Here is a 54,560-nt window from a genome sequence, read left to right as displayed (position 1 = left end):
CAGCCAGTGCTGCAAAATATTGTCCCTCCTGCCTGGCGGTTTTCGGGATCGGGAAGTGTGTGCCACCATAGGCATCTACCAGTTTCAGTGTGGTGGCCAGCGTTAGCATATCAACGAGCTGGCGGGCATTTTCTGGCAACAGGTGTGCAGCACGGGCCATTGCCATTTCGTGGTCACTGCGGTTCATGCGGGCCTCCCATTCCGGCGTGCGTCATAGACAAGGGCGACCATCACCCCATTCAGCTGTTCGTAGTCCAGCCATTCAAGTTTTTCGATCCGATACATGCGTTTTGCCATGCCCTGGGCGTATTCCCACGACCGGCCAGCGGTGCTCAGCTGTGCCTCAATCTTGGCCATCAGGGTCTCACGGGAGTCCTTCGGCTGCGGGCGGCGGCCATGTTTTTTCGCGGGCTTTTGCACAAAGCCCAGGCGCTTCATTTCAGCCAGCACGTCATCCAGCTGCTGCAGGGTCAGCTTGGTGCTGCTGGTTTTGCCATCAGCCAGGCGTGCCAGCATGGCGCGGTAGCTGTCGTCAGCCATCTGCAGCTGCTGCTGTGCGATCTTGATCTTTGCGATCATCGCCTTGCGTCTGTCTGTCATTGTTCTTCTCCTGGTCAAACTCAATGCACGCGTGACCGGCCATGCCGGCTTATCAGAGGATGGCACCCGCTAGTTGATCGGGGCTGGCCGGTCACGGCTGCATTGAGGGTTAAAACACGTTGCGGAGCCTGTTAAGCAGGCTCGACACCGGGTTCTACTCCTTTACAAATGCGGTCTTTGCCTCTGTCTTCTCAGCAATTTCGACACTATCGCAGACCTTGCACAGATGATTGATGGCCGCTTTCCCACTGGACCAGTCCGGCAGATACAGGGTTACCGAGCCATTGATGTACTTGTCTTTTTGCACTGCCCGCTTACCGAATTTTTTCTCAAATTCCTTGCGCTTGACCGGACTTACAAGTGGCCGAACAGATTTGCGCAGGAATTTCTGTTCAGGATATTCACTCGACCCTTGTGCCCACTTGTATTCGAAGACTCCATCAACGAAAGTACAAACTCGGTAGCTGATTCCTTTTGCCACACGGCGTACTTCCAAGGTGATCCGCCGACCATCACACATCAGATCGGCCTTGCCCCATGGGAAAGACAAATCTTCAATGAGCTTTTCCTTTTGCTCTGCCGTCAGTTTCTTCACGGTTTGCTGATCCATTACTCACCCCTCACTTGTTTGAATTCGATAACCCATACCCAGGGATTCACATCCCAACTGCTATCGCCGTTTATCTGCTGCCAGAGTGCGCAGAAATTATCTCGGCTCGACTTGAAATGGACTGGCGCCCCTTCTGCGGCTGCATCTGCTTCGCTAATGTCCTGCAGGCGTTCTACTCTCACGTCGACGATTTCCAGCAGGATGCGGCTTGCCCAGCGCGGCATGTGGATAGATGGTCGCCACCCTTCTTGAAACGGCTTTGCTACCAATCCGCTGGCCTGCTCTACGGGGAAGAGCCTGTGCATCTCAGTCCATGATTGGCGTGAGCTGGCCGCGTATACGACTGTGGCCAAGTCGGTAGCAGTGCTGTGAAGCTGCCAGCTTTCCCGCACCCATAGCTTGTCGCCTGGCTGGCCGTATGGGCATGCCTTCCACCCTTGTGTCTGCCGCATGCCACCAGTTGCATCACTTGGGCCTTCCGCCATCCACATCCCACCGCCAAAGCACCAGCGGGTGGTTTCAAGTGCTGGCTGCGGCTTCACCACTCGCCGCGTCTGCGTTTTGCTGCCATTAAGTAGCGCTCTCACCATCGAGGCACTGAATAGAATCGGGTGTTCTATAGCTGTTTTCATGTTTCCTTCTCTCTCGGCTGCTCATCAGTGCCTGGCCACCACGCCAGACAGACCGCCCTTGCGGGCGGTTTCGCACGGGTTAGCCTGCTGCGGCCTCTTTCAGACGCTTGGCCGGGGAGAACTTGGCGGCACGCTTGGCTGCAATCTGGATGGTTTCGCCGGTCTTGGGGTTGCGGCCGGTCTTCGCGGCACGCTCCACGCTGCCGAACTTGCCCAGGTCGGTGATCTGCAGCTCACCACCAGCACGGACGGTGTCCAGGATGGTAGTGGTCAGGCTGTTGATCACCGCTTCGGCCTGCTTGACAGTCACTTCAGCGTGTTCGGCTACGTGTTTGATCAGCTCTTGCTTGTTCATGCTTTTCTCCTTGGTACTGCGTTGTAAAAACTGCTTGAAAGGGATGTTTCCGGTTCTGAGATTGCGGATCAGAAGCCGCCAATTGCTAACAGTCGGCTTATTCAATGGACCGTGCCGTTTTTCGGCACAAACCGGACGTGCTTCTGGCAGAACTCGTCCAGTAGGATCTTGAGCAGCACGGCATCTTTATCCTTGTGCGCCAACACCACTTTCCCGAAGTCGGTGAATACGCGCTGCATGATGGCTTTCTGATCAGCCAGCTGGATGTCACGCTCCAGCAGCTGGTCATTCGCGCTATACAGCTCCTTGCGCAACTCTTCGACGGTATGCAGCGCTTCCGGGTTAGCCATGGATGCACCCATGTGCACGCTGAGACCCAGCGCGCCACCATGCGGGTTAGGTGCAGTCATTGCCTCTTTCCCCAGGCTGGCCAAGGCGGATTTGAGGAACCCATAGACGAACTTGCCATCATCGGCGGCGCGCAGCAGGGACACGGACGCAGTGATTGTCCCTGTCAGGTAATCAATGACTTCAGGCAGCTCAAACTTAGCTGCGGCTGCCAGGGTGGTTTCCATGGCCTGCGCTACAGCATCGGAAATAGGCTTGGTGTTTTCCATCTCACTGTCCCTCCAGATCAATTCGTACGGGCGGCGTAGCCTGCATTCCATCCAAGTGGCGCTGGATGCGTTCAGCTACCCTGCGCTGTAGGCGATCACTGATTACTGTCGAATGGCCGCAATCACTCAGTACCATTTCGGCCAGCTGCATCGTGCTGTGGTATGGCTCAATCCCCCGCACCTCCACAGAGTCCAGGGCGTTGGCATGATCCAGGGCGGCGGTAAACTGGTGCCACAGGTCAAGCGGGATCATTACGGCCAAGCCGTCATCGGTCTCACCTTCCTCCGCATCAGCCTCAATGCGATTGCAGGCTGCCAATAGAAGTAGAAATGCCGCCGACCTTTCCGTACTTTCAGCAAGGGCAGCCTCCCAAGCTCCTCGCGCAATATTGCGAAGTGCCAAGCGGGTGCTAGTGATGTAGGCAGGTGCGTCCTCCAGTGGGCCGATCTCTGTGTCAGCCCAGTGTTCAAATTTCGGCATACTGGTTGATTGGTCTGGTTGCATCTCACACCCCCGCCATATCAAGAGGGATCGGCTGGTACTGGTCGGTATCGCCAATCCGCTCGTACACGCGGATATAGGACTTGGAGCACTGGACCCGTACAGACTCGCTGAGGGCATTCATGGCCCGCTGCCACTTCTCGTCCTGGATTTCCAGGCGGCGCAGGCTGAGAATGCGGCCGGTGCTGATCTTTCCTTCCTTGTCCACGTTGAAGGCGTCATTGATCAGGGCGCGGATCTCGCTGCGTGCACCTTCGGTCCACTCATGCACACACTCGTCAATCAGAGCCTTCGCGGCCTGCAGGCCTTCATCAAAGGTCAACGTGTCGCTGACAGCACGCTTGATCATGTAGCGGCCATCAAAGGTGGTTAGGGATACATTTCCCTTGGCTCCGCCGACCTTGGCCCCATAGCGCTCACCGGACAGTTCAATGAAAGCCTGGATGTCGGCAAAGACCGTGGCTTTGAACTGGGCCAGCATCTTGTTGACGTCCAGGGCCTTATTGATGATTTCCATCACCAGGGAGTCCCGTTCCAGGTCGATCTGCTTGATCGACTCCAGCGGGATCAAACGGCCCTTGGCATCCTTGCGGTAGCCGTCCGGGGTGTTTTGCGTAGTGTTTTGCATTACCTGCTCCTTGCTCCAACAATTCGTTTTACTTGCGCCAGCTGCTGCCGGTTTCGCTCTAGCCATTCCGGTGTCAGCTGGGGTTCTTCCTTTGCATCCCAAAACCGGCTGGTTCTTGCCGGTGGCTCTGGGCCGGGCAGAACCGGATCAGGGGCTTGCGGCGCGGGGGGCGGTATTTCCTGCTCCTGGACCGGCTCCGGTTGTGGGTCTACTGGCTGAGTGGCTGCATAAGCGGCCAACTCTTCGAGGTAGTCATCCCACACAATTCTCCGGGCCTTATCCGCTGCCATTCCCATACTCACCAACCGTGCTACTTCTGCCCGCAGCTTGGCCTTGGTGGCTTCATCCAATTCGACCTGCTCAGTCATTTAGTTACCGAACTCAGTCCAAACAATGCGGCAGCCACCTAAATGAAACTGACCTTCGCGGTAGGGACCGAAGTGAGTACCCTGGCCGAAGCTGAAATAGACTGCTTCCCCCTTGTCGATTAAGGTCTGGCATTTGCTGCAGCTCTGAATCCGTATCGTCGGGCGAGCAGGAGCCGCCATTTCTACCCGCACCACCATGAAACCGTTCTCGGTTAGAGCCTCAACTGCTTTCACGATCTTTTGTGCTGCTTCGTAAATAGCTATGTTCAGAGGCTTGATATTGGCGCTCATAGCGGATTGCATCGTCACTCTCCTTTGCTGCAGTTTTTGCACTTGCGGCAGGTCCGCCAGTGCGTCAGTTTCAACGGGTGGTGTGTCGGGGCACGGCTGCTGCTGAAAGTGCGGCAATCAGCCATGGTCATTTCCTGGCCATTGAATGGGCAGGTCACCGTGGCCAGAACAGCCAGCACCTGCGTGGCGACCGCATCGGTCTTTCCTGCATATTTGCCAGCTAAAACAAGGCTGACAGTGGTGCGGGAGTACCCCAGTTCAGCAGCAACCGGCTTCTGACCACGCTGGGCCACGGCAGTACGCAATATTTCCAGCCAATCAGCAGTCATAATCTGGCTCCTCTTGCCAAACGACCTGGCCTAAATTGGGGTCATAGACTGACTTGGTACGCTGGATCATCGGAGGGCGAGGCCCGCTGTTTCGGGCTGGATTAAAGCGGTACCGGGTAGGAATTCCACCAGCACCCTTGCCATGCCCTTTGTCGATTTCAATCAAATAACCAGCGGTAGCCAGGTGCTTCAGATAGGTCCGTGCCGTACCTGGTGCGACTGAAACTTCAGTTGTGCTGGCCAGTGCCGCGAGTTCGTGAAAATTGAAGTCGCGTACCATCCGCATGGTTCGCCACATCGCCTCATTGACTAGCCCTTGAATAACCGGCTTTCCCTCTGCGGTCAGGCGCGGCGCTTCCAGGCCGTTATCCTTGACCATGGCAAATTGCTTTGCCTCTGCCAGCTTTACGGTCACATTGCACTGCTGGATAAATCCGCCGCGTTCGAGTGCTTGCACATACGTCCTGACTGTCGCCAGATCGACCTTCGCAGCGCGGGATATGTCTGCCAGATAGAAGCCATCACGATTGGCCCGGATGGCTTCCCAAACTCTCTGACGCCCCCCCTTACCCCCCACCATTTCTAGGTGGGCACCGCGACGTTTTTGCTTTGTCGCTGCCATCGTTAAACCCTTCTCGGTGCATCGCCGGTATAGAGCGGCTGGGTACCCCAAGTAGCCCGGTCAATTGCGTCCAGACCATTCAACATGGCGTGCTCTTGGATGTTCACCAGGTTGACGCAAAGCCGACGAACAGAACCGTGAGCAAGGTCGACCACATACGCCAGCAAGTCATCGGCAATGGCGATATCCGGGCTGTAGATATCTTTCAACTTCAGGGCATCGCTCATGGTTACCGGCTGCGCCGGCACCCAAGCCAGCACCCGACCATGAAACCGCTCAAATTTCTTCAGCTTGCTGGGTAGCATTTCTTCCCCCACCAGCATCAGCGGAGCCTGGCTGCCTTCGTAGATGTCACGCAGTAACTCCACCATGCCGGGGCGGGAGGCCGCGTGGTCGGCTTCATCCAGAATCAGCGGACGCTGGCTGGTCGACATCTGTTCGCAGATCAGATCCAGATTGGCTGACACAGTGGCAGCAGGTCGCATGCCCATTTCAAAGGCGATTTTTTCCAGCAGGGCTTTTTTGCCCCAAGCGCTGCGCATCTGGACGTAGTAGGCGCGGGTCTCGTTGGCTACAGCGACGATGGTGGTGGTCTTGCCGTAACCACTAGGGCCGTAGTAAACGCCCAGGCCGGGCAGGCCGTCTTGGCGGTTGATCAGCTTGCTCATGGCGATGCTGACAAGATCAAGGTTGGCAATCGGTGCAATGCGATTCACGTTTAGGCTCCTGTTTTTTGTGGTCTCAGCGCTGGCTGAGGGTTCGGTATTCATTGGTACGGACGTATTTGTTCAGCAGCCAGTCCAGCTCACGTTCGCCCAGCGGTTCGCCACGCTGGTGACGGTCGCGCAGGGTGCAGAAGTAGCGGTACCGGGCATCCGGGGTATCCGGCAGGCTCAGGACATTGCTGGGTGCGGGGGTCGGTTCAACATCAATCACCCGCAGACTAGGTGTCTCAGTGGTCTGCGGCTGACGCTTGGCACGGGCAAGCGCAGCGGCTTCTGCCAGCTGCTCACGTGTGCCGCTGATCAGCCCTGGGATAACAATTTCCTGCTGGGCCTCAATGAGCGGTTGGCCGCGTCGTTCGGCTTGCACCTCTTCCAGATGCACCTGCAGGCGGTTCGCTCTGCCAGCTGCGCGTTTCTCTCTGGCCTGCTCAATCACCGAGACAGGGAAGAAACTGCGAACGTTGGCATTCCATTCCGCTGTGCAAATAAGCCTGCCATCGTCGGCATACACCCAGACCCGGCTGGCATCGTTCACGTCGTAGCCGATGCGCAAGCGCTCGCCGTGGAACTCTTCCAGAGTCCGGCTGAAATAGCGGTTACCGAACAGAGATATTTCACAGCGGCTGATGGTCCGCTCGACTTGTGGTCGAAACAGATAGGCTTCCTCGCCTGGCTGCAAGCGGGTTGGCTCCCATCCCATGGCAACAAATTCGGCCAGCTTCATGTCCGGGCTGATGCCATTCAGTCCGCGATGCGGGCGGGCGTTGTAATCGGCAATCCGCTGGTTGATGAAGGCAATGAAGTTCGACCAGCTGATCAGGTTCACGCTGCCACCATCCTTGATGGCCTTGCGGGTCAGCTTGAACTGGCTCAACTTCGCCTCGCGGTCCATGTCGGCACCGATATAGCTCTGCAGCTCACGGGCGGCGCGAACGAATACCGATTGGTGCAGCCGCTCAACAGCCCCCTTAGCCTGCGAGTTGTAAGGGCGGGCAAAACGCATGTCGGCCCCAAGTCGCCCCATCACGCCAGTCGACTCATTGCGCAGCATGTCGTTTTTGTAGCCGGAGCCATTGTCGACATAGAAGATCGCCATCACGCCCTCACGGGTCACTGCATGGGTGATGGCATCCAGCACAGCAAGTCCAGACTCAGCCAGGCCAACGCTCCAGCCGATGATGCGGCGGGTGGCCACGTCGATGATGGCTGTGATTTCCGGGCGGAATGGCCTGCCATGTAGCGGATGCTGTACCTCGGCGTCGAAGGTATGGCCGTCCGCTGTCCACACGTCATTCGGCAGCAGATCGGAAATATCACGGCGGACAAAGGGCTTGATGTTCTTCATCTCACGTGGGCCGATACGACCAGTTTCCCGCGAGACCGTGCCCAACTTGCCGATGAAGCGGCGCACCTGGTGAATTGATGGCAGCATTTCCGGGCTATCGGTCCAATCCCGTGCAAATTGCTCATAGGCATGGGATACGCTCGGTTTGGAAGGCACTTGCCAGTAATCCAGGAAAGACTTGGCCCAGGCCGGAATTTCCAACACGGCGCTAACCGCAGTTTTCGGGGCAAGCTGCCCTTGTTTTTCAAGTGCGCGCCAGCCTTTGATGCTGCGTACAGATGGGTATGGGCTATCGCCCTTACGGCCACGGCCATCATGGGCAGCACGTAGCATCCGCTCCAGGTGAGGGTCCAGGGTGCCGGCCTTCGCCTGGGTCAGCATGGTGTGAATAGCCGCTTCACGGGTAACACCGCAGCCTGCCATCAGGCGCTCAATGGCAACCAGTACACCCTTGCGGGCACCTTCAACAGTTTGCTGACGGCTAGTCAGTGCCAGCTCCATCTGCTGCGCCTTCATCGGCAAAACAGGTACAGACACAGCGGGGGCGGCAATCATTGACGCCACCAGGCGGTCCTTGATAGCGCGAACAGCTGCGTCAGGAAGGCTGGAGAGGGCGTATTCATAGCCACCGCCACGGCCCTGGCGCTTTTTTGACTCCCATTGTTCAGTCTTGGCCCGGATACCAATCCCCTGGATTGTTCCAGGCATGCCTGGCAGCTTCATTTCCGCCAGTTCTGCAGCGCTGTAGTGGGTTTTAAGTTCGACCTGGCTCATGCCCGGCCTCCTTGTTGGGTGAGGGCTCTGCCAATCTGGGTAGAATGGCGATGCAGGCATCCAACTTGCATGTCATAAACCTTCATTGGAGAGTCCTCATGGGGAAAGTGAAACTTTTTTCGGTGTGCTCTAACAGCACTTGCCACTTCACGGAGAACATCACTGACAGTGGCATGGCTCATTGCGCTTTCTGTCCAAAATGCGGCTCACCGATGGTTACTGCCTGTACAGCGTGCGAACGTCCTATTTGGTACAAGGGCGATTACTGCAGTGGCTGCGGAAAGAGCTTTAAGACCCAATCCGACGCTTAGTGCCACACTTCGGGCAGAACAAGGCATCAACATCTGCTTTGGCTGCCTCTCCTTTTGGCAATGACCAGCCACAGCTACAAAGCTGGGCATACTGCTTTCGGCTTTTATTCGGCAGCGCAGCCTGAATCAGTTGTTTTTGAATGCGAATAAGCCACGGTTTACTGGTCATCGTTCCTGCAACCTTCTTTGCTTTTTTCATCTCTCACTCCTCAAACAGTTCAAGCTCCGGCTGACCGGTTTTAATGACGTTCTCGCGGTGGTACGCGACCTGCGAGAGCACCTCGTTTAGCACGCCCAGCGTTTCTGATAGATCGGACTGACCTCGGTAAAACTGCTCCAGGAGCATCACGGCCTTGCCGAAGTTGGCTTGCATTTCACCCAGGTCGCTGGCCTTGGCCTTTTTGCCAGTCGGGATGCTGACAACCAGCTTTCCGCAGGCAATGGCCAGGTACTCAATGACGTGGGCCGAACCGCAAAGCACTGCGAACTGGAGCAAGCGACCGGCAGGCATCTCGCAGTCGGACACCCAGCGGGCATAGGTGGAACGGTTGGTACCCATCAGCTCTTCCATCTGCTTGCGCGGGCGGCGGTGTGCCTTCAGGGCATTTGCTTCATCAAGATCGAAAGCCTCTGCAAGGCTTGTTGGTCTGCGGGATTTCCCGCCGTTGTTTCTCATGGCATCACTCCTGCCAAAGGGAATCTGCGTGGTGGCCATTTGGTCAGTTCGCCCCTAGCATTCACTCAACAGCAACGGCAGAACGTGATGCCGCTGGGGTATTTACGGAAGAAGGAGGAATGGTTGGAAAAACTGGCTTAAAATGGCGCTTTGCGTAGCGGCTCGGCCAGATGGTCTCCGGCTCAACGCCAATGGCGGCGGCAATAATGTTTTCTGCCTTCGGCCACGGTCTATCCAGGGCATTGTTTAATGCGCAAGGGCTCAAACCAGCCCCGATAGACAGCTTGCGAAGAGACCATCCAGCCTTACGAACGGCCGCCACAATATCCGCCCGGTGCCAATCCTCGGCGGGTTTTTTTTGGGTTGTGGATGTGCTCATTTCTTAATCTCTTGCTGTGATTAGGTGAGCACATGATATGACCAAAAAGGTTCAAAGTAAACATGAAAAGGTTCATTTTCATGTTCAAAACAATCCCTCTTGTTGCCATTTCCGCAACTTGTTGACTTGTTTGCTTAAAATTCAAAGGCTTACCATGAACTCTAAAGCTGAAAAAAATTTAGACAATCAACTTTCAAGTTCAAAGCCCGAACCTGAAAGCTCAGGATTCCACCAAAGGCTTTCATCGCTGCTTCCTGCATTCAAAAGCGTTCGCGCCTTTGCGACTGCATCTGGCGTATCGCAAACAGGCCTGCAGCGATTGATTAATGGAGGTGAACCAACACTATCTACCTTGGTTGCTCTGGCTAAAGCTGGCGGCGTATCGGTTGAGTGGCTTGCCACTGGTGAAGGCCCATCACCCAAGGATCAGGTGACCAGTAGTAGTAAGAATGATTGCCCATGCCATGACACCCTGGGCAATCCAGTGGACCTATCCGAGTTCGTCTTCATCCCTCGCTACAATCTCAAGGCTGCAGCAGGGCATGGCGCGGCGGTAGCTGGCGAAAAGCCCATGTTCTCCATGTCTTTCCGGCGCTACTGGATAGATAACTTCCTGCGAATTGACCCCAAGGACCTATCAGTCCTATCGGTAAAGGGGGACTCAATGGAGGGGGTTCTGAATGACAGGGATGTCATCCTGGTTAATCACGCAGACACGTCGCCAACAACTGGGCTGTATGTGCTGCGCATTGAGGGGGACTTGCTTGTTAAGCGAGTTCAGAAGCTAATTGGCGGTCGCCTCAAGATACTGAGCGCCAATGAGTCCTATGAGCCGTTTGAAGTTGATCTGAACAATCCTGGTGGCGATTTTGCAGTCGTTGGCCGCGTGGTCTGGTTTGGCCGTCAACTCTGACGCCTGACGCCAGTGCAAATAACTTGCAAAAAGTGCCATTTCTGGCCTTGTGCATGTAACTCTTTCGCAAAATTTAAACAGCGGGTGCCTTGGGACGGTTTATTGGATGAAACGCTTGCCTGGCGCGGCTGATCCCGTTTCATCCCATTTAGTCCCGCTGATCTCTCCCTGTGCAATTAACCTCAGCACACCACACCAGGGCAAGGCTGTGGGGAGCGGATATTCAGTTTGACTGGTTCCTGCCGGATGTTGATTGTTTCCATCCTTCCGGGAATGGGGCGAGGGGTGAGAAGTGCAAAGAGCCACCGCTCTCTTGCGAGGTGGGTAGCTCCTGTTTGTCATTTTTTGTGCGTTGGCTTGCAGCTGTATTCCAGCCTGGCCAATGCGATTGGGTCGCTGATCGTACAGCGCACCTAGATTAGCCGATATCCAGTCGGCGAATCACTGTTTCCAGGATCTGCGCTTTGTCGGCCCATTGCGGGTGCAACAGCTTTTCTGCCCGCTCAATGGCCTGGCAAGCCGGGCAGTCGACCTGACGATCGTCAGATCCGTTTTCCGGGCAGTTGGCACGACGGATATGCGGGGTTTCGCCGGTGGCAACACGCAGCAGGCCTTCCATGGCTGCCTTGATTGCTTTATCCATTTGGTTATCTCCTGTTGGGGGATGTCTTGCAATGATGGAATGACAGCAAGCAGAACCTGATACCCGGTGAGGCATCGTTGGTCGGCGCGCAAGATATGCGCTGGACGCCATGTGCAGCATGGCCGGTTCCGTTGCTGCTGATGTCTGGATAATAGTGCATGGTTCCGGACATTCATTTTGCCTAGGTCAATAAAGCTTCACTTTCCGCGATACCGGTATGAAAAAAGCCCGCACATGGCGGGCTTTCTGTGTACATCGACAGGGTATCAGGCGATATCTGCTGCCGATGTGCTGGTTTGGTCCTTTGCTTCCTTGTTGCCATGTTCTGATGCCAGTGCCATATACATGGCAGGCACCACGAACAAGGTGAACAAGGTGCCGATGGACAGGCCGGTGAAAATCACCAGACCCATTGCATGGCGACCAGCGGCACCCGCACCGGAGGCAATCACCAGCGGGATGACGCCAAATACCATGGCAGCGGTGGTCATCAGGATGGGGCGCAGCCGGATTTCTGCCGCACCGACGATGGCATCCAGCTTGCTGGCACCCTTGCTGCGCAGGTCGTTGGCGACTTCCACAATCAGGATGCCGTGCTTGCTGATCAGACCCATCAGCGTCACCAGGCCCACCTCGGTGTAGATGTTGATGGAGGAGAAGCCCAGGAAGATGAAGATCATCGCGCCAAACAGTGCCAGCGGTACCGAGACCAGAATCACCACGGGGTCGCGGAAGCTTTCAAACAGCGCAGCCAGGGTGAGGAACACGATGATGACGGCAAACAGCATGGTGAGAGCAAAGCCACCGGATTCCTGGCTGAACTGGCGCGAAGGGCCTGCGTAATCCACGGTATAACCACTGGGCGCAATTTCCTTCAGCGTGTCTTCCAGGTATTTGAGCACTTCGCCTTGTGCCTGGCCGGATACACCGGACAGGGTGGCCGAATTCTGTTGCTGGAAGCGGGTAATCGATTCCGGCACCACTTCGGTCTTCAGTTTGGCGATGGTGGACAGGGCAATCACACCGGAATTGGGCGTGCGGACCTGGTAGTCCAGCAGCTGCGCCGGGTTCAGTCTGTCCTTCTGCAGCAATTGCGGGATGACCTTGTAGGAGCGGCCGTCAATGGAGAAGTAGTTGACATAACCGCCTCCCATGGCTGCGCTCATGGCATTGGCGACATCTTGCTGGGTCATGCCCATGGCGGTGGCTTTGTCCCGGTCGATCACCACGGTGGTTTGCGGTGCATCGATTTTCAGGTCCACGTCGGCAAAGTAGAACTTGCCAGAGCTTTGCGCCTTGTTCAGCAGCTGCTGTGCCACTTCATTCAGGTTTTCAAACGGTTCGGTGGTCTTGATGACAAACTGGATCGGCAAGCCGGATGAGCCCGGCAGTGGTGGGAACTGGAAGGCCGCTACCCGTGCACCGGCAATCTTGTTCCAGCGGTTTTGCAGATCCTGCTGGATCTCCTTGGCACTGCGCGTTCTGTCCTCCCACGGTTTGAGCAGAATGCCGCCAATGCCGGCATTGACAGTCGGCGTGCCGGTGATCTGGAACATCTGCTCGTATTCTGGCGTGGCCTTGCTGATGGCAAACATTTGCTGTGCATAAGTCTGCATCTGGTCTGCTGTGGCGGTGGGCGAGCCGACAATCTGGCCCAGTACGATGCCTTGGTCTTCTTCCGGTGCCAGTTCGGACTGCGACATCTTGGTCATCACGCCCAGCAGTGCCAGCATGATGACGGCCATCACCACCAGTACCTGCCAGGTTTCCAGCAGGCTGTGCAGCAGGCGACGGTAGCCGTTCTGCACCTTTTCGAAGGTGTGGTCGATGGCTTTGACCAGGCGGCCTTCATCCTGCTCGGGCCGGAAGAAGCGCGAGCACATCATGGGTGACAGGGTGAGGGCCACCACGCCGGACACCGTAACGGCGGAGGCCAGGGTAAAGGCGAACTCGGTAAACAGTGCACCGGTCAGGCCACCCTGGAAGCCGATGGGCACATACACGGCCACCAGTACCACGGTCATGGCCAGAATCGGGCTGCCCAGTTCGCGTGCCGCGATGATGGAGGCTTCAAACGGCGACTTGCCTTCCTTCATGTGCCGGTCGACGTTTTCCACCACGATGATGGCGTCGTCCACCACCAGGCCAATCGCCAGCACCAGTGCCAGCAGGGTAAGCAGGTTGATGGAGTAGCCCAGCAGCAACATCATGAAGAAGGTGCCGATCAGCGACAGCGGCATGGCAATCACCGGCACCAGCACGGCGCGGAAGCTGCCGAGGAACAGGAAGATCACCACGGTCACGATGACCAGCGCTTCGAGCAGGGTCTTCACCACTTCATGAATGGAGGTGTTGATGAAGTCGGTGGAGTCATACACGATTTGCCCGGTAAGGCCGGAGGGCAGTTGCTTCTGGATGGCTGGGAAGGCTTCACGTACCGTCTTGGCAACATCCAGGATGTTGGCTTCCGGTGCCACCTTGATACCGATGAACACCGAGCGTTCGCCACTGAAAGCCACGTTAAAGTCGTAGTTCTCCGAGCCCAGGGTAACGGTGGCAATGTCCTCCAGCCGCACAATGGCATCACCATTCTGCTTGATGGCCAGCTTCTTGAACTCTTCCACGCTGTGCAGATCAGTCGCCGCAGTCAGCGGAATGCTGACCATCTGCCCCTTGCTCTTGCCTACGGCAGCCAGCACGTTGTTACTGGCCAGTGCATTGCTCACGTCGGTGGCAGTCACGCCGTGGGCAGCCATCTTGTTGGCATCCAGCCAGGCCCGCAGGGCGAACTGGCGCGCCCCCAGCAACTCGGCTGTCTGTACCCCCGGAATGGCGTCCAGCTTGGGCTTGACCACCCGGTTCAGAAAGTCCGTTACCGAGTTGTTGGCCAGCGTCTTGCTGTAAAACCCAAGATACATGGCGTCCGTGGTCTGGCCGGTCTGTACGGTGAGCACCGGCTGCTGCGCCTGCGCGGGCAGCTGGTTTTTCACCGAGTTGACCTGGGTGTTGATTTCGGTCAGCGCCCGGTTGGCATCGTAGTTCAGCCGCAGGTTGGCGGTGATGGTGGACACCCCGCTATTGCTGGTGGAGGACATGTAGTCAATGCCCTGTGCCTGGGCAATGGCCCCTTCCAGCGGCTGGGTGATGAAGCCGGCAATGGTTTTGGCATCCGCACCGTAATAGGTGGTGGAAATGGTGACCACGGCATTCTGGGTTTGCGGGTACTGGTTGACTGGCAGGCCAAACAGCGAGCGCAAGCCCAGCACCACCAGCAGCAAGCTGATGGTGGTGGCCAGCACCGGTCTCCGGATGAAGATATCGGTAAAGTTCATGGCGCGCCCTTACTGTTCCTGCGGAGTCGGGTTGGGGTTGTTTGCCGGCTGTACGCTGTTGTTGATGGCCACGGCAATACCGTTTTTCAGCTTGACCTGGCCGGAAGTGACAACCTGATCCCCTTCCTTCACACCGCTGAGAATGGCCACCTGGTCGCCACGGGTCGGCCCGGTCTGCACGAATACCTGCTTGGCCACCAGATTGCCACCTGCAGCTGAAGCATCCTTGCCGGCCGGCACCACCACGAACACGGTGGAACCGTAGGCGTTATAGGTAATTGCTGTCTGCGGCAGGGTGAGGTAGGGCTGTTGCTTGCCGGTGTCCAGGCTGGCATTGGCAAACATGCCGGGTAGCAGCTTGCGGCCCGGGTTGGCAATCAAGGCCTGCACCTGCACGTTGCGGGTGTTGGGATCGACCTTGGGGTTGATGGCGTTTACGCTGCCGACAAACTGCTTGTCAGCGGTGCCGTCGGTCTGAACCACCACTTTCTGGCCGGTATGAACGGCAGAAAGCTGGCTTTGCGGCAGGTTGAAGTCGATATGGATAGGGTCGATCTGTTGCAGGGTGACAATCTTGTCACCGGCATTCAGGTACTGGCCCGGATTGACGCTGGTGATGCCCACCCGTCCGGCAAACGGAGCGCGAATGGTTTTCTTGGCCACCACCGCAGCCTGTTGCGCCACTTGCGCCTTCTTGCTTTTCAGGTCGGCGGCATCGTTGTCCACCTGAGACTGCGCGACACCCTGCACCGCCAGTTGCGCCTGGTCCCGCTTCAGCGTGATGGCGGCCAGTTCGGCTGCCGCTTCCAGTGCATGCAACTGGGCCACGTTGGCATCGGCGTTCAGTTGTACCAGCACATCACCGGCCTTCACGTCCTGCCCTGACTGGAAATGGACGCTGCGCACCTGGCCGGCTACTTCGCTACTGATATCCACGCCATGTTCGGCGCTGAGCGTGCCGACGGATTTGAGTTGCGGTTGCCATTGGCTGGTGTGCGCGATGATGGTGCTGACAACCTGCGGCGTCGGCTTGGGTGCGCAGCCATCAGGCTGCGGATATGCATGAAGAAGCCCAGCCCCAGCACCACTACCAGCAGCACTATGCCTCCCAGCATGATGAACATTCGCTTGGTCATATTGCTTTCCTTTTATCTCTCTAGATTGCGTGTTGTTTGTGTGCCGGGCTCAGGGCCGGGCCTGGGCGGACTGCTCTGCATTGCCATCGTTGCCATTGCGGTTCCACCAGCCACCGCCAAGTGCCAGGAATAGCGCAGCGGAATCGGCATGCCGGCTGGCGCTGGCGCTGATCAGGCTGATGCGGGCCTGCTGCCAGGTGCGCTGGGCATCCAGCAGTGCCAGCTGGCTGACTGCACCCAGCCGGAAGCGCTTTTCCGTCAGCTGCAGGGTTTCGCGTGCACGGGCTTCGGCTTCGGTCTGGGCTTGCAGGGTGCTGGCATCGGCGCTGACGGCCCGCAGGCTGTCGGCCACGTTCTGGAAGCCCTTGAGCACGGTATCCCGGTACTGGGCCTGCGCCTGTTCGAATGCGGCATCCGCAGCACGTTTCTTGGCGCGCAAGGAACCACCGTCAAACAGGGACTGAGTGACACCGGCACCGATGCTCCACAGGCTAAGCCCGGTGGTGGCCGGGCCAACAAACAAGCGCTCGCGGGTGAAGCTGCCAGTCAGGTTGATTTGCGGATACTGGTTGGCCGTGGCCACACCAACTGCGGCGCCGGCCTGTTGCAGCAAGGCCTCGCTGGCACGGATGTCCGGACGCTGGCGAACCAGTTCGGATGGCAGGGAGACGGGTAATTCGGCGGGCAGTTGCAGGCTGTCCAGGGTGAATTCCGGCAGACCCTGTTCAGACGGGAATTTGCCGACATATACCGCCAGCTGGTGGCGGGTGAGGTCCAGTGCCTTTTCCAGCGGAGAGAGCTGCGCGCGGGTTTGTGCCACCAGTGTGGCTTGCGACAGCACGTTGCTGCGGGCCACGCCACCCAGTGCCGCCTGTTTTTCCACAATGCGCAGTTGTTGTTCGCTGGCGGCGAGCATCTCCTGCGTCGCTTGCAGCTGGGCGCGTTGCGAAGCTTCCTGAATGGCGGTGGTCACCACGTTGAAGATCAGGGTCTGGTAAGTGGCTTCCAGCTGGTAGCGCTGATAGTCGGTAGCCGCCATCAGTCCCAGCAATTGCTGGCGATTGGCACCGAACAGGTCCAGCGAATAAGACACGTTCAGACCGGCGCTCAGCACGTTGTAGGTGGATGGCGTGCTGCCTGATAACAGCTGGTGTTGCCGGCTGCCGCCCAATTGACCGCTGACCGAAGGATATTGCAGCGAACCAGCCGCCGCATTGTAGTTTTCCTCCGCCTGCTTCAGTGCTGCGCGCGCAGCGCCCAGGCTGGGGTTGTTCTGCAACGCTTCGCGCACCAGTTTGTCCAGTGCCGGGGAGCGGAACAGCTGCCACCACTCGTCAGGCAGCTGCTGGCCATAGGCCAGGTGCTGCGAAATGCCGCTATTGCCGATGCCGGTGGGGCTGGCTGCCGTTTGCTGGTCAGCCAGTTTGCTGCCGTAGTTTTGCATCTGGCTGTCAACCATCTGCGGTGCCCGTGCGGGCGGCGTCAGCGTGCAGCCGCTCAGGCCAAGACCCAGCAACAGGGGCAGCAAGGCGCGTTGCGCGATCAGGGTCCGGCTATGTGCTTGTCGGCCGGGAGAGGGGGTGGGATGCATCATGATGCTCCTGTTACATTTCATGCCGATCCCTTGCAAAAGGGTGTTGGCATTGTCCTGCCTTATGGGCGAGTTGATTCCTAGGATTTTTCTGATCTTTGTGTCGGATGTGACGCAAGGACCAGCCGGTCAAAGGCCAGCAAAAAGCGATGCCGGGCTTCGGCATGATCTTCCGGGGTGCAACTGTTCAGGTTGCGCAGCGCGATGCCGGCAATGGTGCTGTGGAACAGCGCCAGCTCATCGGTACTGCAGGTGATGCCGTATTGCTGGAATGCTTCTTTCTTGTTGTTCAACATGCGGCGGTCAAAATCGCTGATCCACTGCTTGAGCCGCGGGTCGGTTTCTGCTGCCACGGTAACCGCCACCATCAGGCGGGCAATGCGGGTGTCACATACGTTGTTGCACATCCGCAGCCGGAAATCCTCCAGGCTGCCCAAGGCGGCAGGTTCGCTGCAGTCCTGAGCATTGATCACCAATTGACAGCCGTGTTCCACCACCACGGTTAATAAATCGTTGCGGGTGGGAAAGTAATAAGTCAGATGGCTTTGCCGCAGCCCGGCCTGGCGCGCAACCTTGCTTTGGCTGAATCCCATGATACCGTCATGAAGCAGGACTTCCAAGGCGGCTTCAATCAGCCGGGTGCGCGGGTCCTTGTCTGTATCGGCGGGGACGGACTTTCTGGATGCTCGGGATGCTGACATGGTATTTGGTTGAATTACCAAAATCAGTAGAAGCTAACAATGTTTAACCCTTAAATCCAGTACTCGCGGTCGAATTAACTGGCCTGGCGGTCAAATATGGATATTTGATGCAAATTTGATACAGAACAAGAAGGATGCGCGTGGACTGTTGCCGCAATGTTTGCCGGTTTGGCACTACAGGAAACAGGGGGAAGATAAATATGCCAATTAAATCATATTGCGTGAATAAAAATTCAAATGACATTTTTGTTGAGCGAAAAATCAAGGGCTACCCTATATCAGCTTTGGTCAAACAGGTTTTGATTCAGGTCATGTTTTGCCTGATTAGTTCTCCGCAATCCGGTTGAAGCTGCTTAAGTAGCAGGCTTGGCTAGCTGACGTGAACGTAAGACAAAGTTGGCAGCCAGTAACAAGCCGACACTTCAGAACGGCACGACGCTCGATAAAACACCAGGCCGCAACAGGCCGGAAATTGCAAGGGAACAACAAGTGGAACAACGCATTCACCATGCCGGTCTGGCAGGGAAAATCATGTCGGCTGAGGAGGCCGCCACACACATCCAGCCGGGCATGACCGTGGGCATGAGCGGGTTTACCGGCTCGGGCTACCCCAAGGCAGTGCCGCTGGCGCTGGCTGGCCGTATTGAAGCAGCGCAGGGACGCGGCGAGAAGTTCGCCCTGCGTGTGCTTACCGGGGCCTCCACCGCGCCGGAGCTGGATGGCGCGCTGGCCAAGGCCGGTGGCATTGATTTTCGCCTGCCTTACCAGTCAGACCCGGAGCTGCGCGCACGCATCAACCGTGGCGAAATCGACTATATGGATGTGCATCTGGGCCAGGTGGCGCAATACACCTGGTTCGGCTTTCTGGGCAAGATCGACCTGGCGGTGGTGGAAGTGGCGGGCATCCTGCCGGATGGCCGGCTGATTCCGTCCACCTCCATCGGTAATAACAAGACCTGGCTGGACCTGGCCGACAAGGTGATTCTGGAAGTCAACAGCACCCAGCCGCTGGGGCTGGATGGCATGCATGACATCTATTACGGTACGGCACTGCCGCCCAACCGCCAGCCGATTCCGCTGACCCAGGCGGGTGACCGCATTGGCGAGCCGTATTTACGGGTGGACCCGGCCAAGGTGGTGGCGGTGGTGCAAACCCATGCACCTGACCGTCTGGGCCGCTTTACCCCGCCGGACGAAACCAGCCAGCGCATTGCCGGGCATCTGGTGGAATTCCTCAAGCATGAAATCAGGATGGGCCGTTTGCCGGAGAACCTGCTGCCGCTGCAATCCGGCGTCGGCAATATCGCCAATGCGGTGCTGGGCGGCTTGCGTGATGGTGGTTTCACCAATCTGACCGCCTTTACCGAGGTGATTCAGGACGGCATGCTGGATTTGATCCGCACCGACACCATTCGCATGGCCTCGGCCACCGCCTTGTCACTCAGCCCGGAAGGCGTGCAGGAGTTTGCCCGCAATATCGACCATTACCGTGAACGCATCGTGCTGCGGCCGCAGGAAATCTCCAACCATGCCGAACTGGTTCGCCGTCTGGGCTGTATCGGCATCAATGGCATGGTGGAGGCCGACCTGTACGGCAACGTCAACTCCACCCATGTGGCCGGCACCTCCATCATCAACGGCATTGGCGGCTCAGGTGACTTTGCCCGTAACGGCTTCCTGTCCTGCTTTGTCACCCCCAGCACCGCCAAAAACGGCGCGATTTCCTGCATCGTGCCCATGGTCAGCCATGTCGACCACACCGAGCACGACGTCTGCATCATCGTTACCGAGCAGGGCCTGGCCGATTTGCGCGGCCTGTCGCCCAAACAGCGTGCGCGCACGGTGATTGCCAATTGTGCCCACCCGGACTACCGCCCGTTACTGCAGGATTACTTCGACCGCGCCTGCCGCGACAGCAAGGGCAAGCACACTCCGCATTTGCTGGGCGAAGCATTGTCCTGGCATGAGCGGCTGGTGGAGCAGGGCAGCATGCGGCCCTGAGTCCCGGCCTGTGCGGGCCAACTGATGGAAACAAAAAGCCCTTGCTGTGAAGCAAGGGCTCAGGCTGCGGACAAGGTTATTTGGTGCGATTGCCTTGGACCCTGCCAAGTGATTGATTCCGCAGCCTGTCCATCTATTCCCGATCCCCCCGCCCTTTCCCTGAGAAGGAGCAGAAAGCGAGAGGGGGCGATCATCTGCCGCCATTAAGCGCGTGTCGGTTTACAGCTCCACTACCTGCTTGCTGCGCAGGGCCTGGGTGATGGCCAGGCCAATGCGGGTGGCTTCGGTGGCATCGGCCAGGCTCAGTGCCAAGGGCTGATCGTGCAGCACGGCATCGACAAAGTGCTGGGCTTCGCTGACAAAGGCCTCGGCAAAGCGCTGGTAGAAATCCTGCACGCATTCATTGCGCATGCCATGGGCATCGCTGATGTCCACCCGGTTGGCGCGTGGGTTGGCACCCACGGTCAGCCTTCCGGCGGTGGCAAAGATTTCGGTCAGGGTTTCGTGGCCATGCGCCTGGGTGCGCGAGGCATAGAAGCAGGCCAGCTTGCCATCGGCAAACTCCAGCATGGCCACGCCATTGTCCACGTCACCGCAATCGGCCAGTGCCGGGTGCAAGGCATTGGTGCCGGTGGCCCAGACGCGTAGCGGTTGGGGCGAACCCAGCAGCCAGCGCGCCAGGTCGATATCGTGAATGCTGCAATCCATGAAAATGCCGCCGCTGCTGGGGGCAAATTTGACGAAAAAGCCGTTTTCGTCGTTCAGGTCGCAGGTTTGCGAGCGCAACAGATAGGGCTGGCCTACCAGGCCTTGTTGCAGTTTTTCCGCTGCATCCTGATAGCTGGCATCAAAGCGGCGTACAAAACCCACCATGGCCTTGAGCTGCGGATAATCGGCAGCCACAGCCTCCACCTTCTGACAATCTTCCACATTCAAGGCCAGCGGCTTTTCGCAGAACACATGCTTGCCCGCACGCAGGCAGGCGATGATCTGCTGGGCATGCAGCGCGGTGGGGGTGACCAGGAAAACGGCCTCGACATCAGGCTCGGCCAGCATGGCCTCCAGCGTGTGGTGGCGGTGGACGCCGGGCAGGTGCTCTGCCGCCCAGCCCAGTTCTTCATCGACCGGTGAGCAGGCTGCCACCAGCCGGGCACCACGAATGCGGTCGCGCAGATTGAGCGCATGACGGCAGCCCAGCCGGCCCAGGCCGACAATGCCGATATTGAGTTCAGACATGACTTCTCCCTGCCCACCGGCAAAATGGCGGCGGGCATGTGATAGAGGAAGGGAAGGCTTACAGGCTGATCAGGCGGTTTTCCTGCCAGGAGCGGGTGGCCGCATCGGCCAGCTCCAGTGCCTTGACGCCGTCTTCCACCGTGGTGCGCGGGGTGACGCCGCGCTGTACCACGTCAAAGAAATGCGCCATTTCCAGCGCATAGGCAGCACGGTAGCGTTCCAGGAAAAAGTGTTCCGGCAGATCGGTGCTGACTTGCTGGCCACCATAGGCAGTCACTTCGGTAGGGCGGTGATTGCCGGCCTGCAACATGCCCAGGCTGCCCAGCACTTCAAAGCGCTGGTCGTAACCATAGGCAGCGCGGCGGCTGGTGTTGATCTGGCACAGGCGGCCGGAGCGGGTACGGATGGTCACCGCGGTGGTGTCGGCGTCTCCTGCCTCACCAATGGCCGGGTCGGTCAGCACACTGGCCGTGGCCTGCACGCTGACGGCTTCGTCAGCCAGAATCCAGCGGCAGATGTCGAAGTCGTGAATCAGCATGTCCTTGAAAATGCCGCCGGAGCGCTTGATGTAGTCCACCGGCGGCGCACCCGGGTCGCGGCTGGTTACCACCAGCACTTCCGGCTGGCCGATTTCCCCGGCTTCAATGCGCGCTTTCACTGCGGCAAAAGTAGGGTCGTAGCGGCGCTGGAAGCCGATCAGGCAGGCCACGCCTGCTTCTTTCACCGCAGCGGCACACTGGCGTGCGCGTTCCAGCGTCAGGTCCACCGGCTTTTCGCAGAAGATGGCCTTGCCATGCGCCGCAGCACGCAGGATGAGGTCGGCATGGGTATCGGTACTGGAGGCAATGACGACTGCGCCGACTTCCGGGTCGGCCAGTGCGCTGTCAATATCGCTTACGCTGGCGCCGTATTGCGCCGCCAGTTCCTGCGCCGAAGGCTGGTGGGTGTCGACGACATACTTCAGGCGTGCACCGGGCTGGGCGGCCAGGTTGGCGGCGTGGATCTTGCCGATACGGCCGGCACCGAACAGGGCTACTGCGGTCATTGCTGTCTCCTCATACGTGTTGTTGGCCAACCGTGCTGCGGGCTGGTCTGCTTTGCTGATGAGTATATGTTAGAAAAAAAATTCTGAAAATAATTTTTTGGAAATATATTTTCCAACACATCAGATCTGGCCTGCCCCGCTTCCGCAGAAGCGCAGCATCAGATGCATCGCCGTATCAAGCCACGGAGTCTCTGCTTGTCGCAGATGGAGGCTCGGATGTCTCCAGCGCTCTGCCACGTGACTTTGCAGATAGTGCTGGCATGCGCGTGCGTATCCAGCCTGGCAAGCAGAAGTCAACTGGTGCTGGCAGTTATTTTGATAGGGACAATCATTATTTGCATAAAAGCTAACTGTGATAAATTCCATTGGAATTTTAATTGGAATTACAAATGGAATTTTATTGCCCTTATTGTAAATCTCAGTTCATTGATGATTTCGAACTGCTAGAACCCAATTACCTACATCGTATTTGTTGTGAACAATGCCAACAATTTTTTTGGATGATATTGGCCGAGTGTAGTTGTGGCGAGTTAGTGGTGTCGACGATCAGGATGGAGAATGCTGATGGATCTGATAAACAGCTTGAATAATCAATTGTTCGATTTTTCTGAAGTGCTCGATGCGAATGATTTGATAAGAAAGATACGAACCGACTTAAATGTTTTTTTCGTTGACGGTTTTGTCTTTAAGTTGGTGAGTAATTTTCACGGTGAAAATCCAGTTTTTGATTATTTATCTGGTGGTCAACATGCTGTGTGTGATGAGTACGAGCGTCGGCATTGGGATGGCATAGATCCATTTTTTTTACATGCGCAGCAAAGGATTGTGCCATTCGATAAAATAAATGAGGATGACTTGAATCTTGCTCAGCAAGATATGGTGCGTTATTTGAATGAAAGCGGCTATAAAAATTATTGTATTATCCCATTGCATAGTAAGTATGGAGTGGGTGTAAGGTTTGCAGTGTTTTATCTATGGTCAAAGTTGCAAGGTAGTCATGCTAAGATTAATTTAAATAATCTGTCGGCCATATTGGTTTCTTATGGCTATTATATATTTGATTGTTTTGTTGAGTTGCGACGCAGCTACTTTATGAAATACTTTGAATTTTCAGATGTGGATTTGTTGATTGTTAAAATGGTTTGTAGTGGTTTGAGTGTGGAAGGGATGGCTGTGAAGCTAAATGTTGGTGAAAGAATGATTAAGAAAAGAATTGAGAGTATAACTAATATCTATGAGGCGAATGGGGAGTCAGACTTTTTTCGTGCATCAACTAGGTTTATGTTGGTGTAGCTATGATTTTCATCATTCCATTGTTTATTCCATTCTTGCTATTGTTGGAATCAATTCTTTCACTCAATTTCTTGCTTGCTATTTTAGTATTTGTTTTATTTCCTATTGTCAGCAAGTTGATAGGTCCTCTTCGCCCTGGTGATATTATTGTGCGCGGTAGGCTGAACAAAGCTGTAGCTAATATTTCGCTATGTTTGTATCCATGTGTATCTTTGTTTGCCATGTATTATGTTTTAATTAGATTTGTATATGTTGATTTTTCAGTGCTATCTTCTTTATTTGTCTTTTTCTCATTGTGGTTGGTTGCTTCTTTGAATTTGCCGGTTCTTCATGAAATGATTCATCGTGAAGATGTGTTGACTAAATTGTACTGTGAAGCTTTGCTTATTTTGTTTGTGTTTCCGATTTTTAAAGAGGATCACCTGGCGCATCATGTGAGGGAGGGACATGATGGGTCAAGTGATTATGGGAATGTTGGCGTTAGTGTTTACAGATTTCTATTGTGTAGGCCGATCTGGGTTGTGCGTGATGTGTGGCATTTAAATCGGCTGGTGTTGTGTGATATACGTTTGGTTCGATTTTTTATTATTTTGCGATTATTGCTATCGTGTGCTTTGTGGATTTACATTGTTCGTGCAAATAGTAAAGTAGCATTCCTTTGGCTCATTGCTATCTTTCTTGTTCATCTTTCATATGGTGTTATTTCATATGTGCAGCATTATGGCTTGTCAGCAGTTGAAGGGGATTTTCAGTTTTCTTCATACTCGTGGAGTCATGATTGTTTGATACAGGCTATTTTATTGTATGGTAATTCCTTGCACCACGATCATCATCGAAGTAAAAATAAAAATTTTACCGATCTTTGTTTGTATCCGCGCAGTTTAATCACTCCTTATTCGTATTTGTATCTGTTTTTTATTGCATTTTCCCCTCGATTTTTTGATCGGGTCATGAGGGAAGAGTTGAGCAAATATCATCAATCTCCATCAGGCTTGGATGGTGGCAGGCACTACTTTTGTTGAACATGTTTGTTTGCCTAACTTGGGCCGTTTGGATTCTTGAGTGTGCGATGAAAAAAGCCACAGTAGCTGTTGGCCACCGTGGCAAGTCCGAGGAAGTGTGCTGCAGAGAACGCAGGAAAAATCAGTAGAACTCAGGACGCTCCGGCATGCTGATGCCAACCACGGCACCGTTTTGCTGTGCCAGCACGCAGGCATCTGCAGCCACGGCGGCAGCGTAGCCATCCCAGGCGGAGGGGCCGGTGAGAAAACCGGCCTGCACACCGTCGATGAAAGCTTGCAGCTCTACGTCGTAAGCGGCGATGAAGCGTTGCTTCCAGTCAGTGAGGATGGCGGTGGAGTAGCTGGCCGCGCTGCGTAGCGGCACGCTGGACGGTTCGGGCAGGCTGGCAATGCCGGTTTCGCCCACGATCTGGCACTGGATGTCATAGCCATACTGGCAGTTGACGAAGATTTCCACATCGATGCGCACGCCGCTGACGGTTTCCAGCAACACGATCTGCGGGTCGGCCAGATGCGGCAGCGCATGGCTGCTCTTGCGCGGGAAAACCACCTGCGCCGAGACATAGTCTTCGTCCAGCAGCCAACGCAGGACGTCCAGCTCGTGAATCAGCGTATCTGTAATGGCCATCGGTGTGGTGTAGTTCTCACCCACCGAGGGGTTGCGATGAGCGCAGTGCAGCATCAGCGGAGCACCGATACGACCTTCCTGCAGTACTTGCTTGAGCGCACGGTATCCGGCGTCATAGGGACGCATGAAGCCAACTTGCACCAGCCGTTTGCCACGTGCCAGTTCAGCATTAACGATGCGCATGCAGCCCTCGGCAGTGACGGCCAGCGGTTTTTCGCAGAATACCGGTTTGCCGGCGGCAATGGCGGCCAGCACAAATTCTTCATGGCTTGAGCCCCAGGAGGTAACCAGCACCGCCTCCACCGCCGGGTCGTTGATCAGCGCCTGGGCGCTGTCGTGTACGCTGGCGACCAACTGGTATTGCTTTACCGTGGCCTCGGCTTGCAAGGGGTTAATGTCGTTGACGGCAACCACGCTTGCGCCGGACAGGGTCTGGCTGATGCGGCGGATGTGGTCCTGCCCGATGGCTCCGGTGCCGATGACACCAATGGCTAAACTCATGTTTGTCTCCTTGGTCTTGCTTGTTGTGTGATCTGCCGGTTTAGCCGGCCAGTTGCTGGCGGATGTAATCCATGCTGTTACGCAGCAGGGCTTCGCTGTCCGGCGCTTCCATGATCTCGTTGGCAAAGGGTTCGAACGACACCAGGCCCTGGTAGCCACGGGCCAGCAGCTCCTTTAATTGCGGGATATTGCCCAGCCGGTCGGCACTGCCAACCAGCACGCGGTGGCCGTCACGCATTTCTGTGCTGGCCAGGGTCGTGGATTCCACGCCGGAGATGTGCACCAGCCCGGTCAGTTCCGGGAAGAAAATGTTTTCGCCGGCCAGATGGTGGTGGAAGGTGTCGTGCACCAGGCGGAAGTGGCGTTCACCTGCCGCCGCGTAGATGGCGGTGACTGCTTCGGACTTGCGGCGCAGCGCACATTCCTCGAAACCCAGCGGCTCCACCAGTCCGGTAATGCCGTGGTCGTCCAGAATGGGCTTAAGTTGTTTGAGCGCATGGATAAGGTCCTGCTGGCGCTGGCTGTCAGTGCGCCTGTCATCGCGGCTGTTGAGCGGGCACATCACCAGCGCCTCTGCACCACAGTCGCGGGCATAGGCGGCCAGCTGTACGACACGTTGTTGCAGGTCGGTATCAAACACATCAAAAGGATAGAGCGCATTGATGGTGCGGATGGTGATGTCCGCCTCGACGGCAGCTGCGCGCAGCTGTGCGGCCGGGGTGCCATTGCTGATTTCCACACCGTTCAGGTCGTTGCGGATTTCTATGTCGCTCACACCCAGTCGGCGGCACATGGCCAGATAGTCGGGAAAGGACAGGTGCGGTGCGCTGATACGGTTGATGGCAAAGCGGATGTTGTGGCGCATGGTGGTCTTTCTGTGAATGAGGGTAGCGGCTACTTTTGTTGAAAGTACTGGTCCAGATAGCGCCGTATTTCCTCCAGCATGAAGCGGGACGAGTCGTCAGCACGTTCTTCCCAGGCAAACACGCAGGAGGACAGCACACCGTCGAAACCGATGTCAGCCAGGGTGGCAAAAAACACATCCCAGTCGATTTCGCCCTGGCCGATATCCAGATGCTGATGCACGCGTACATTGGCGCCGGGCGGATTGACGATATAGCGCAGGCCGGATGAGGCCTTGTGGTTGAAGGTGTCGGCCACACGTACATGGGCCAGTACCGGCGCGGCGGCGCGCAGCATGGCGGCCATGTCGTCGCCGTAATAGAAGGTGTGTGGCGCGATATAGGACAGCTTCACATTGGCTGAACCAATTACCTGCACGATGTCCAGTGCGGGCTGGAAGGTTTCCACCCAGTCTTCAGGATGTGGCTCGATCGACAGCTGCAGGCCTTCGCGCTCGAAGATCGGCACCAGTTCGTCCATAGAACGCCAGAAGGCGGCTTCGCATTGCTCCGGAGTATTGATGCCAGCACCCAGCCCGACGGAACGCTCTGGCGATGCACCCCGACCGAATTCGGAAATCATGGTGTCGCATTCCAGTTCCACCGCAATTTCGATGGCTTTTTTCCAGTATTTCATCGCCGCCTGACGTTCATCTTCAAACGGGCTGGACCAGCGGTACATCGGTTGCAGCGTGGCCAGGCTGACGCCATGTTCGCGCATGGCTTGCTTGAAACCGGCCAGCCGTTGGCCATTGGCACGCGGCATGGCCCACCATTGCAGCAGGTCGGCGCGTGGGGATAGCTCGATGTGGCGGTAGCCCAGCTCCGCCGTCTTGCGGCACAGCGCCGGCAGGCTGAGGTGCCGGTGCATGTACGGGTCCAGCGCAATCTTCATGTCGTCCTCCATGTGTTGTGGTATTGCCTGATAGCCATGTTGCAGTGCACCTGATGCCAAAGGGTTAGATCCTTGTGGTAAAAGGGCTGCAGCAGGTGGTAATGAGGCTGACTCTAGAGAAGGAAAGCAGGCTTTTCAGTTGCTGATTTGACGATAAATCGTCAATGTGGGCTGATTGCCACAATGCTTGACTCCAGGGGACATACGCATGACCCAGCCGCCACGGCGCAAGAAAACAGCCCGTTTCATCGAAATCGCCACTGCTGCCGGCGTCAGCGTGGCCACGGTGGACAGGGTGTTGAACGAGCGAGGCAGTGTCTCGGCCACGGCGCGCGCCAAGGTGATAGCGGCTGCGCGTGAGCTGGCGGTGCCACGGCTGTTACCGGATACCCGCCACGGGCTGATTCATCTGGACATCCTGTTGCCGGATAACCAATCCCCCTTCTTTCGGCGGCTGCGGCAGGCCTTGCAAGCGGCACTGCCGATGCTGGACCGCCGGGTAGTAGTGCACCAGCAGACGCTGGGGGAAAAGGATGAAGCCGCCATGGTGCGCGCCTTGCGTCCCCGGCCGTACCCACGGCAGGGGCTGATTGTGGCGGCACCGGATACTCCCGCTGTGCAGCTGGCCATGCAAGCGGCCATCCAGCGCGGCGAGCAGGTGGCGTTGGTGGTGAGTAATGTGGCCGGTCTGCCGCAGGCTCGCTATGTGGGCATAGACAACCATGCTGCCGGGCGGACTGCCGGCTGGCTGCTGGGCCGTCTGTGTCCGCAAGCGGGCAGGGTGCTGTTGCTGTCCAGTCGGCCGGACTACCGTGGCCATCTGGAGCGTGCCAGCGGTTGTGCCGAGGTGCTGGCACAACGCTTTCCCCATTTGCAGTGTGATCAGGTGGCCACCGCCACCCATGACGATGCCGACCGTTGCTATGCCGCGGTCAGTCATGCTTTCAAGCAGGGTCGGCCGATTGCCGGTATTTACAATAGCGGGGCGGGCTCACCCGGCATTGAGGCCGCGTTGCGGCGCTATGCCATCCACGACAAGGTGTGCTGGGTAACACACGAGCTGTCGGACGACCACCGGCAATATTTGCAGCAGGGTTTGCTGGATGTGGTGATTGATCAAGACCCGGATGGCCAGGCCATCAAGGCCCTGCAACATGTGCTGGCAGCTCTGGGGGTATTGCCGCAGGGAGGCGAATTCGGGGCGGCTGAATTCCGCCTTTATCTGGCAGAGAACATGTCGGCTTCGCCCTATCTGTCTCCCTAGCAAGCATGGTTTGCTTTGCGGAAAATGTTTTTCAAAATAAAATTAAAATGAAAAATAATTTGCAATCATCCGGAAATCTTATATCGTAGTGGCAGGCTGTTCCTTACTCTCGATCACGTCATGCTGGCACCGCCCGGTCAGCTGATGTCATCGCCCCCTGGAGAATGGATGTGAAAACCGTACGTCTCACCGTGGCCCAGGCGCTGGTGCGCTATCTGGCCGCGCAGTTTGTCACCATGCCGGATGGCAGCCGGGAGCGGCTGTTTGGCGGCGTGTGGGCCATATTCGGCCACGGCAATGTGGCCGGTCTGGGCGAAGCCTTGCAGGCAGCGCAGGATGTGCTGCCTACCTTGCGCGCCCACAACGAGCAGGGCATGGCACTGGCCGCTACCGCCTATGCCAAGGCGCATTTTCGCCGCCGCATGATGGCGGTCAGCACCTCCATCGGCCCCGGTTGTACCAATCTGGTCACTGCCGCTGCGGTGGCCCATGTCAACCGCCTGCCCATGCTGTTGTTGCCGGGTGATGTATTCATCTCGCGCGCACCGGACCCGGTATTGCAGCAAGTGGAAGATTTTCAGGATGGTGGCGTGTCGGCGGTGGATTGCCTGCGGCCGGTATCGCGCTACTTCGACCGCATCGTGGTGCCTTCCCAGTTGCTGACCGCCTTGCCGCGTGCCGTGCGAGGTGTCGCGCAGGCGCTTGATGCGCTCGCCGGCAGCTTCTGCCCAGAAACTGGGCCAGCCGCAGCCTGCATCAAACTTGGTATCCGAGTGAAACAGCAGGCTGCCACAGCAAATGCAATGGTAATCGCCGCGCTCGGTGCGCAGGTAATGTTCGCCGCTGAACGGGCGTTCGGTGCCGCCCTGACGGGCAACGCGGTATTGTTCCGGGCTGAGCCGGGCGCGCCAGTCGGCGTCGCTGATGGAGCTTGGCTTGTCCATGATCATTCCTCGGGTGGTTTTTGTATTGGTCGCGGCTGGAGGGGCAATCTGTCAGTGCCGGGCTTACAGCTCGTCCAGACTGCTGTCCAGATGGGACTGGTCTGCCCATTTTTCAATTTCCCACTCGCCGTCCCGATAGCGAATCCAGTTGAGTGCGGCATTCGGAATGGGAAAGTCGCGTGCTCCGCTCAGGCCCTTGCCGCTGGCGGTACGGTGCACCATTTCCAGCACGCCGCCATGGCTTACTACCAGGATCTGCTTTCCCGCATAGTGTTCCGCCAGTTGCTGCATGTATTGCATGATGCGCTGCTGAAAGCCGTGCAGGCTTTCACCACCTTGCAGGTCGAAGTGGACATCCCGCTCCTGATGCAGCCGGTAGACGTGGGGGATGTGCTGTCGTGCTTCTTCGAAAGTATGTCCCTGAAAAGCACCGTAATGCCGTTCTTTCAGCGCGGCATGGGTTTGCAATGGCAGGCCGAGCCGACGGCTGATGGCGCTGGCGGTCTGGCGGGCCCGGGTAAGTTCGCTGACATGCAGCGCGCTGAATTCCAGCTGTTGCTGCGCCAGTGCGTGGGCCAGCTGTTCGGCCTGCTGCAGGCCGCGGGCATTGAGCGGGATATCCAGATGGCCTTGCAGGCGGCGCTCGCGGTTCCAGTCGGTTTCACCGTGGCGGATCAGGCAAAAGCGGGTGGTGGGCATGTGGGTGTCCGGATGGTTGAGCGGGGGTGGAAATTAGAGAATGCCGACACCGGAGATTTCGCGTGCCAGGTTGGCGGCGTAGTTGTCGGTCATGCCGCCAACAAAATCCAGTACTTTCATATAGGCCTGATACAGGCTGTCTTCTGGCTTGATGTGTTGCTCCAGCAGCCCCATGGCCAGGTGCTGACGCGGGGTCAGCTGTTCTGCACCACGGGTGATATAGGCATGTACCGCTGGCACCAGCACATCCAGAATGGTGGCGACGCAGGGGTAGGACGCCAGTTCGGTCACCAGCTTGGTGCGGTGGCGGTACACCTTGTTGCTGGCCAGCTCCTTGGCCTGAATCAGCGCTTCCTGAACCTCGGCATCCGTCAGGTTGATCAGGTCCTTGGCCGGGAATTCCCCGGCCAGCAATGCGTTGTGGTGCAGCATGAATTTTTGCGCCACTTCGGCCACGCAGCGGCCAATGGCAATGCCGCGCAAGGTGGCGCATTTCTGCTTCACGTCGTGCAGGTTCCACACCTTTTCGTATTCGGTAAAGCGGGCGAACAGGCCTTCGAATTCCCGTACATCCAGAATGCCGATTTCGACTGCATCTTCCAGGTCAAGAATGGCATAGCAAATGTCATCGGCCGCTTCCATCAGGTAAGACAGCGGATGGCGGCTCCACTCCAGTTCTCCCTTGCGCGGTAATTGCAGCTCGGTGGCAATGCGCTCGAAGTAGGGCAGTTCGGTGCGATAGATGTTGAACTTGTCGCGCGCAAGCGCCTTGGGTGCATCTGATGTCCACGGATACTTGATCAGCGCACCCAGTGCCGCGGCAGTCAGGCGCATGCCGCCTTCGTGGCTGTACATTTCCAGTGTGGCCAGCATGCGCAGGCCGTGAGCATTGCCTTCATAGGTTTGTACATCGCGCAGCTGGGCGGCATCCAGTGTGGTGAGGAAATGCGCGTTGCGCGCATCGCGGAACCAGTCGCGCAGGGCATCTTCGCCGGTATGACCAAACGGCGGGTTGCCGATGTCGTGCGCCAGGCAAGCCACCTGCACCACCGCACCAATATCGAAGGGGCTGTAACCGGGCGGCATGACCCCGGCGTGCTGCATCATCACCCCCACCCGGTTACCCAGGCTGCGGCCCACGCTGGCCACTTCCACGCTGTGCGTCAGCCGGTTGTGGGTGTGGTCGTTCTGGGCCAGTGGATGCACCTGGGTCTTGCGGCCCAGACGGCGGAAGGCGCTGGAAAACACCACCCGGTCGTGGTCGATATGAAAGTCGCTGCGCAAGCCTGCGCTGCCTTCATCGGTAGCCGGGGTACGGGTGGGTTTGATTTCCCCTTGCACCACCTTGAAGCGCTGGGTGGAGAGCAGGGCAGTCCATTGTTGTTGCTGGTGCTGGGTCATGGCAGGCCGTGGCAGGTTGGATGTAGCGATGATATGGGCTTTGCTGCCCGGGGAAAAGCCGCTTGCCGTTCAGGGCCGTGCATACAGGCGGATCAACTGGCCGTGGCGGTCTTCGGTCATGTAGAGTGCGCCGTCGGCGCCGGCACGGATTTCAACCGGGCCGCCGGGGCCTTTGCTGTCTTTCCAGTTGCCGATCAGTTCCAGACCCTGGCCGGTGGGCAGGCCCTGGCGGTCGGTCGGGTAGGCCATCAGGCGGTGGCCATGCTGGCGATAGCCATGAAAGCCGACAATCAGCCAGCCGGCAAAGCGTGGCGCGGCCTTGGGCCCCAGCCACCAGGTCAGTCCCAATGGCGCGGCATGTGCGGGTAACAGGCGGTAGGGAGGGGTAGTTTGACTGCAGTCGTAGGCGGGAAACTCCGGTGCCGCCACCTGTTTGTCGTAGCAAAAGGGCCAGCCATAGTGCTTGCCGGCCTGCAGCAGATTCAGCTCGTCGTGTGGCAGTTCATTGTCGTTGGGCAACTGCAGTTTCAGCTGGATGGCGTCGCGGCTGTTTTCTGCCTGCAGCAGGATGCCACTGCGCGGATGCACGCCCAGTGCCATGCTGTTGCGCAGGCCACGGGCGAATACGCCCAGATCGCTGACTTTGCCATTGTCATCGATGTGATAGCGCCACACCACGCCGGCCCGGTCCTGCTCACTTTCGGGGCAGCGTCCGCTTGCCTGTTCGGCTGGCGATGCGGTTTCGCAATTGTCGGATGAGCTGCCGATATTGACGTAGAGATCGCCATTGCCGGCCAGGGCAAAGGTAGTGAGCGGGTGACGCTGGCGTAGTGGTAGGCTGATGACGGTTTCGCGTTGTTGTGGCGTTGCCAGGTCAAAGCGGATGATGCGCCCCACTTCACCCACGTAAATCTTGCCATCCGGTCCTTGCACCACGCCGTGCGGACGGTCCAGCCCTGTTAGGAGCACAGTCTGCTGCCAGCTGCCGTTCCTGGCTTCCAGTTGCAGCAGCCGGCCTTGTGGGGCATCCCAGCGTGTCATTTCGGTCAGCAGCAGCTTGCCGTCCGGCAGGATGGCAAGTCCACGCGGCATTTTCAGGCCGCTGGCAATGATTTCGGCGCACAGGCCGGGCAGGACGTGCATGCCGGGTGGGGCAGCCTGAGGGCAGCGTTCGGCAGCTTGCGCCGACAGGGGCAGCATCAGGCAGGCAAGGATAAGCAGGTGACGGACATGCATGGGTTTTCTCCGGGACGCAAGGGCACAAGCCGGATGCTGCCAGCAACAATAGCAAGAGCCTGCCGCAAAGTCGCCCTTGCCGTGCGATCAGCCCAGAGGGGGGATTTGATCCCATAAAATCTGCTTGCGATGATTGTGCATGTAAATGATAATGATTGTCATTAACAAATGAGCGAGGTGATGTCATGTCGTGGGCAATCGTTCAGCTATGCGGAGTGGGGGTAATGGTGTTGACGCGGTTTGCATACCGGCCATTGCTGCGGCGTAGCAGTCAGCTGCTGGTGGGGCAGTGCATCCTGCGCTGGCCTGTGCTGCTTGGCATGGTGATCCTGCCCTTGCTGGTCTCGCTCCCGGGCTGGCCGCACCGGTTTTCGCTGGCACTGTCACCACTGGCCGGACCGGTGGGCTGCCTGATACTGGCGTATGCATGCTGGCTGTTCTGGCGTAGTCAGCTTGATGTGCTGTCGGGTAATGCACAGCGCAAGCCATGGCCGGGCGGGGTTTATCAGCGCATTCGCCATCCGCTGTATGCGGCCCTGTGGCTGGCGGCGCTGGCTCAGTTCCTGCTGGTGCAGGATGGCTTGGCGGGCAGTGGCGGTGTGCTTGCCCTGTTGTTCAGCTATGGGCGCAGTGTAAGGCGGGAGGAGGGCCTGTTGCTGCAGTGGCTGGGTGATGCCTATCGCCAGTATATGCAGGACACCGGCCGACTGTGGCCCCGCGGGCTGGCGCGTTAGCGCTGCCGGTCGTTGTCAGGGCTGACCATCGATATTGCTCAGCATGGTGGTGATTTCCGCCGGGCGATACAGGGCCGGGCCGCTTCGATACACCGTCAGTTTCCCTTGTTCGATGAGGCCGACTTCCAGCTGCCTGCTGGCTGGGTCCAGCAGCAGGTAGGCCATCTCGCTGCCGCCTTCGTGCGGCTTGTTGCCGCTGACATAAAGCAGCTGATCCCGGCTTAGCGGGCCGCTGACCTGCATATTCTGCTGGAACACGGCAAATTTGCTGCCCAGCAGTTGCCGCAACGCCTCCGCCACCACGCCGGTCTGGTACAGGCCGATGTCGGCCGGGTACTTTCCTGTCTTGTTTTCCAGCGCCTGCCATTGTTGCTTGGCATCCACCTTGTCTGACGCCTGTTTCAGGATGGCCACGGCATTGCCCAGTGCCGGGTTCTCCGTGAGCAGTGTTGCAGCGTGCTGCTTGGCTTCTGCCGTCACATTGCTTGCCTGCTGGCGCAGTGCGGCAAGCGGTGCGCTGCTGGCTTGCAGGCTATTGTGGGCTGCGTCGATGGCGGCTGAGGCTGCTTGCTGTGCCTGTTCGCTTTGTTGCTGGCTACAGGCGGTCAGCAGGCAAAGTCCTGTCATGGCCATGACTTTTCTGTGCGGGATCATGATGGCTCCTGGTGCTGTGAACGATGGCAGAGTGTCTGGGGCGGCAAGAGTTCCTTTTTGACTGTAGTAATACTACATTTATTGTTGCGCATCACCTGTAAGCAACATTCACTATGAAAAACATGAATGTTTGAAATCGAACATTCTGGCCTGTTCATTGTGCAGTGGCCTTATTCTGTGCACGGGAACGCTTTGCGGTTGCTGCCGGTGCTTGTGGCTTTGGCGGCAAAAGACGGCAGGGGCGGCGGCAAGGCAGGCACTTTGCCTGTTTTGCTGCTATGGTGTTGATTATCAACAAGTCTGATTGTGTGTTGACTGATGTCTTGCCGCTCTGGCGGGGGCTGGATTTTCCCTATTGGCCAGTCAGGGTGCTTTGCGCGGTCTTAGTTTGATCTGCATCAAGCTCTTATTTTCGATATCGAATGTAGTATTGTTTCCATAGAGAACATTTCGGGCTTCAACTCAGGAGATAGTCATGGAATCGATTGCTCAACAAGCCGTACAGGCAGACCCTTGGCGGAGTTTTGCCGCCGGTGACTGGCAAAACCGCGTCGATGTACGCAACTTCATCCAGCTCAATTACCAACCGTATGCTGGCGATGCCACGTTCCTGGCTGGCGCTACCGAGCGTACCCAGGCCTTGTGGGCTGCGCTGGGCGAATTGCTGAAACAGGAGCGGGAAAAGGGCGTGCTGGATGTGTCGGCTGACCGTGGCACTTCCATTACCGCTCACGATGCGGGCTATATCGATCCCAAGCTGGAACTGATTGTCGGCCTGCAAACCGATGCCCCGCTCAAGCGCGCCATCATGCCAAACGGTGGTTTGCGCATGGTGGAAGCCGGGCTGGCTGCCTATGGCTTTACCCTGGACCCGGTAATCAAGGAAGTCTGGAGCAAATACCGCAAGAGCCATAACCAGGGTGTATTCGATACCTATACCCCGGAAATTCTGGCCGCGCGTAAATCCGGGATCATCACCGGTCTGCCGGATGCCTATGGCCGTGGCCGCATCATCGGCGACTATCGCCGTGTCGCCCTGTACGGTACCGATTTCCTGCGCAAGGAACGCCAGCAAGCCTTCCACGAACTGGACGGCGCCGTCTTCACCGAAGATGTGCTGCGTCAGCGTGAAGAACTGTCCGAACAATTCCGCGCGCTGGACGAGCTGCGCGAAATGGCGGCCAAGTACGGTTATGACATCAGCCGTCCGGCGGTGAATGCGCGCGAAGCCGTGCAATGGACCTACTTTGCCTATCTGGCTGCGGTGAAGGAGCAGAACGGTGCTGCCATGTCGCTGGGCCGCATTGCCACCTTCCTCGACATCTATATCGAGCGTGATCTGGCCGCCGGTGTACTGACCGAAACACAGGCGCAGGAACTGATTGATGATCTGGTGATCAAGCTGCGTATCGTGCGCTTCCTGCGCACCCCGGAATACGACCAGCTGTTCTCCGGCGACCCTACCTGGGTGACCGAATCCATTGGCGGCATGGGCGAGGATGGCCGCACACTGGTCAGCAAGAACAGCTTCCGCTTCCTCAATACCCTGTACAACCTGGGCCCGGCGCCAGAGCCCAACCTTACCGTATTGTGGTCTACCGCATTGCCGCAGGGTTTCAAGGACTTCTGCGCCAAGGTGTCCATCGACACCAGCTCCATCCAGTACGAAAACGACGACCTGATGCGGCCTTACTGGGGCGACGATTACGGCATTGCCTGCTGCGTGTCGGCCATGCGTATCGGCAAGCAGATGCAGTTCTTTGGTGCCCGCGCCAACCTGGCCAAGGCCATGCTGTATGCCATCAACGGTGGTCGGGATGAAAAGAGCGGTGCCGTGGTGGCGCATGGCTTCGAGCCGATTACCGATGATGTGCTGGACTTTGACACGGTGATGGCCAGGTTCGACAAGATGATGGACTGGCTGGCCGCCACTTATGTGAAGGCGCTCAACTGCATCCATTACATGCACGACAAATACGCATACGAGCGCATCGAAATGGCGCTGCACGACCGTGACATCCTGCGCACCATGGCCTGCGGCATTGCCGGGCTGTCGGTGGCAGCGGATTCGCTGTCGGCCATCAAGCATGCGCGCGTACATGTCATCCGCAATGAAGACGGTCTGGCGGTGGACTACCGCATCGAGGGCGACTACCCGGCCTATGGCAATAACGATGACCGGGTGGACAGCATGGCGGTGTGGCTGACTGAAACCTTCATGAACAAGATCAAGGCCCAGCCGTATTTCTACCGTAATGCCACGCCCACCCAGTCGGTGCTCACCATTACCTCCAATGTGGTGTATGGCAAGAAAACCGGTAACACCCCGTGCGGGCGTCGTGCTGGCGAGCCGTTTGCGCCGGGTGCCAATCCGATGAACGGTCGGGACGTGCATGGCTTTGTTGCGGCCGGAGCCTCGGTGGCCAAGCTGCCGTATGCCGCGGCGCTGGATGGCATCAGCTGGACCGCATCGGCCACGCCGGATGCGCTGGGCCATACCGCACAGGATCGCGTTGCCAATCTGTCGCATTGTCTGGACGGCTTTGCCGCAGCTGGCGGTTTCCATGTGAATGTGAACGTGTTCCGCCGCGAAACCCTGCTGGACGCGATGGAGCACCCGGAGCTGTACCCGCAGCTCACCATCCGCGTGTCCGGCTATGCGGTGAACTTCGTCAAACTGACGCGTGAACAGCAACTGGATGTGATCAACCGTACCTTCCACGGCAGCCTGTAAGCCCGTCACGGTTTGTCCATCCACCCGCCCGCCGGCAGATGCTGACGGGCGGTTTTTTCATCAGGAGTATTCATGACCCAGCAGCATGTGGTGCATGCCCCGCTCAGTCAGGGGGAATTGACCGGCTACGTCCACTCCACCGAAAGCGGTGCCGGAGTGGACGGGCCAGGCATGCGCTTTGTCTATTTCATGTCCGGCTGCCAGTTTCGCTGCCAGTATTGCCACAACCCGGACACCTGGAAGCTGCATGCCGGTCGCCAACTGACGGTGGAGCAGGCAGTGGCGGAAATCGCCCCTTATGCCGGCTTTCTCAAATTTGCCGGAGGCGTGACTGTATCCGGTGGCGAGCCGTTGATGCAGGCGGAATTCGTCGGTGCGCTATTCACCGCCATCAAGCAGCGCTACGGCCTGCACACCGCGCTGGATACCCAGGGCTTTCTGCATGCCAATGTGGATGATGCCTGGTTTGACCAGGTCGATCTGGTGTTGCTGGACATCAAGCACAGCGACCCGCAGCGTTATCTGGAAATTACCGGCCAGGCCTTGCAGCCGACGCTGGATTTTGCCCAGCGGCTGAAACGGCTGGGCAAGCCGATATGGCTGCGATATGTACTGGTTCCGGGGCTGACAGATGGTGCCGATGATATCGCCCGCCTGGCAGATTACGCAGCCAGTCTTGGCAGTATCGTGCAGCGTGTGGAAGTGCTGCCCTTTCATCAGATGGGGGCTGACAAGTGGGCGCAGCTCGGGCTGCACTATCCGCTGGCGGCGACGCCAACACCTACGGCTGCGGCAGTGGACGCAGCGCGGACGGTTTTTGCGGCACGTGGGCTGACGGTTTGTTGAATACGGGGTAGGGCGGTGTTTCGGTTAAAGGTTCTGGCTATCTTTCCGAAACTTCTGATAGGTATTGTTTTGGCGCTGAGGATAATACGTCGGGTGAGTCGTCATTGAACAACCCTGAAAAGATTGTCCGAAGAGATGAAAACAGAACTGTCCAAACCTGGCAAGCCAGCCAGCAATCTATCGGCACGGGTGATCAGCGAGCAGATCAGCACCCTGATTGACCGCCTTTCCAAAAAAGGCCAGTGCATCGTGATCTGGGAGAAAGAACGCTTGTTGTTCTGCTCCATGGATAGCCGCAATGCCCAGCGATATCTCGCCAAACCCACTTGCCTGGGGGTTTACGATGCAGATGTCACTTACTGGGATGTGCAAAAAGACTTGAAGGAAATCCTCCAGCGCGGTTGATGCCTGCAGAGGGCAGCCAGCCTGCCATCTGGCTGATGGGTAACTGCTTGCGTGATAGTGATTTACCCGTTTGGCCATATCCGGTACAGTCCGCTTTTTCCATCGTCAAGGCAGGCCTCTGACAGGAGGCCTGCCGGCCATCCTGCATGTGGTGCTGCCGCTTGCCGGATTCATGCACTACACCATTTTCGACACGCCAATCCTGCGCGACCTGATGCGCGCCTTGTCCATTTTTCTGTTGCGTCTGCGCGGCTGGCGCATTGCAGGACAATTTCCCGATCTGCCCAAATATGTACTGATTGCCGCACCGCATACCAGCAACTGGGATTTCCCGCTGACGCTGGGCGTTTGCTTTGCCTTGCGCGCCAAGCTGTACTGGATGGGAAAGCACACGCTGTTCTGGGGGCCGATGGGGCCGATCATGCGCTGGTTGGGTGGCATTCCGGTGCGGCGCAGTCGCAGCAACTCGCTGGTGCAGCAGATGGTGGAGGTTTACCAGCGCTCCGACAAGCTGGTAGTGGCCATTCCGCCGGAAGGAACCCGCCAGCGGGTAAAGGAATGGAAAACCGGCTTTTACCACATTGCCTGTGGCGCACAGGTGCCGGTGGTACTGGCCTATATGGACTATGCCCGCAAGGAGTGCGGTTTTGGTCCGGTGTTCCATCCCTGCGGTGATATCGAGGCGGACATGCCCAGGATACGCGCGTTTTACCAGGACAAGACCGGCAAGTATCCGGATCAGCAATAAGCGCCGCTCAAAAGTCCTGTTGCGGCGTTGCGCCTTGTCCCAGGGATGTTGCGCTGTGCTTAGTCGCACAAGTACCGCGACATACAAAAATGAGCCCGCAGGCAGATTGCCGCGGGCTTTTTGCATCTGGGGTATTCAGGGCGCGGGGACTGCCGATGTGGCGGCCTGTACCGGGATGAATTGCAGCAGCGGTGCGGCCAGCAGGGATTGGCCAAAATCGATGGCGCTGCGACGGACCTTCTCATCGGACACTTCGGCAAGCAGTTCCAGTCTGGCCATGATCTTGGACATTTCCCGTTCGAATGACAGATTGCGCTGTTGCGGGTTGATTTCATTGGCCAGCAACATCGGGCTGCCATCGGCATTTTGACGGTGTCCAAGCAGCCAGGCTGCCACCTCCACGTTGTAGGCAGCGTTCTCCAGTTGCTGGGCATTCAGGCCATGGACCAGGTACAGCTCGGTGCGGCCACCGTAGACATCCACCAGCATGCTGCCCAGACCAAACACCAGGGTGCCGGCGCGGTCGCCAGCGAATTGCGGGTCAAATGCGGTGGTGAGTGCGGCAGTGGAACGTACTTTGCCCAGTTGCGGCAGAGGCTGATTCAGCCGGATAGCCTGCATGATCTGGCGCACGGCCGTCTCGCGGCTGTCATGGCCACCTTTGCGCCACTGGGCGGGGTTGCGCCGGTAGAGTTTGTCCAGCAAGGTTTGCAGGCTGGCCAGATTGTCGCGCATGGCCAGGTTGGCCATGCGGTTGCTGGCTGTCTGGCCCAGTTCTGCCGAGTTGAAATCTTCACCCTTTACCGGCTTTTTGATTGGCTCGCTACTGCATGCGGTCAGTAGCAAGCCGGCCAGCAAGGGCAGGGTAAAACGCAGCATCTGCATGGTGGGGCATGCCTTGCATTAAGCGGGGATGAGGCCTTGTTTTACCCTGTTGCCTGATGTCAGGCAAGAATTGTCGGCTTCAGGATTTGGTGGCAAACAGTGCCTGCCAGCCATCCACACCCAGTTGGGTGACGGTGTCGATGTTCTTCTCGAAGATGGCTTCCGCTTCCGGGAAGGCTTCCACTGCACGATCGATACTGGCTTCGCGAATCAGGTGCAGGGTAGGCCAGGGCGAGCGGTTGGTATAGTTGCTGATGTCGTTGATGCCGGTGCCTTCAAACTGGAACTTGGGATGAAAGCTGGCTACCTGCAAGACGCCGTCCAGATCGAGCTCGGCCACAATGGCGTCGGCGATGTCCTGAAACTCGTTGAAATCCAGAAAGCGCTGCAGCACATAAGGATGAATCAGCAGGGTGGTATCGGTTTCTTCCGGGCTGGTTTCGGCCAGCAACTGCAGTTCGCGCGCCAGTTCTTCTGCCAGTTGAGCCGGCTCGGTGGCATCGCTGACAACGATACGAACCTGGTTCTTGACGTAAACCGACTTGGCAAAAGGACAGAGATTCAGGCCGATGACGGCTTTTTCCAGCCATAGGCGGGTGCTGGCAATGGCTTCTTCGTGGCTTGGCGTTTGCATGGTGCTGATTCCGCAGGGCAAGGGGTATGGGGGGCGGCAGGCTGCCGCAAAAGCAAAAAAACCCGGACGAGTCCGGGTTTTTATCAGCGGGTAATCTTTAAAAAAGATTACAGCGGCTGGATGTTGGAGGCTTGTTTGCCTTTCGGGCCATCGACGATGTCGAAGCTTACGCGCTGGTTTTCGGCCAGGGTGCGGAAGCCTTTGGCGTTGATCTGGGAGAAGTGAGCGAATACGTCATCGCCACCTTCATCCGGAGTGATGAAGCCAAAACCTTTGGAGTCGTTGAACCACTTAACGGTACCGGTTGCCATTTTGTTTATCCTCAAAACGAGCAAGTTGATAAAACGCATGAAGTTCAAGGGAAATGGCGACTGAGGTACGGACTAAATGCCACTACGACAACTACACATCCACAACTTGAGCATCCTGCAGGCAGGCATACTGCCCATTGTTGTGCGGGTTGGCAAGCATTTTCTGCACATCCTGACCCTGTCCACCAAGCCGGTCATGCCAAAGACATTGTTTTGGAAATGGTTTTCGTCGGCATGGTACTGTCTCAGGCGCCGAAAAACCCTTGCGCTTCTGCCCGGTCCAGTGCCTGCAACAGCCATTCGCCGGCCAGCGGGCAGCCATCGCTGACCTTGCTGGCTGCCATGGACACCACTTGTTGCTTGCTGACCCCGTTTTCACGCCAGCTCTGGCCTTGACGGTTCAGGTTGAGCAGGATGGGCATCAGCCGGTCCATTGCCCGGGCAAAGCGGGCTTCGGCGCTCTGGCGCGCTTCGAACTCCTGCCACAGTTCCACTAGCCCGGCAGCCTGCTGTTCTGGCAGCAAGCCGCAGATACGGCGCATGGCTGCCAGTTCTTCGGCTTCGCGCTCGGCATTGTCGGTGGCGGCGTAGACAATCACATCACCGGTATCGATTTCGCCCAGGTCGTGGATCAGCAACATGCGGATGACCTTGTCCAGGTCCAGCTTCACCGGTGCGTGTTCCGCCATGGTGAGCGCGAGCAAGGCAACCTGCCAGCTGTGTTCGGCAGAGTTTTCATAGCGATCCAGCCCCACCGGCTTGGTCTTGCGCAAGACGATTTGAGCTTGTCGATTTCCAGAATGAAGTCGATCTGTTTTTGCAAGATGCTGAACGGGGTAGTCACGGCAGGGGCTTCGTGTTGGTTTGGGAAAGGGCTCATGATACGCCGCCACGTTTGTCCGGGGGCAAGGATTTGCAGGTACTTCCTGCAAATGAATGATTTATAGTGCAATGACATCAGGCCATACAGCGAGCACGTCATGAGTGATGAAGCGCAATTGGAATTTGTGCGGGAGGACCCGGAAGGCTTTCAGGATTTCCGCGATGTGTTGTCCGACTATGCCCCCCAGATTGAAAGTCTGGCTACCCAGTTGGGGCAGAACCCGCAGTCGGCCACGCTGATTGGCGATTTGTTCCGCCTGATGCACACCATCAAGGGGGATGCCGGTTTGTGCCGGGTGATGTTTGTCGTGCCCTATGCTCACGCGCTGGAGGGGCTGCTGGCGCGTTTGCGCAGCGGCGAGCTGGTGTATCAGGAAGTGATGGGCGATGTGTTATTGCTGGTGCTGGACCGGCTAGAGCTGGTGATGGGGCAGATCGCCAGTGCGCGACAGGTGGACCGGGTGCAGATGCAAACCCTGCTGGAAGCCTTGCGTTCGCTGGAAACCCTGCCGGCGCCTTCTGTCACGGCCAGCTGCGCGCGCCTGGTGGCGGCGATGGTGGGCGCACAGGGCAAACGCGAGGCCCCTGCGGCTACTGCATCCGGTGCCAGCAAGGTATTGACGCGGCAGCAGGACATGCTGCTGTTTCGTACCCTGGCCTTGCAGCTGGAGCAGCGCATGCCGGAATTCGTCGGCCGGACCGAGCGTAATCTCAGACTGGCGCTGGAGGTGAATCGACAGGCGGGCAACTGGGTGGATGCCGAGCAACTGGAAGCGGCCATCTACATGCACGATGTAGGCATGATGTTCCTGCCAGAAGCACTATGGCTGAAAACCGGCAGCATCAGCGACAACGAACGGCGGCTGATGGTGCTGCACCCGGCCTGGGTGGCGGGCCTGTTGGGCCGCATGCCGGGATGGGAGGAGGCTGCCTTGATGGTGATGCAGCACCATGAAACACCGGATGGAGAAGGCTACCCCTATGGTCTTGTCGCGGGCGAAATCTGCCAGGGGGCACGCATTCTGGCCTTGGTGGATGCATTCGAAGCGGTGATGCTCAAGCACGCCCACCGCGGCCAGCGCCGTTCCATGCTGCGTGCTGCCGCCGAACTGAACGCAGCGGACGATCAGTTCGAGCGGGCCTGGCTTGATCCTTTCAATCAGGTACTGCGCCGCATGCTGGAGCAGGCTGCCCAATAAGCGGTTCAACGTGCCTTCATGTCGTGACTGGCCAGCCAGTCCAGCATGCGCTTCCAGCCGTCCTGCGCAGCGGCGGCATTGTAGGACGGTCGGTAATCGGCATTGAAGGCATGTCCGGCATCGGGGTAAACCACGATTTCCGAATGGCTGTGTCCCTGGCCCAGTGCCTGGCGCATGCTGTTGACGCTGTCCTGCGGAATGCTGCCATCCTTGCCGCCGTACAGTCCAAGCACCGGTACTTTCAAGCTCGCGGCGATATCCACCGGCTGACTGGGCGTCAGCGGGCCGTGCTCGCCTGTCAGCTTGCCATACCAGGCAATCCCGGCTTTCAGATCCGGGTTATGGCTGGCGTACAGCCAGGTAATGCGTCCGCCCCAGCAAAAACCGGTGATGGCTGCATGTTTGGCATCGCCCCCATGCAGGTTTGCCCAGGCGAGCGTGGCGTCCAGATCCTGCAGCACCTGCGCATCCGCCACCTTGCTGACAATAGTATTGATGATGGTGGGGATGTCGCTGGCTTCGGCCGGATTGCCCTGGCGGAAGTAAAGCTCTGGCGCAATGGCGAGATAACCCAGTTTGGCCAGGCGGCGGCAGATATCGCGAATATGCTCGTGCACGCCAAATATTTCCTGAACCACCAGCATCACCGGCAGCTTGCCTGACTGTACACGTGGCTTGGCAAAATAGGCCGGCAGTATGCCGTCATCCAGTGCAATGCCGGCCAGCCCGGTATCCAGATCGTGGCTGTCCGTGATGATGCCGGCGGCGGATATCGGCTGTACGGCCATGGCAAAGCCGGTTGCCAGTGCCTCTTTGAGAAAGTTGCGACGCGGTGGGTCAAAGCGATGCATGGAATGCTGCCTCCGGAGTGGGGTGCCGAGGTGGCACCCAGGGCTTGAGGTTTGTGACGGGCTTGGCGACAATGCCGCTCTCCAGTTGCTTTGGCGTGCGCATTGTCGGCGTGTCGGCGGCTATTTGACTAAACTGTAGTCCAGATTCGTGTTTCCAGTCATCACCATGTCCCAGCCTCCTTCCAGAATCAAGCTGCCCGGCCGTTTTTTGCGCGTGGGTGAGCAAGTCCCGGTCGATGTTTATGCCAAGAACGGCTTTTTGCTGCTGAAGAAGGGTCATTACGTCCTGACCCCCGAGCAGCGCGAACGCCTGATGGATGTGGCGCATGGCGATGTGGAAGAGGTGGAGGTGCGCCTGGAGCGGGAGCGGCTGGACCGCGCCGCCCAGCGTGAACGCGAAGCCGCGGCCAGCAGCCCGAAAAACCCGCTGGTGGAGGCAGGGTTCATGGCCGGACGGCTGGAAGCGGTGCTGTTGCACGGCTTGGCCGTGCCGGGGCTCGCCGGCAGGCTGGAGGACATGGCTGAAGAGCTGATACAACTGACCCAGCGTTTTCGCGATGGCATGCTGGCGTCACTGTTTCTGCTGCCGGTCAAGTCGCACAGCTTCCGGGTGGCGACCTTGCTGGCGCTGCTGGGGCGACGGCAGGGCATGGAGCCAGCAAGGCTGAAAAGCCTGGTCGGTGCCGGCCTGTCGATGAATGTGGCAATCAGCCAGTTGCTGAACCAGCTGGCCAGCCAGCGTCAGCCCATGAGCTTGCCGCAGCAGGAGGAAATGGTGGCCCACCCGGTATTGGGTTCTGCCATTTTGCGCGAGGCTGGCGTGACGGATGAGCATTGGCACCTGCTGGTGCAAACCCATCACGAGCAGGACGACGGGCAGGGTTATCCGGCCGGTTTGCATGCGGATGAAATTCATCCGGATGCCCGCTTGCTGGGGCTGGTGGACTTGCTGTGCGAGCAGTTTTACAGCGATGCCGCGCTGTTGCCGTCCCAGGTGATGGCCAGCCTGTTTCGCGGCGAGCTGGGGCAGTTTCCGCCGGCAATGGTGTCCTTGCTGATCAAGGAAATGGGGATTTATCCGCCGGGCAGTTTTGTCCGGCTGGCCAGTCATGAAATCGGTGTGGTGACCCATAGCGGGGAAAAGGCAAACCAGCCGCGCGTGGCAGCATTGCGCAAGGTGGATGGCCCACCTTACGCCGATGTCCTGCTGCGGGACAGTCGCCAGCCTGCCTACCGGGTGGTGGAGCCGGTGGCTGCGGCCACCGCAGCAGTGAAACCGGCTTATCTCACCCGCTTGTGGACCTCACGTTTGGGGTAGTCAATGGCTGGCAGCCGACGCTGCCGGCAAGGCGGAGTCTTTTTGCAGCGGCTTGATCCGGATGTCGGACAGATTGTTTACCTTCCATACCCGACGCATGTGGCCGAAGTCACGTTTTTGCTGATTGCTCAGCCGGAGTTCCGGCCGCATCGACAGGTCCAGAAACACTTCCCCCAGATAGGTGCTGCTTCCTGCCGTGACGTCAAAGCCGGCATGGATGGGCAGGGTGACCGAGCGCCACTGGCTGCCCCAGCCGGATTCCTCTATCCAGTTGCCCCAGGCGTCGGATGCCTGGTAGTGGCCGGGTGGCAGGGCCAGCAACAACAGTTTTCCATCCACCGGGCTCATGCCTTCCTCACCAAAAACCGTATCGGTATTCATGCTGGCACGGCTGTTGGCGATGGTGTCACCGTTCTGGTCCTGGATATGCAGGCCGACGTTGGCAGAATCCTGGTCAAAGGCCTTGGCGGTCAGGGAGGCAATGACATAGCCATAGCCGGGAGGCGGCGTAATGCTGCCTTGCAGGCGGTCTGCCATGGTGGTGCAGGCGCTTAGCATGATGGCTGCCAGCAGCATGCTGCCGCGCTGGAGAATGCTCATGAGTGTCCACTCCGGATCGGTTGGCTCGGTAAGTGTAAAGTTGGCGGTTTGCATCTTGCCGCCAGACAGGAATCCGGTATCCTAGCCGATCAATTTATTGTTGATAACAAAAACACACACAAAGGATGATCATGGATCAGTTTGAAAACGTCAGCGTCGCCAAGCGCGCCAATGTTTACTTTGATGGCAAGTGTGTCAGCCACAGTATCACGCTGGCAGATGGCACCAGCAAGTCGGTTGGGGTGATTCTGCCGTCCAAGCTGCTGTTCAATACCGGTGCGCCGGAAATCATGGAACTGCTGGAAGGCAAGTGCCGCATCACGCTGGCAGGTAGTAACGAGGCCATCAGCTACGAAGGCGGTCAAAGCTTCAATGTGCCGGCTGACAGCTCTTTCCAGATTGAAGTGCTGGAAACCCTGCACTACGTTTGTCACTACGGCTGATCTGGCCGACCGCATCATCCCGAACCCTGCGCTGCCGGGTTTTTGCATTCTGGCCTGTCGGTGCGGACTGTGTGAGCAGGTGATCTGGCGCGCGATTTGTACGAGATGCACTACAGGCCTTCTTTACTGCGTTACACTGCGCTTTGCGTTTGTCATTATTTGCCGGCCATCCATGCAGGAAAAACAGGCTTTCCCGGCATGGCTTCCGCGGGTATCCTTGCCGCCTTCCTGCCTTGGGTTAGGGGGATTAGCAGCTATGATGACTATTAAGCAGGGCAACGGCACGGCAGGTATGTGTGCTGCTTGCCCGGGCGTAAACAGTATGGTGACTGGATTAATTGAATGCTTAAGCGGGTGAGTGTGTGGTGGTCGCGCCATGTTTTGTCTGCCAGACCGGCGGTGATTTACACCGTCGCGGTGTCGCTGTGCCTGTTGTCGGGCTGGCTGCTGGCATTGCTGGCAACCATCGTGCAGGAGAAATCCGAGCTGCAGTGGCAGGCTGAATCCGCGGCACGCCAGCTGGAATTGCAGCTGACGCAAGGTGAGATGGCGTTGACGCGCATGGATGGCATTCCTGCAGAAGCCGGCTGCATGGCAGCGTCGGCAGGGCTGGCCGCCATTGTGCAATCCGTGCCGCATGCCCGCCATGCCATGCGTGAATGGGCGGATGGTCGCCGTTGCAGCGCGAATCCATCCCGTACCGAGGCAGTACCCGCCCAGCCACTGTCGCTGCAACAGGTGCCGGGTGGCGGCTACGGCCTGGTGCTGACACATCATGCCAATGGTCACAGTGTGCTGGAATTGAATGCCGTGCCGCTGCTGGAGCAACTGCAAACCCGGACCCGCGGGGTGCAGGTGGGGCTGGTGTGGGGCACGCAATACCTGAGCCTGGCAGATGGCGTGGCCGAGGTGGGCGCAGTGCCGGATAGCGGCCTGCTGCATCGGCAAAGCCTGTCCGGTGGCGCGCTGGATGTGGTGGTGCAGGAAGGCTGGGGGACGGTGTTGCAGCGCTCCTTGCTGCACCGGCTGGATACCATGCTGCTGGCCCTGGCTGCCGGTGTGGTGCTCGGTTGGGCGCTGATGCGGCGCAAGCTGGCACGCAACACCAGTTCCTGGGAGATTGCCCAGGGCATACGCAATCGCGAATTCTTTACCCACTACCAGCCGATTGTCACCGCCGAATCGGGCGAGTGTGTCGGGGTGGAAGTGCTGGCGCGCTGGCGTCATCCGGTGCAAGGGGCGGTGCGGTCCGATCTGTTCATCCCGGCGGCGGAAGATGCCGGCATGATCGTACCGCTGACGCGCTACCTGCTACGCCGGGTCAGCAAGGAGCTCAAGCCGGTGGCGCTGCCGCCGGGTTTCATGGTGGGGGTGAATATTGCCGCCGAGCACCTTGGCATGCCGGACCTGGTGGAAGACTGCAAACTGCTGCTGGCGGTATTGCGCGAGAAGAAGGCCGTACTGGTGCTGGAGGTTTCCGAGCGCTTTCCCTTGCCCGAGCATCAGGTCACACACCGCGTGGTGCAGGACTTGCGCCAGTTGGGGGTGAAGCTGGCGCTGGACGATTTTGGCCTGGGGCATGCCGACCGCAATTACCTGCGGCGCTGGGGTTTTGATTACCTGAAAGTGGAAAAGGGCTATGTCTCGGCCCTGGGCAAGGACAGTTTCAAGGCCAATATCCTGGATGGCTTGTTGCTCACCTCGCGCCAGCTGGGTGTGCAGGTGATCGTGAAGGGCGTGGAAACCCAGGGGCAGCAGAACTACCTGTCGGTAAAGGGTTTCCAGTTGTTGCAGGGTTTTTATTTCGGCAAGCCGATGACGCTGAACCATTTCCGCCAGTGGCTGTATTCCGGCATTACCCAGGACCGTTCAGCGGCCGCTGCGCGTGAGGCCGCTGCCGCAGCCAACGGCACGCACTGAACCCTGAGCTGCGCGCTTAGCTGGCCGGGTTCTGCGTGCTGATCAGCAGCAATGATTCCCCGCTGTGCATGATGATTTCCGGGCCGGGAGAGAACTCCACCTCGCCCGGGCTGCGTTCCAGTGCAATCACCATGGCCTTGCCATCGAAGCCCTCTTTCAGGAAGCGCTCCAGCGGCAGGCCTTCCCAGCGTTCGTCCAGCACATGCACCTGCGCGCGAAACTGATTCGGGTAGCGGTGGTGCAGGTGTTCAAAGAAGTGCAGGGTTTCCGGGTGGGCCACGATATTGGCCATGTTCATGCCGCCCAGGTGGGATGGGATCACCACATTGTCGGCACCCACGGCCAGCAGCTTCTTGCGCGAACTTTCATTCTCTGCCTTGGCCACGGCCAGAATCTTGTTGTTCAGGCTTTTGGCTGTCACCACCACGAAGGCGTTTTCTGCATCGGCACTCAGACAGGAAATCAGCGCATGCGCGCGGGTGATGCCTGCGGCGCACAGGTTTTCGTCTTCTGCCGCATCGCCAACAATAAATGGCACGTCCAGCTCCTGCAGCATGCCGGTATTGGCTTCGTCCCGTTCTATCACCACGATCTGGTGCTGGGTGCTGAGCAGTTCTTCCAGCGCATAACGGCCGGTATGGCTGAGGCCGCAAATAATGGTGTGGCCCTGCATGCGGGCAATCAGTTTTTCCATTTTCTTTCGTCTCAGATAAAGCGGCAGGTCGCCCTGAAACAGCATCAGGGTGAGCGAGGAAATGCCATAACCCACCACACCGGTGCCGAACACGATCAGCGCGATGGTGAAGTAACGGCCTTCCAGTGAGAGGTTGTGCGTTTCGCCATAGCCGATGGTGGCCAGGGTAATCACCGTCATGAACAGGCTGTCGGAAAAGCTCCAGTCCTCGATCAGCATGTAGCCGGAAGTGCCAAACAGCAGGGCAGCAAAGACCAGGCTGCTCAGGAACAGCATTTTACGCGGGAAGCTGTGACGCATGATGGTGGGGTGCAGCCGGAAAATGCGCATTATAGCTGTTTGGCATGGTTGCGGCTGTGCGATGTGATGCGGAACCGGGCATGTTTACCGCCTGGCCCAGATGTGAGCAAAGTTGTCGGACTGGTGATTTTGCAAAGCTTCTTCACACTGTTTTACACGCCGTTACCTGCGGCTGGATAAGCTGAGTGTGTATCAACGCACTGGAGGTCCAGTCATGAAATCCCGAATCCTTGTTCCGGCGCTGCTGGCGCTGTCTATCAGCTCACTGGCCCATGCAGATGCCTCTGCCATTCTGGGTGGTGCCGTGGGTGGTGCGGTCGGTGCCGCCGTTGGCCAGTCCATCGGTGGCCGTAATGGGGCCATTATCGGTAGTGCCGTGGGTGGTAGCGTAGGCACGGCCCTGGCCTACCAGCGTGATGAAGAGCGCCGTTTCCGTGCGCCGCCGCCGGCACCGGTGGTGTATCAGCCGGTGGCCTATGTGGCACCGGTGCGCTACGGCCCGCCGCCCGCCGCTTACTGGCATGATGACTGGCGCGCACGTGAGCGCCATTGGCATGAGCGTGAATGGCGTGATCACGGCTGGCATGACCGTGGTTGGCGTGGTGATGAGCACTGGCGTGACTGATGCCAGTGCTGCCCTTGTTGCCGTTTTGCAAAAGCCCCGATTCCGGGGCTTTTTTCATTATTTGCCGCCTCAGTCGGGTGGGGATGTGTGGTGATTGGCAAGGAACTTTTGCCCGGCATGCAGAAACTGCTTGCTCGCCATGCCCGGCTGTTTCTATAATTGATTAGCAATCAAATCATTTACATGCAAATCATTATGGACAATGTGGATTTACTGCGGTTAGGTATTACCAGCGCCATCATGCAGGCCGGGCGCAAATGGCGGCATATTTCGCAGGACGTGGTATTCGGCCATGGCCTGACCGCGCCTTGTGCCACCGCACTTATCTTTATTGGTCGGCTGGGAGAGGGAATCAACCAGATTGCCCTGGCAGAGGAGATTGGCATCGAAGGGCCGTCACTGGTGCGGGTGATCGACCAGCTGGCTGCCGATGGCCTGGTAAGGCGCGAAAAGGACAAGGTGGACCGCCGCTCCAACACCCTGTGGTTTACCGACGCGGGCAGGGCATTGACCGACAAGATAGAAGTGGAGCTGGTGCGCTTGCGTGCGCTGGTTTTCAAGGACATTTCGCCGGACGACCTGCAAGCCACCCTGCGAGTGTTTGCCGCGGTAGATGCGGCCTACCAGCGCCCGGAACTGGTGGCTGAACTGGCGGCACTGGCCGGTCAGGAAAGAGCATGAAGCTGCCCAGTTGGCGTGACTGGCTGTTTTCGGCCAAGGCCTTCCTGGCGGCCATGCTGGCCTTGTACATTGCCATGGCGCTGGAGCTTCCGCGCCCGTACTGGGCCATGGCCACCGTGTACGTGGTGTCCCACCCGCTGACCGGTGCCACCCGCTCCAAGGCGGTTTACCGCATTGGCGGCACCTTGCTGGGGGCGTCTGCCGCCGTCATCCTGCTGCCCCTGTTTGTCAATGCACCCACCTTGCTCAGCCTGGTCGTGGCTTTGTGGACCGGCAGCCTGCTCAGCATTTCCCTGCTGGATCGCACTCCGCGCAGCTATCTGTTCATGCTGTCGGCCTACACCTTGCCGATGATTGCACTGCCGACGCTGAACAACCCGGAAAGCATTTTTGACGTGGCGCTGGCGCGCAGCGAGGAAATCCTGCTGGGCATTGTCTGTGCCAGCGTTGTTTCTGCCTTGCTGTGGCCGGGCAAGGTGGCTCCCATCATTTCGGCAAGGATCGACAGCTGGATGCAGGACGCCCGCAGCTGGGCCGGGGAGTTGCTGGCCTTGCCGGATGGCGCCACGAGCGCGCAGGACAAACCGATGGCCATGCATGCCAGCCGTCACAAGCTGGCAGCGGATATTCTGGCGCTGGACCAGTTCATCTCCCACTTGTCCTACGACACCACCAGCTTTGCCATGGTAAAGAACGCGCGCGAGCTGCGTGGCCGCATGAGCATGTTGCTGCCCATTCTGTCCTCGCTGACCGAAACCCGGCAGGCGCTGGTGCAGCAGGGGGAAAGTGTGCCGGAAGGCTTGCGCGTGTTGATGCAGCGGGTGGCCGAGTGGATGGCCGAACCCCGGCTGGAGGCGTGCCGCAAGGCGGTGCCGGGTTTGCAGCGCGACCTCGCCAGCCTCAAGCAGGAGATGGCAAGTGGCGATGACTGGCAGTCGCTGTTGCTGGCCCATGCGCTGGCGCGATTGCAGTCGCTGATCAACCTGTGGCTGGACTGCCGCCTGCTGCAGCAGTTGCTGGCTGAAGAACACCCCACTTTCAGCTGGAAACCGGCCTACCGTCACTGGCCGGTGGGTGGTACCGCCCGCCATTTCGACTACGGCATGGTGGCGTTTTCCTCGCTGCAAGCCTCGGCAGCCATCTTCATTGCTTCGCAGCTGTGGATACAGCTGGGTTGGACCGATGGTTCCGGTGCGGTCATCATGGCGGCCATTGCCTCCTGCTTCTTTGCCGCGCTGGATGAGCCCGCGCCGATGATGCGCACCTTCCTGATCTGGGCGCTGGTCAGCATCGTGCTGACCACGGTGCTGTTGTTCATGGTGATTCCGGCTGCCTATACCTTTGAAATGCTGGTGGCCATGCTGGCCATCCCGTTCTTGCTGGTGGGCACGCTGTTCACCCGGCCGCAATTCACCATGATCGCCATGATGCTGACGGTGAACACCGCCACCTTCCTCAGCCTGCAAGGCGCTTACGATACCGACTTCACCGCCTTCTTCAACGGCAACGTCGCCACGGTGGTGGGGGTGTCCTTCGCCCTGCTGTTCAGCCTGCTGGTCCGCCCCTTCGGCATCGAACTGGCCATCCGCCGCCTGCGCCGCGCCAGCTGGCACGACCTGGCCCGCATGGCATCGGGTCGCGGTCTGGGTGACTACCCGCAACTCACCGCTCGCATGCTGGACCGGCTGGGCCAGCTGATTCCCCGCCTGGCAGCCAACGGGCATGACCAGCTGCCATTGGTGTTCAGCGAACTGCGTACCGGCTTCAGCGTGTTGCACCTGCAACGGGATGAAAACAAGCTGCCGGATAGCGCCGGGGCCGGTGTGCAGAAGGTGCTGGACGATGTGGCCGTGCATTACCGTCAGGCGCTGGCCTTGCGCCATGCCCCCAGAACGGATGACCGCCTGCTGCAACACATTGATGCTGCGCTGCGGCAGGTACTGGGCAGCGGCCAGCGCAGCAGTCACGCTGTGCTGACCGTGCTTAACGCGCTGGTGGAACTGCGCATCACGCTGTTTCCCGCTGCCGGCAGTTTTGCCCCGGCAGCCCCCTTGCCCCTGGAACATGGAGAGCTTGCACCGTGATTGGTGAAATCGAAATCTACGGGGTGTATTTCCCCAGCCTGCTGATCCTGATGGTGCTGGCCTTTGGCGTCACCGCCGTGCTGCGCGCCGTGCTGGGACAGCTGGGTTTCTACAAACTGGTATGGCACCGTTCGCTGCTGAACGTGGCCTTGTATGTAATTGTGCTCGGCGGATTCGTCGTGCTGACTCGCGGATGGTAATGATGAAAAAGCTGGCAGGAAAAGCGGGCCCGGTGGCCCTGACGCTGATTGCGGTAGTGGCTGCAGTGCTGGTGGGGCGCTACTTGTGGGATTACTACACCAATGCACCGTGGACACGGGATGGCCATGTACGGGCCGATGTGGTGCAGATTGCGCCGGATGTCTCCGGGCTGATTACCGAGGTGCGGGTACATGACAACCAGCTGGTCAAACGGGGGCAGGTGCTGTTTGTCATCGACCATGCCCGCTACACGCTGGCGCTGAAACAGGCCGAAGCAGCACTGGTGCTGCAAAAGGCGGCACTGGCGCAGGCAAAGCGCGAAGCTGCGCGCAATCACAGCCTGAGCGACCTGGTGGCGCGTGAAAACGTCGAACAGAGTGATGCCCGCGTGCAGCAGGACGAAGCCAATGTTGCCGCCGCCAGCGCCGCGCTGGATGTCGCCCGGCTGAACCTGCAACGCACCGAGGTGAGCAGCCCGGTGGATGGTTACCTGAACGACCGCACCCCGCGTGTGGGTGACTATGTCAGCACCGGCAAGCCCGTGCTGTCCATGGTGGATGCGCATTCCTTCCATGTGGACGGTTACTTTGAAGAAACCAAGCTGGACCGTGTGCAAGTAAACCAGCCGGTGGAAATCCAGATCATGGGTCAGTCGCACAAGCTGCGCGGCCATGTGCAAAGCATTGCCGCCGGTATTGAAGACCGCGACCGCAGCAACGGCGCCAGCCTGCTGCCCAACGTCAATCCCACTTTCAACTGGGTGCGGCTGGCGCAGCGCATTCCGGTACGGGTGACGCTGGATGAAATTCCGGCCGACTTCCGCATGATTGCCGGTCGTACCGCCACCGTGGCCGTGGTGTCCAGCAAGGGAGGCCAGCAGTGAAACGCTTTTATCCCGTCAGCCTGCTGGCACTCTCGGTGCTGGCTGGCTGCACCACGGTAGGCCCGGATTACCACTTGCCCGAGCAGGCCGCCATGCAGCGCCCGGCGGCACAAGGCCGTTTTGCCAATGCCGATGGCCAGCTGGCGAGCGCACAGCCGGTGGCCGGCCGCTGGTGGCAGCTGTATCACGACCCGGTGCTGAACCAGCTGGTGGAACAGGCCCGGGCCGCCAATACCGATTTGCGCGTGGCCAGTGCCAATCTGCAAAAGGCGCTGGCGGTAGCCAGTGAAGTCAATGCCGAAGCCGGCCCGCATGCGGCGGTGTCGCGTCCGCCGAGCGCGCCCGCGTATCGGGCCAGAGCATGCTGCTGGAAGAGCCGCTGCCGGTGACCAATCTGGGGGACGAAGGCATTCGTGTGGCTTACCAGCTGGATTTGTTTGGCAAGCTCAAGCGTGGCGAACAGGCGGCAGAAGCCAATAGCGAGGCCGTGGCGGCGGCGCGCGACCTGGCTGCTATCACCGTTACCGCCGAAACCGTACGCAGCTATGTGCAGATCTGTTCGGCCAACCATGGTTATCAGGTGGTACAGCAACAGCTGGGCCTGCAGCAAAAGCAGCTGGAACTGACACGCCGTCTGGCCAGTGCAGGGCGGATGACCGCCACCGATGTGCTGCGGGCACAGGCGCAGCGCGACAGCGTGAATGCCGCGCTGCCAGCCTACCAGGCCCAGCGGGATGCCGCGCGCTACCGGCTGGCCATGCTGCTGGGCAAGGCACCGGCT

At 58.4% G+C, this 54,560-nt stretch carries 60 protein-coding genes, 1 other RNA gene and 2 pseudogenes (1 of these 63 running past the window's edge); 23 read left to right on the top strand and 40 right to left on the bottom strand.

From position 1 onward, the window contains the following. From AWT75_RS00290 to AWT75_RS20625, 17 genes are all read right to left on the bottom strand, one after another. Positions 1-187: the 5' portion of a Mor transcription activator family protein gene (locus tag AWT75_RS00290; protein ID WP_062785978.1), read on the bottom strand. The gene continues 269 nt to the left of window position 1, outside the view; the window shows 187 of its 456 coding nt (coding positions 1-187); it begins with the start codon at positions 185-187; its stop codon lies beyond the left edge, outside the window. Beyond that, positions 184-600 carry a gp16 family protein gene (locus AWT75_RS00285; protein WP_082695872.1) on the bottom strand — a complete coding sequence of 139 codons (417 nt, stop codon included), beginning with the start codon at positions 598-600 and terminating at the stop codon, positions 184-186. Before AWT75_RS00285 ends, AWT75_RS00290 begins: the two co-directional genes overlap by 4 nt. A 154-nt stretch (positions 601-754) precedes the next feature. After that, positions 755-1,210, bottom strand: coding sequence for a hypothetical protein (locus AWT75_RS00280; protein ID WP_062785971.1), 456 nt, complete (start codon positions 1,208-1,210; stop codon positions 755-757). Next, complete coding sequence (locus AWT75_RS00275; protein ID WP_062785968.1) at positions 1,210-1,842, bottom strand: ASCH domain-containing protein; 633 nt, start codon at positions 1,840-1,842, stop codon at positions 1,210-1,212. The genes AWT75_RS00280 and AWT75_RS00275 overlap by 1 nt, the downstream gene beginning before the upstream one ends. A gap of 11 nt (positions 1,843-1,853) precedes the next feature. Then, positions 1,854-1,918: hammerhead ribozyme type II (locus AWT75_RS00270), an RNA gene on the bottom strand. A 3-nt stretch (positions 1,919-1,921) separates the two neighbouring features. Continuing rightward, positions 1,922-2,302 (bottom strand): HU family DNA-binding protein, encoded by a 381-nt coding sequence (locus tag AWT75_RS00265; protein WP_275575666.1) that lies wholly within the window; start codon positions 2,300-2,302, stop codon positions 1,922-1,924. Beyond that, entirely contained in the window at positions 2,299-2,814 is a 516-nt protein-coding gene (locus tag AWT75_RS00260) for a hypothetical protein (protein WP_062785962.1), read from the bottom strand. The genes AWT75_RS00265 and AWT75_RS00260 overlap by 4 nt, the downstream gene beginning before the upstream one ends. Before the next feature lies 1 nt (position 2,815). Next, entirely contained in the window at positions 2,816-3,319 is a 504-nt protein-coding gene (locus AWT75_RS00255) for a hypothetical protein (protein ID WP_062785959.1), read from the bottom strand. A gap of 1 nt (position 3,320) precedes the next feature. Beyond that, complete coding sequence (locus tag AWT75_RS00250) at positions 3,321-3,944, bottom strand: DUF3164 family protein (protein ID WP_062785956.1); 624 nt, start codon at positions 3,942-3,944, stop codon at positions 3,321-3,323. Between the two features lie 368 nt (positions 3,945-4,312). Continuing rightward, on the bottom strand, positions 4,313-4,603 hold the full coding sequence (locus AWT75_RS00240) for a hypothetical protein (protein ID WP_239689404.1): 291 nt from the start codon (positions 4,601-4,603) through the stop codon (positions 4,313-4,315). Between the two features lie 14 nt (positions 4,604-4,617). Then, positions 4,618-4,896: an XRE family transcriptional regulator gene (locus AWT75_RS00235; protein WP_239689403.1), complete on the bottom strand. Its 279-nt coding sequence runs from the start codon at positions 4,894-4,896 to the stop codon at positions 4,618-4,620. Between the two features lie 25 nt (positions 4,897-4,921). Continuing rightward, on the bottom strand, positions 4,922-5,554 hold the full coding sequence (locus AWT75_RS00230; protein ID WP_062785944.1) for a hypothetical protein: 633 nt from the start codon (positions 5,552-5,554) through the stop codon (positions 4,922-4,924). A 2-nt stretch (positions 5,555-5,556) separates the two neighbouring features. Next, complete coding sequence (locus AWT75_RS00225) at positions 5,557-6,270, bottom strand: AAA family ATPase (protein WP_231960148.1); 714 nt, start codon at positions 6,268-6,270, stop codon at positions 5,557-5,559. 25 nt (positions 6,271-6,295) lie between these two features. Then, positions 6,296-8,398, bottom strand: a complete 2,103-nt coding sequence (locus AWT75_RS00220; protein WP_062785937.1) for a Mu transposase C-terminal domain-containing protein — start codon at positions 8,396-8,398, stop codon at positions 6,296-6,298. A gap of 288 nt (positions 8,399-8,686) precedes the next feature. Next, positions 8,687-8,908, bottom strand: coding sequence for a hypothetical protein (locus tag AWT75_RS21140; RefSeq protein WP_153013192.1), 222 nt, complete (start codon positions 8,906-8,908; stop codon positions 8,687-8,689). 3 nt (positions 8,909-8,911) lie between these two features. Further along, positions 8,912-9,385: a hypothetical protein gene (locus AWT75_RS00215; RefSeq protein ID WP_153013191.1), complete on the bottom strand. Its 474-nt coding sequence runs from the start codon at positions 9,383-9,385 to the stop codon at positions 8,912-8,914. A gap of 61 nt (positions 9,386-9,446) precedes the next feature. Then, entirely contained in the window at positions 9,447-9,764 is a 318-nt protein-coding gene (locus tag AWT75_RS20625; protein WP_082695871.1) for a helix-turn-helix domain-containing protein, read from the bottom strand. Positions 9,765-9,801: 37 nt separating this feature from the next. Between AWT75_RS20625 and AWT75_RS00210 the strand changes: the two genes are divergently transcribed. Beyond that, on the top strand, positions 9,802-10,677 hold the full coding sequence (locus AWT75_RS00210; RefSeq protein WP_239689402.1) for an XRE family transcriptional regulator: 876 nt from the start codon (positions 9,802-9,804) through the stop codon (positions 10,675-10,677). Positions 10,678-11,095: 418 nt separating this feature from the next. Here AWT75_RS00210 and AWT75_RS00205 read toward each other — a convergent pair whose 3' ends face one another. The 6 genes from AWT75_RS00205 to AWT75_RS00185 all read right to left on the bottom strand — a co-directional run bounded on the left by AWT75_RS00205 (position 11,096) and on the right by AWT75_RS00185 (position 18,080). Continuing rightward, entirely contained in the window at positions 11,096-11,320 is a 225-nt protein-coding gene (locus AWT75_RS00205) for a hypothetical protein (protein WP_045846038.1), read from the bottom strand. Positions 11,321-11,586: 266 nt separating this feature from the next. Continuing rightward, positions 11,587-14,652 (bottom strand): efflux RND transporter permease subunit, encoded by a 3,066-nt coding sequence (locus AWT75_RS00200; protein ID WP_062785928.1) that lies wholly within the window; start codon positions 14,650-14,652, stop codon positions 11,587-11,589. 9 nt (positions 14,653-14,661) lie between these two features. Beyond that, positions 14,662-15,654, bottom strand: coding sequence for an efflux RND transporter periplasmic adaptor subunit (locus tag AWT75_RS00195; RefSeq protein ID WP_239689412.1), 993 nt, complete (start codon positions 15,652-15,654; stop codon positions 14,662-14,664). Then, complete coding sequence (locus AWT75_RS22460; protein ID WP_239689401.1) at positions 15,567-15,788, bottom strand: hypothetical protein; 222 nt, start codon at positions 15,786-15,788, stop codon at positions 15,567-15,569. Before AWT75_RS22460 ends, AWT75_RS00195 begins: the two co-directional genes overlap by 88 nt. 49 nt (positions 15,789-15,837) lie before the next feature. Further along, positions 15,838-17,382 carry an efflux transporter outer membrane subunit gene (locus tag AWT75_RS00190; protein ID WP_082695870.1) on the bottom strand — a complete coding sequence of 515 codons (1,545 nt, stop codon included), beginning with the start codon at positions 17,380-17,382 and terminating at the stop codon, positions 15,838-15,840. A 77-nt stretch (positions 17,383-17,459) separates the two neighbouring features. After that, on the bottom strand, positions 17,460-18,080 hold the full coding sequence (locus tag AWT75_RS00185; RefSeq protein WP_082695869.1) for a TetR/AcrR family transcriptional regulator: 621 nt from the start codon (positions 18,078-18,080) through the stop codon (positions 17,460-17,462). A 531-nt stretch (positions 18,081-18,611) separates the two neighbouring features. Here AWT75_RS00185 and AWT75_RS00180 point away from each other — a divergent pair. Then, on the top strand, positions 18,612-20,081 hold the full coding sequence (locus tag AWT75_RS00180; RefSeq protein ID WP_062786261.1) for an acetyl-CoA hydrolase/transferase family protein: 1,470 nt from the start codon (positions 18,612-18,614) through the stop codon (positions 20,079-20,081). A 219-nt stretch (positions 20,082-20,300) separates the two neighbouring features. Here the strand turns inward: AWT75_RS00180 and AWT75_RS00175 are convergent, their stop codons facing one another. Both AWT75_RS00175 and iolG (AWT75_RS00170) read right to left on the bottom strand, forming a co-directional pair. Then, positions 20,301-21,317 (bottom strand): Gfo/Idh/MocA family oxidoreductase, encoded by a 1,017-nt coding sequence (locus AWT75_RS00175; protein ID WP_062785920.1) that lies wholly within the window; start codon positions 21,315-21,317, stop codon positions 20,301-20,303. A gap of 58 nt (positions 21,318-21,375) precedes the next feature. Then, positions 21,376-22,362, bottom strand: coding sequence for an inositol 2-dehydrogenase (gene iolG / locus AWT75_RS00170; RefSeq protein WP_062785916.1), 987 nt, complete (start codon positions 22,360-22,362; stop codon positions 21,376-21,378). A gap of 564 nt (positions 22,363-22,926) precedes the next feature. Here iolG (AWT75_RS00170) and AWT75_RS00165 point away from each other — a divergent pair. Beyond that, positions 22,927-23,655 (top strand): hypothetical protein, encoded by a 729-nt coding sequence (locus AWT75_RS00165; RefSeq protein WP_153013189.1) that lies wholly within the window; start codon positions 22,927-22,929, stop codon positions 23,653-23,655. A 2-nt stretch (positions 23,656-23,657) separates the two neighbouring features. Then, positions 23,658-24,677 (top strand): fatty acid desaturase, encoded by a 1,020-nt coding sequence (locus tag AWT75_RS20620; protein ID WP_082695868.1) that lies wholly within the window; start codon positions 23,658-23,660, stop codon positions 24,675-24,677. Positions 24,678-24,798: 121 nt separating this feature from the next. Here the strand turns inward: AWT75_RS20620 and iolG (AWT75_RS00160) are convergent, their stop codons facing one another. The 3 genes from iolG (AWT75_RS00160) to AWT75_RS00150 are packed head-to-tail and all read right to left on the bottom strand — an operon-like array spanning position 24,799 to position 27,603. Next, entirely contained in the window at positions 24,799-25,806 is a 1,008-nt protein-coding gene (gene iolG / locus AWT75_RS00160; protein WP_062785909.1) for a bifunctional inositol 2-dehydrogenase/D-chiro-inositol 1-dehydrogenase, read from the bottom strand. Between the two features lie 40 nt (positions 25,807-25,846). Further along, positions 25,847-26,671, bottom strand: a complete 825-nt coding sequence (locus tag AWT75_RS00155) for a TIM barrel protein (RefSeq protein ID WP_062785906.1) — start codon at positions 26,669-26,671, stop codon at positions 25,847-25,849. A gap of 29 nt (positions 26,672-26,700) precedes the next feature. Further along, positions 26,701-27,603 (bottom strand): sugar phosphate isomerase/epimerase family protein, encoded by a 903-nt coding sequence (locus AWT75_RS00150; RefSeq protein WP_062786257.1) that lies wholly within the window; start codon positions 27,601-27,603, stop codon positions 26,701-26,703. A gap of 208 nt (positions 27,604-27,811) precedes the next feature. Here AWT75_RS00150 and AWT75_RS00145 point away from each other — a divergent pair, with 208 nt between their 5' ends. Both AWT75_RS00145 and AWT75_RS20615 read left to right on the top strand, forming a co-directional pair. Then, positions 27,812-28,867, top strand: coding sequence for a LacI family DNA-binding transcriptional regulator (locus AWT75_RS00145; RefSeq protein ID WP_045846026.1), 1,056 nt, complete (start codon positions 27,812-27,814; stop codon positions 28,865-28,867). A 164-nt stretch (positions 28,868-29,031) separates the two neighbouring features. Continuing rightward, positions 29,032-29,373, top strand: a pseudogene (locus tag AWT75_RS20615) (thiamine pyrophosphate-binding protein); the annotation flags it as partial. Between the two features lie 225 nt (positions 29,374-29,598). Here the strand turns inward: AWT75_RS20615 and AWT75_RS00140 are convergent. The 4 genes and pseudogenes from AWT75_RS00140 to AWT75_RS00125 all read right to left on the bottom strand — a co-directional run. Beyond that, a pseudogene (locus AWT75_RS00140) lies at positions 29,599-29,811 on the bottom strand (peptide-methionine (R)-S-oxide reductase); the annotation flags it as partial. A 63-nt stretch (positions 29,812-29,874) separates the two neighbouring features. Next, positions 29,875-30,510 carry a histidine phosphatase family protein gene (locus tag AWT75_RS00135; protein WP_062785903.1) on the bottom strand — a complete coding sequence of 212 codons (636 nt, stop codon included), beginning with the start codon at positions 30,508-30,510 and terminating at the stop codon, positions 29,875-29,877. Positions 30,511-30,543: 33 nt separating this feature from the next. Beyond that, positions 30,544-31,911 carry a deoxyguanosinetriphosphate triphosphohydrolase gene (locus AWT75_RS00130; RefSeq protein WP_045845080.1) on the bottom strand — a complete coding sequence of 456 codons (1,368 nt, stop codon included), beginning with the start codon at positions 31,909-31,911 and terminating at the stop codon, positions 30,544-30,546. Positions 31,912-31,980: 69 nt separating this feature from the next. Next, complete coding sequence (locus tag AWT75_RS00125) at positions 31,981-33,147, bottom strand: PQQ-dependent sugar dehydrogenase (RefSeq protein WP_082695867.1); 1,167 nt, start codon at positions 33,145-33,147, stop codon at positions 31,981-31,983. Between the two features lie 185 nt (positions 33,148-33,332). Between AWT75_RS00125 and AWT75_RS00120 the strand changes: the two genes are divergently transcribed. After that, entirely contained in the window at positions 33,333-33,881 is a 549-nt protein-coding gene (locus AWT75_RS00120) for a hypothetical protein (protein ID WP_153013188.1), read from the top strand. A gap of 15 nt (positions 33,882-33,896) precedes the next feature. Here the strand turns inward: AWT75_RS00120 and AWT75_RS00115 are convergent, their stop codons facing one another. Further along, positions 33,897-34,535 (bottom strand): hypothetical protein, encoded by a 639-nt coding sequence (locus AWT75_RS00115; RefSeq protein WP_153013187.1) that lies wholly within the window; start codon positions 34,533-34,535, stop codon positions 33,897-33,899. 126 nt (positions 34,536-34,661) lie between these two features. Between AWT75_RS00115 and AWT75_RS21605 the strand changes: the two genes are divergently transcribed. From AWT75_RS21605 to AWT75_RS00095, 5 genes are all read left to right on the top strand, one after another. After that, complete coding sequence (locus tag AWT75_RS21605) at positions 34,662-34,823, top strand: hypothetical protein (protein WP_161937707.1); 162 nt, start codon at positions 34,662-34,664, stop codon at positions 34,821-34,823. A 187-nt stretch (positions 34,824-35,010) separates the two neighbouring features. Further along, the gene (pflB, locus tag AWT75_RS00110; RefSeq protein ID WP_062785890.1) at positions 35,011-37,269 is read left to right on the top strand and encodes a formate C-acetyltransferase; all 2,259 of its coding nucleotides are present in this window, start codon (positions 35,011-35,013) and stop codon (positions 37,267-37,269) included. Positions 37,270-37,341: 72 nt separating this feature from the next. Next, the gene (gene pflA, locus AWT75_RS00105; protein ID WP_062785887.1) at positions 37,342-38,115 is read left to right on the top strand and encodes a pyruvate formate-lyase-activating protein; all 774 of its coding nucleotides are present in this window, start codon (positions 37,342-37,344) and stop codon (positions 38,113-38,115) included. 135 nt (positions 38,116-38,250) lie between these two features. Further along, entirely contained in the window at positions 38,251-38,520 is a 270-nt protein-coding gene (locus AWT75_RS00100; protein ID WP_045845077.1) for a hypothetical protein, read from the top strand. Between the two features lie 172 nt (positions 38,521-38,692). After that, positions 38,693-39,268, top strand: coding sequence for a lysophospholipid acyltransferase family protein (locus AWT75_RS00095; protein WP_062786254.1), 576 nt, complete (start codon positions 38,693-38,695; stop codon positions 39,266-39,268). A 135-nt stretch (positions 39,269-39,403) separates the two neighbouring features. Here the strand turns inward: AWT75_RS00095 and AWT75_RS00090 are convergent, their stop codons facing one another. The 4 genes from AWT75_RS00090 to AWT75_RS00075 form a co-directional block, all read right to left on the bottom strand. Then, on the bottom strand, positions 39,404-40,153 hold the full coding sequence (locus AWT75_RS00090; RefSeq protein ID WP_045845076.1) for a hypothetical protein: 750 nt from the start codon (positions 40,151-40,153) through the stop codon (positions 39,404-39,406). 79 nt (positions 40,154-40,232) lie between these two features. Then, positions 40,233-40,787 carry a DUF1415 domain-containing protein gene (locus tag AWT75_RS00085; RefSeq protein ID WP_045845075.1) on the bottom strand — a complete coding sequence of 185 codons (555 nt, stop codon included), beginning with the start codon at positions 40,785-40,787 and terminating at the stop codon, positions 40,233-40,235. A gap of 107 nt (positions 40,788-40,894) precedes the next feature. Further along, positions 40,895-41,098, bottom strand: coding sequence for a cold-shock protein (locus tag AWT75_RS00080; protein ID WP_045845074.1), 204 nt, complete (start codon positions 41,096-41,098; stop codon positions 40,895-40,897). A 245-nt stretch (positions 41,099-41,343) separates the two neighbouring features. Continuing rightward, positions 41,344-41,871, bottom strand: coding sequence for an HD domain-containing protein (locus tag AWT75_RS00075; protein WP_239689400.1), 528 nt, complete (start codon positions 41,869-41,871; stop codon positions 41,344-41,346). A 207-nt stretch (positions 41,872-42,078) separates the two neighbouring features. On the opposite strand from AWT75_RS00075, the gene AWT75_RS00070 reads away from it, so the two are divergent. After that, complete coding sequence (locus AWT75_RS00070) at positions 42,079-43,179, top strand: HD-GYP domain-containing protein (protein ID WP_062785884.1); 1,101 nt, start codon at positions 42,079-42,081, stop codon at positions 43,177-43,179. Positions 43,180-43,184: 5 nt separating this feature from the next. On the opposite strand, the gene AWT75_RS00065 is transcribed toward AWT75_RS00070, so the two are convergent. Next, positions 43,185-44,030: a dienelactone hydrolase family protein gene (locus AWT75_RS00065; protein WP_062785878.1), complete on the bottom strand. Its 846-nt coding sequence runs from the start codon at positions 44,028-44,030 to the stop codon at positions 43,185-43,187. 166 nt (positions 44,031-44,196) lie between these two features. Here AWT75_RS00065 and AWT75_RS00060 point away from each other — a divergent pair, with 166 nt between their 5' ends. Further along, complete coding sequence (locus AWT75_RS00060) at positions 44,197-45,348, top strand: HD-GYP domain-containing protein (protein WP_062785874.1); 1,152 nt, start codon at positions 44,197-44,199, stop codon at positions 45,346-45,348. Here the strand turns inward: AWT75_RS00060 and AWT75_RS00055 are convergent, their stop codons facing one another. After that, on the bottom strand, positions 45,349-45,948 hold the full coding sequence (locus tag AWT75_RS00055) for a hypothetical protein (protein WP_062785866.1): 600 nt from the start codon (positions 45,946-45,948) through the stop codon (positions 45,349-45,351). A gap of 131 nt (positions 45,949-46,079) precedes the next feature. On the opposite strand from AWT75_RS00055, the gene ppnP reads away from it, so the two are divergent. Further along, the gene (gene ppnP, locus AWT75_RS00050) at positions 46,080-46,391 is read left to right on the top strand and encodes a pyrimidine/purine nucleoside phosphorylase (RefSeq protein WP_062786251.1); all 312 of its coding nucleotides are present in this window, start codon (positions 46,080-46,082) and stop codon (positions 46,389-46,391) included. A 342-nt stretch (positions 46,392-46,733) separates the two neighbouring features. Continuing rightward, positions 46,734-48,311, top strand: coding sequence for an EAL domain-containing protein (locus tag AWT75_RS22455; RefSeq protein WP_239689399.1), 1,578 nt, complete (start codon positions 46,734-46,736; stop codon positions 48,309-48,311). Between the two features lie 16 nt (positions 48,312-48,327). On the opposite strand, the gene AWT75_RS00040 is transcribed toward AWT75_RS22455, so the two are convergent. Then, the gene (locus tag AWT75_RS00040; protein WP_239689398.1) at positions 48,328-49,335 is read right to left on the bottom strand and encodes a potassium channel family protein; all 1,008 of its coding nucleotides are present in this window, start codon (positions 49,333-49,335) and stop codon (positions 48,328-48,330) included. Positions 49,336-49,519: 184 nt separating this feature from the next. Here AWT75_RS00040 and AWT75_RS00035 point away from each other — a divergent pair, with 184 nt between their 5' ends. From AWT75_RS00035 to AWT75_RS00005, 7 genes are all read left to right on the top strand, one after another. Beyond that, on the top strand, positions 49,520-49,930 hold the full coding sequence (locus AWT75_RS00035; RefSeq protein ID WP_045845067.1) for a glycine zipper domain-containing protein: 411 nt from the start codon (positions 49,520-49,522) through the stop codon (positions 49,928-49,930). Positions 49,931-50,113: 183 nt separating this feature from the next. Then, on the top strand, positions 50,114-50,611 hold the full coding sequence (locus AWT75_RS00030) for a MarR family winged helix-turn-helix transcriptional regulator (protein ID WP_239689397.1): 498 nt from the start codon (positions 50,114-50,116) through the stop codon (positions 50,609-50,611). Further along, positions 50,608-52,695, top strand: a complete 2,088-nt coding sequence (locus AWT75_RS00025) for an FUSC family protein (protein ID WP_062785860.1) — start codon at positions 50,608-50,610, stop codon at positions 52,693-52,695. The genes AWT75_RS00030 and AWT75_RS00025 overlap by 4 nt, the downstream gene beginning before the upstream one ends. Then, positions 52,692-52,895, top strand: a complete 204-nt coding sequence (locus AWT75_RS00020; RefSeq protein ID WP_045845065.1) for a DUF1656 domain-containing protein — start codon at positions 52,692-52,694, stop codon at positions 52,893-52,895. The genes AWT75_RS00025 and AWT75_RS00020 overlap by 4 nt, the downstream gene beginning before the upstream one ends. Continuing rightward, positions 52,895-53,779, top strand: a complete 885-nt coding sequence (locus tag AWT75_RS00015; RefSeq protein WP_231588783.1) for an efflux RND transporter periplasmic adaptor subunit — start codon at positions 52,895-52,897, stop codon at positions 53,777-53,779. Before AWT75_RS00020 ends, AWT75_RS00015 begins: the two co-directional genes overlap by 1 nt. Then, positions 53,776-54,168: an outer membrane factor lipoprotein domain-containing protein gene (locus AWT75_RS00010; RefSeq protein ID WP_062785855.1), complete on the top strand. Its 393-nt coding sequence runs from the start codon at positions 53,776-53,778 to the stop codon at positions 54,166-54,168. The genes AWT75_RS00015 and AWT75_RS00010 overlap by 4 nt, the downstream gene beginning before the upstream one ends. Next, positions 54,141-54,560 (top strand): TolC family protein (locus AWT75_RS00005; protein WP_161937706.1); only part of this gene is annotated, 420 nt, incomplete at its 3' end. The genes AWT75_RS00010 and AWT75_RS00005, both read left to right, overlap by 28 nt.

The sequence above is a fragment of the Aquitalea pelogenes genome, assembly GCF_001515305.1.
Classification (GTDB): domain Bacteria; phylum Pseudomonadota; class Gammaproteobacteria; order Burkholderiales; family Chromobacteriaceae; genus Aquitalea; species Aquitalea pelogenes.
This window is presented reverse-complemented; position numbering and strand designations above follow the sequence as displayed.

Bases quoted from the DNA above. Each gene is read 5' to 3' on its own strand.
- AWT75_RS00285 (WP_082695872.1), bottom strand. From the start codon at position 600: ATGACAGACAGACGCAAGGCGATGATCGCAAAGATCAAGATCGCACAG.
- AWT75_RS00280 (WP_062785971.1), bottom strand. From the start codon at position 1,210: ATGGATCAGCAAACCGTGAAGAAACTGACGGCAGAGCAAAAGGAAAAG.
- AWT75_RS00275 (WP_062785968.1), bottom strand. From the start codon at position 1,842: ATGAAAACAGCTATAGAACACCCGATTCTATTCAGTGCCTCGATGGTG.
- AWT75_RS00260 (WP_062785962.1), bottom strand. From the start codon at position 2,814: ATGGAAAACACCAAGCCTATTTCCGATGCTGTAGCGCAGGCCATGGAA.
- AWT75_RS00255 (WP_062785959.1), bottom strand. From the start codon at position 3,319: ATGCAACCAGACCAATCAACCAGTATGCCGAAATTTGAACACTGGGCT.
- AWT75_RS00250 (WP_062785956.1), bottom strand. From the start codon at position 3,944: ATGCAAAACACTACGCAAAACACCCCGGACGGCTACCGCAAGGATGCC.
- AWT75_RS00240 (WP_239689404.1), bottom strand. From the start codon at position 4,603: ATGAGCGCCAATATCAAGCCTCTGAACATAGCTATTTACGAAGCAGCA.
- AWT75_RS00230 (WP_062785944.1), bottom strand. From the start codon at position 5,554: ATGGCAGCGACAAAGCAAAAACGTCGCGGTGCCCACCTAGAAATGGTG.
- AWT75_RS00220 (WP_062785937.1), bottom strand. From the start codon at position 8,398: ATGAGCCAGGTCGAACTTAAAACCCACTACAGCGCTGCAGAACTGGCG.
- AWT75_RS21140 (WP_153013192.1), bottom strand. From the start codon at position 8,908: ATGAAAAAAGCAAAGAAGGTTGCAGGAACGATGACCAGTAAACCGTGG.
- AWT75_RS00215 (WP_153013191.1), bottom strand. From the start codon at position 9,385: ATGAGAAACAACGGCGGGAAATCCCGCAGACCAACAAGCCTTGCAGAG.
- AWT75_RS20625 (WP_082695871.1), bottom strand. From the start codon at position 9,764: ATGAGCACATCCACAACCCAAAAAAAACCCGCCGAGGATTGGCACCGG.
- AWT75_RS00210 (WP_239689402.1), top strand. From the start codon at position 9,802: ATGACCAAAAAGGTTCAAAGTAAACATGAAAAGGTTCATTTTCATGTT.
- AWT75_RS00205 (WP_045846038.1), bottom strand. From the start codon at position 11,320: ATGGATAAAGCAATCAAGGCAGCCATGGAAGGCCTGCTGCGTGTTGCC.
- AWT75_RS00200 (WP_062785928.1), bottom strand. From the start codon at position 14,652: ATGAACTTTACCGATATCTTCATCCGGAGACCGGTGCTGGCCACCACC.
- AWT75_RS22460 (WP_239689401.1), bottom strand. From the start codon at position 15,788: ATGACCAAGCGAATGTTCATCATGCTGGGAGGCATAGTGCTGCTGGTA.
- AWT75_RS00190 (WP_082695870.1), bottom strand. From the start codon at position 17,382: ATGATGCATCCCACCCCCTCTCCCGGCCGACAAGCACATAGCCGGACC.
- AWT75_RS00185 (WP_082695869.1), bottom strand. From the start codon at position 18,080: ATGTCAGCATCCCGAGCATCCAGAAAGTCCGTCCCCGCCGATACAGAC.
- AWT75_RS00180 (WP_062786261.1), top strand. From the start codon at position 18,612: ATGTCGGCTGAGGAGGCCGCCACACACATCCAGCCGGGCATGACCGTG.
- AWT75_RS00175 (WP_062785920.1), bottom strand. From the start codon at position 21,317: ATGTCTGAACTCAATATCGGCATTGTCGGCCTGGGCCGGCTGGGCTGC.
- iolG (WP_062785916.1), bottom strand. From the start codon at position 22,362: ATGACCGCAGTAGCCCTGTTCGGTGCCGGCCGTATCGGCAAGATCCAC.
- AWT75_RS00165 (WP_153013189.1), top strand. From the start codon at position 22,927: ATGGATCTGATAAACAGCTTGAATAATCAATTGTTCGATTTTTCTGAA.
- AWT75_RS20620 (WP_082695868.1), top strand. From the start codon at position 23,658: ATGATTTTCATCATTCCATTGTTTATTCCATTCTTGCTATTGTTGGAA.
- iolG (WP_062785909.1), bottom strand. From the start codon at position 25,806: ATGAGTTTAGCCATTGGTGTCATCGGCACCGGAGCCATCGGGCAGGAC.
- AWT75_RS00155 (WP_062785906.1), bottom strand. From the start codon at position 26,671: ATGCGCCACAACATCCGCTTTGCCATCAACCGTATCAGCGCACCGCAC.
- AWT75_RS00150 (WP_062786257.1), bottom strand. From the start codon at position 27,603: ATGAAGATTGCGCTGGACCCGTACATGCACCGGCACCTCAGCCTGCCG.
- AWT75_RS00145 (WP_045846026.1), top strand. From the start codon at position 27,812: ATGACCCAGCCGCCACGGCGCAAGAAAACAGCCCGTTTCATCGAAATC.
- AWT75_RS00135 (WP_062785903.1), bottom strand. From the start codon at position 30,510: ATGCCCACCACCCGCTTTTGCCTGATCCGCCACGGTGAAACCGACTGG.
- AWT75_RS00130 (WP_045845080.1), bottom strand. From the start codon at position 31,911: ATGACCCAGCACCAGCAACAACAATGGACTGCCCTGCTCTCCACCCAG.
- AWT75_RS00125 (WP_082695867.1), bottom strand. From the start codon at position 33,147: ATGCATGTCCGTCACCTGCTTATCCTTGCCTGCCTGATGCTGCCCCTG.
- AWT75_RS00120 (WP_153013188.1), top strand. From the start codon at position 33,333: ATGTCGTGGGCAATCGTTCAGCTATGCGGAGTGGGGGTAATGGTGTTG.
- AWT75_RS00115 (WP_153013187.1), bottom strand. From the start codon at position 34,535: ATGATCCCGCACAGAAAAGTCATGGCCATGACAGGACTTTGCCTGCTG.
- AWT75_RS21605 (WP_161937707.1), top strand. From the start codon at position 34,662: ATGTTTGAAATCGAACATTCTGGCCTGTTCATTGTGCAGTGGCCTTAT.
- pflB (WP_062785890.1), top strand. From the start codon at position 35,011: ATGGAATCGATTGCTCAACAAGCCGTACAGGCAGACCCTTGGCGGAGT.
- pflA (WP_062785887.1), top strand. From the start codon at position 37,342: ATGACCCAGCAGCATGTGGTGCATGCCCCGCTCAGTCAGGGGGAATTG.
- AWT75_RS00100 (WP_045845077.1), top strand. From the start codon at position 38,251: ATGAAAACAGAACTGTCCAAACCTGGCAAGCCAGCCAGCAATCTATCG.
- AWT75_RS00095 (WP_062786254.1), top strand. From the start codon at position 38,693: ATGCACTACACCATTTTCGACACGCCAATCCTGCGCGACCTGATGCGC.
- AWT75_RS00090 (WP_045845076.1), bottom strand. From the start codon at position 40,153: ATGCAGATGCTGCGTTTTACCCTGCCCTTGCTGGCCGGCTTGCTACTG.
- AWT75_RS00085 (WP_045845075.1), bottom strand. From the start codon at position 40,787: ATGCAAACGCCAAGCCACGAAGAAGCCATTGCCAGCACCCGCCTATGG.
- AWT75_RS00080 (WP_045845074.1), bottom strand. From the start codon at position 41,098: ATGGCAACCGGTACCGTTAAGTGGTTCAACGACTCCAAAGGTTTTGGC.
- AWT75_RS00070 (WP_062785884.1), top strand. From the start codon at position 42,079: ATGAGTGATGAAGCGCAATTGGAATTTGTGCGGGAGGACCCGGAAGGC.
- AWT75_RS00065 (WP_062785878.1), bottom strand. From the start codon at position 44,030: ATGCATCGCTTTGACCCACCGCGTCGCAACTTTCTCAAAGAGGCACTG.
- AWT75_RS00060 (WP_062785874.1), top strand. From the start codon at position 44,197: ATGTCCCAGCCTCCTTCCAGAATCAAGCTGCCCGGCCGTTTTTTGCGC.
- AWT75_RS00055 (WP_062785866.1), bottom strand. From the start codon at position 45,948: ATGAGCATTCTCCAGCGCGGCAGCATGCTGCTGGCAGCCATCATGCTA.
- ppnP (WP_062786251.1), top strand. From the start codon at position 46,080: ATGGATCAGTTTGAAAACGTCAGCGTCGCCAAGCGCGCCAATGTTTAC.
- AWT75_RS22455 (WP_239689399.1), top strand. From the start codon at position 46,734: ATGCTTAAGCGGGTGAGTGTGTGGTGGTCGCGCCATGTTTTGTCTGCC.
- AWT75_RS00040 (WP_239689398.1), bottom strand. From the start codon at position 49,335: ATGCGCATTTTCCGGCTGCACCCCACCATCATGCGTCACAGCTTCCCG.
- AWT75_RS00035 (WP_045845067.1), top strand. From the start codon at position 49,520: ATGAAATCCCGAATCCTTGTTCCGGCGCTGCTGGCGCTGTCTATCAGC.
- AWT75_RS00030 (WP_239689397.1), top strand. From the start codon at position 50,114: ATGCAAATCATTATGGACAATGTGGATTTACTGCGGTTAGGTATTACC.
- AWT75_RS00025 (WP_062785860.1), top strand. From the start codon at position 50,608: ATGAAGCTGCCCAGTTGGCGTGACTGGCTGTTTTCGGCCAAGGCCTTC.
- AWT75_RS00015 (WP_231588783.1), top strand. From the start codon at position 52,895: ATGATGAAAAAGCTGGCAGGAAAAGCGGGCCCGGTGGCCCTGACGCTG.